At 56.0% G+C, this 43,369-nt stretch carries 38 protein-coding genes and 2 pseudogenes; 16 read left to right on the top strand and 24 right to left on the bottom strand.

Annotated features, from left to right (window positions below; all coding sequences use genetic code 11):
* Window positions 1-88: 88 nt before the first annotated feature.
* From ACMUVN_RS32415 to ACMUVN_RS32375, 9 genes and pseudogenes are all read right to left on the bottom strand, one after another.
* Window positions 89-838 (bottom strand): cytosine permease, encoded by a 750-nt coding sequence (locus ACMUVN_RS32415; protein ID WP_080635756.1) that lies wholly within the window; start codon window positions 836-838, stop codon window positions 89-91.
* Window positions 769-1,059, bottom strand: a pseudogene (locus ACMUVN_RS32410) (cytosine permease); the annotation flags it as partial. The gene ACMUVN_RS32415 and the pseudogene ACMUVN_RS32410, both read right to left, overlap by 70 nt.
* Window positions 1,060-1,474: 415 nt before the next feature.
* Complete coding sequence (gene nodX / locus ACMUVN_RS32405; protein WP_017968975.1) at window positions 1,475-2,578, bottom strand: nodulation protein NodX; 1,104 nt, start codon at window positions 2,576-2,578, stop codon at window positions 1,475-1,477.
* Between the two features lie 285 nt (window positions 2,579-2,863).
* Window positions 2,864-3,355 (bottom strand): MaoC family dehydratase, encoded by a 492-nt coding sequence (locus tag ACMUVN_RS32400; RefSeq protein WP_017968974.1) that lies wholly within the window; start codon window positions 3,353-3,355, stop codon window positions 2,864-2,866.
* A gap of 79 nt (window positions 3,356-3,434) precedes the next feature.
* A complete protein-coding gene (gene glmS, locus ACMUVN_RS32395) occupies window positions 3,435-5,261 on the bottom strand; it encodes a glutamine--fructose-6-phosphate transaminase (isomerizing) (protein WP_414815992.1) in 1,827 nt (608 codons plus the stop codon).
* 433 nt (window positions 5,262-5,694) lie between these two features.
* Entirely contained in the window at window positions 5,695-6,246 is a 552-nt protein-coding gene (locus ACMUVN_RS32390) for a sugar O-acetyltransferase (RefSeq protein ID WP_017968972.1), read from the bottom strand.
* A gap of 489 nt (window positions 6,247-6,735) precedes the next feature.
* Window positions 6,736-7,944, bottom strand: a complete 1,209-nt coding sequence (locus tag ACMUVN_RS32385) for a beta-ketoacyl-[acyl-carrier-protein] synthase family protein (protein WP_017968971.1) — start codon at window positions 7,942-7,944, stop codon at window positions 6,736-6,738.
* The gene (locus tag ACMUVN_RS32380) at window positions 7,944-8,222 is read right to left on the bottom strand and encodes a phosphopantetheine-binding protein (protein WP_026154649.1); all 279 of its coding nucleotides are present in this window, start codon (window positions 8,220-8,222) and stop codon (window positions 7,944-7,946) included. The genes ACMUVN_RS32385 and ACMUVN_RS32380 overlap by 1 nt, the downstream gene beginning before the upstream one ends.
* 506 nt (window positions 8,223-8,728) lie before the next feature.
* The gene (locus ACMUVN_RS32375) at window positions 8,729-9,685 is read right to left on the bottom strand and encodes a LysR family transcriptional regulator (RefSeq protein WP_414815991.1); all 957 of its coding nucleotides are present in this window, start codon (window positions 9,683-9,685) and stop codon (window positions 8,729-8,731) included.
* Between the two features lie 226 nt (window positions 9,686-9,911).
* Here ACMUVN_RS32375 and ACMUVN_RS32370 point away from each other — a divergent pair, with 226 nt between their 5' ends.
* From ACMUVN_RS32370 to ACMUVN_RS32345, 6 genes are all read left to right on the top strand, one after another.
* Window positions 9,912-10,502 carry a NodA family N-acyltransferase gene (locus ACMUVN_RS32370; RefSeq protein ID WP_081295649.1) on the top strand — a complete coding sequence of 197 codons (591 nt, stop codon included), beginning with the start codon at window positions 9,912-9,914 and terminating at the stop codon, window positions 10,500-10,502.
* The gene (gene nodB, locus ACMUVN_RS32365; protein WP_130654379.1) at window positions 10,499-11,149 is read left to right on the top strand and encodes a chitooligosaccharide deacetylase NodB; all 651 of its coding nucleotides are present in this window, start codon (window positions 10,499-10,501) and stop codon (window positions 11,147-11,149) included. The genes ACMUVN_RS32370 and nodB overlap by 4 nt, the downstream gene beginning before the upstream one ends.
* Before the next feature lie 20 nt (window positions 11,150-11,169).
* Window positions 11,170-12,450 carry a chitooligosaccharide synthase NodC gene (gene nodC, locus ACMUVN_RS32360; RefSeq protein ID WP_414815990.1) on the top strand — a complete coding sequence of 427 codons (1,281 nt, stop codon included), beginning with the start codon at window positions 11,170-11,172 and terminating at the stop codon, window positions 12,448-12,450.
* A gap of 38 nt (window positions 12,451-12,488) precedes the next feature.
* The gene (gene nodI / locus ACMUVN_RS32355) at window positions 12,489-13,517 is read left to right on the top strand and encodes a nodulation factor ABC transporter ATP-binding protein NodI (RefSeq protein WP_414815989.1); all 1,029 of its coding nucleotides are present in this window, start codon (window positions 12,489-12,491) and stop codon (window positions 13,515-13,517) included.
* Entirely contained in the window at window positions 13,514-14,302 is a 789-nt protein-coding gene (locus ACMUVN_RS32350) for an ABC transporter permease (protein ID WP_063474973.1), read from the top strand. Before nodI ends, ACMUVN_RS32350 begins: the two co-directional genes overlap by 4 nt.
* 124 nt (window positions 14,303-14,426) lie before the next feature.
* Window positions 14,427-15,827 carry an AdeC/AdeK/OprM family multidrug efflux complex outer membrane factor gene (locus tag ACMUVN_RS32345; protein WP_414815988.1) on the top strand — a complete coding sequence of 467 codons (1,401 nt, stop codon included), beginning with the start codon at window positions 14,427-14,429 and terminating at the stop codon, window positions 15,825-15,827.
* Between the two features lie 257 nt (window positions 15,828-16,084).
* Here ACMUVN_RS32345 and nifT read toward each other — a convergent pair whose 3' ends face one another.
* From nifT to ACMUVN_RS32305, 8 genes are all read right to left on the bottom strand, one after another.
* On the bottom strand, window positions 16,085-16,297 hold the full coding sequence (gene nifT, locus ACMUVN_RS32340; RefSeq protein WP_414815987.1) for a putative nitrogen fixation protein NifT: 213 nt from the start codon (window positions 16,295-16,297) through the stop codon (window positions 16,085-16,087).
* A 176-nt stretch (window positions 16,298-16,473) separates the two neighbouring features.
* A complete protein-coding gene (locus tag ACMUVN_RS32335; protein ID WP_003563211.1) occupies window positions 16,474-16,668 on the bottom strand; it encodes a 4Fe-4S binding protein in 195 nt (64 codons plus the stop codon).
* A gap of 33 nt (window positions 16,669-16,701) precedes the next feature.
* A complete protein-coding gene (nifB, locus tag ACMUVN_RS32330) occupies window positions 16,702-18,174 on the bottom strand; it encodes a nitrogenase cofactor biosynthesis protein NifB (RefSeq protein ID WP_414815986.1) in 1,473 nt (490 codons plus the stop codon).
* A 241-nt stretch (window positions 18,175-18,415) separates the two neighbouring features.
* Window positions 18,416-19,501, bottom strand: a complete 1,086-nt coding sequence (gene nifA, locus ACMUVN_RS32325; protein ID WP_130692188.1) for a nif-specific transcriptional activator NifA — start codon at window positions 19,499-19,501, stop codon at window positions 18,416-18,418.
* A 200-nt stretch (window positions 19,502-19,701) separates the two neighbouring features.
* Window positions 19,702-19,998 (bottom strand): ferredoxin family protein, encoded by a 297-nt coding sequence (locus ACMUVN_RS32320; RefSeq protein WP_032491859.1) that lies wholly within the window; start codon window positions 19,996-19,998, stop codon window positions 19,702-19,704.
* Window positions 19,999-20,010: 12 nt separating this feature from the next.
* Window positions 20,011-21,318, bottom strand: coding sequence for an FAD-binding protein (locus ACMUVN_RS32315; protein WP_414815985.1), 1,308 nt, complete (start codon window positions 21,316-21,318; stop codon window positions 20,011-20,013).
* 10 nt (window positions 21,319-21,328) lie between these two features.
* Window positions 21,329-22,441 carry an electron transfer flavoprotein subunit alpha/FixB family protein gene (locus ACMUVN_RS32310; protein ID WP_414815984.1) on the bottom strand — a complete coding sequence of 371 codons (1,113 nt, stop codon included), beginning with the start codon at window positions 22,439-22,441 and terminating at the stop codon, window positions 21,329-21,331.
* A 16-nt stretch (window positions 22,442-22,457) separates the two neighbouring features.
* Window positions 22,458-23,306 (bottom strand): electron transfer flavoprotein subunit beta/FixA family protein, encoded by an 849-nt coding sequence (locus tag ACMUVN_RS32305; RefSeq protein WP_414815983.1) that lies wholly within the window; start codon window positions 23,304-23,306, stop codon window positions 22,458-22,460.
* Between the two features lie 561 nt (window positions 23,307-23,867).
* On the opposite strand from ACMUVN_RS32305, the gene nifH reads away from it, so the two are divergent.
* The 6 genes from nifH (at window position 23,868) to trxA (ending at window position 31,409) form a co-directional block, all read left to right on the top strand.
* Window positions 23,868-24,761 carry a nitrogenase iron protein gene (gene nifH / locus ACMUVN_RS32300; protein WP_003563197.1) on the top strand — a complete coding sequence of 298 codons (894 nt, stop codon included), beginning with the start codon at window positions 23,868-23,870 and terminating at the stop codon, window positions 24,759-24,761.
* A 101-nt stretch (window positions 24,762-24,862) separates the two neighbouring features.
* Window positions 24,863-26,383, top strand: a complete 1,521-nt coding sequence (gene nifD, locus ACMUVN_RS32295; protein ID WP_414815982.1) for a nitrogenase molybdenum-iron protein alpha chain — start codon at window positions 24,863-24,865, stop codon at window positions 26,381-26,383.
* A gap of 77 nt (window positions 26,384-26,460) precedes the next feature.
* Complete coding sequence (gene nifK / locus ACMUVN_RS32290; protein WP_032491850.1) at window positions 26,461-27,993, top strand: nitrogenase molybdenum-iron protein subunit beta; 1,533 nt, start codon at window positions 26,461-26,463, stop codon at window positions 27,991-27,993.
* Window positions 27,994-28,047: 54 nt separating this feature from the next.
* The gene (gene nifE / locus ACMUVN_RS32285) at window positions 28,048-29,424 is read left to right on the top strand and encodes a nitrogenase iron-molybdenum cofactor biosynthesis protein NifE (RefSeq protein ID WP_414815981.1); all 1,377 of its coding nucleotides are present in this window, start codon (window positions 28,048-28,050) and stop codon (window positions 29,422-29,424) included.
* 72 nt (window positions 29,425-29,496) lie between these two features.
* Window positions 29,497-30,834: a nitrogenase iron-molybdenum cofactor biosynthesis protein NifN gene (nifN, locus tag ACMUVN_RS32280; protein ID WP_414815980.1), complete on the top strand. Its 1,338-nt coding sequence runs from the start codon at window positions 29,497-29,499 to the stop codon at window positions 30,832-30,834.
* A 242-nt stretch (window positions 30,835-31,076) separates the two neighbouring features.
* On the top strand, window positions 31,077-31,409 hold the full coding sequence (gene trxA / locus ACMUVN_RS32275) for a thioredoxin (RefSeq protein WP_032491853.1): 333 nt from the start codon (window positions 31,077-31,079) through the stop codon (window positions 31,407-31,409).
* 524 nt (window positions 31,410-31,933) lie between these two features.
* Here the strand turns inward: trxA and ACMUVN_RS32270 are convergent.
* Together ACMUVN_RS32270 and ACMUVN_RS32265 are read right to left on the bottom strand one after the other, a co-directional pair.
* The gene (locus tag ACMUVN_RS32270; RefSeq protein ID WP_065277122.1) at window positions 31,934-32,590 is read right to left on the bottom strand and encodes a hypothetical protein; all 657 of its coding nucleotides are present in this window, start codon (window positions 32,588-32,590) and stop codon (window positions 31,934-31,936) included.
* Between the two features lie 1,109 nt (window positions 32,591-33,699).
* Window positions 33,700-34,176, bottom strand: a complete 477-nt coding sequence (locus tag ACMUVN_RS32265; protein WP_032491855.1) for an Lrp/AsnC family transcriptional regulator — start codon at window positions 34,174-34,176, stop codon at window positions 33,700-33,702.
* A 142-nt stretch (window positions 34,177-34,318) separates the two neighbouring features.
* Between ACMUVN_RS32265 and ACMUVN_RS32260 the strand changes: the two genes are divergently transcribed.
* On the top strand, window positions 34,319-35,338 hold the full coding sequence (locus tag ACMUVN_RS32260) for a 1-aminocyclopropane-1-carboxylate deaminase (RefSeq protein ID WP_065276878.1): 1,020 nt from the start codon (window positions 34,319-34,321) through the stop codon (window positions 35,336-35,338).
* 594 nt (window positions 35,339-35,932) lie between these two features.
* Here ACMUVN_RS32260 and ACMUVN_RS32255 read toward each other — a convergent pair.
* From ACMUVN_RS32255 to ACMUVN_RS32245, 3 genes are all read right to left on the bottom strand, one after another.
* Entirely contained in the window at window positions 35,933-36,340 is a 408-nt protein-coding gene (locus ACMUVN_RS32255; RefSeq protein WP_065276877.1) for a hypothetical protein, read from the bottom strand.
* 68 nt (window positions 36,341-36,408) lie between these two features.
* Window positions 36,409-37,140 carry a hypothetical protein gene (locus ACMUVN_RS32250; RefSeq protein ID WP_317278045.1) on the bottom strand — a complete coding sequence of 244 codons (732 nt, stop codon included), beginning with the start codon at window positions 37,138-37,140 and terminating at the stop codon, window positions 36,409-36,411.
* 36 nt (window positions 37,141-37,176) lie between these two features.
* Window positions 37,177-37,476: a helix-turn-helix domain-containing protein gene (locus tag ACMUVN_RS32245; protein ID WP_130729923.1), complete on the bottom strand. Its 300-nt coding sequence runs from the start codon at window positions 37,474-37,476 to the stop codon at window positions 37,177-37,179.
* Window positions 37,477-37,654: 178 nt separating this feature from the next.
* Here ACMUVN_RS32245 and ACMUVN_RS32240 point away from each other — a divergent pair.
* From ACMUVN_RS32240 to repC, 3 genes and pseudogenes are all read left to right on the top strand, one after another.
* Window positions 37,655-37,795, top strand: a pseudogene (locus ACMUVN_RS32240) (acyl-homoserine-lactone synthase); the annotation flags it as partial.
* Between the two features lie 783 nt (window positions 37,796-38,578).
* Window positions 38,579-38,770 (top strand): ribbon-helix-helix domain-containing protein, encoded by a 192-nt coding sequence (locus ACMUVN_RS32235; protein WP_065276875.1) that lies wholly within the window; start codon window positions 38,579-38,581, stop codon window positions 38,768-38,770.
* Between the two features lie 175 nt (window positions 38,771-38,945).
* Window positions 38,946-40,067 carry a plasmid replication protein RepC gene (gene repC, locus ACMUVN_RS32230; RefSeq protein WP_065276874.1) on the top strand — a complete coding sequence of 374 codons (1,122 nt, stop codon included), beginning with the start codon at window positions 38,946-38,948 and terminating at the stop codon, window positions 40,065-40,067.
* 526 nt (window positions 40,068-40,593) lie between these two features.
* Here repC and ACMUVN_RS32225 read toward each other — a convergent pair.
* Together ACMUVN_RS32225 and ACMUVN_RS32220 are read right to left on the bottom strand one after the other, a co-directional pair.
* On the bottom strand, window positions 40,594-42,537 hold the full coding sequence (locus ACMUVN_RS32225) for a RiPP maturation radical SAM C-methyltransferase (protein WP_414815979.1): 1,944 nt from the start codon (window positions 42,535-42,537) through the stop codon (window positions 40,594-40,596).
* Window positions 42,534-43,369 (bottom strand): radical SAM family RiPP maturation amino acid epimerase (locus ACMUVN_RS32220; RefSeq protein ID WP_414815978.1); only part of this gene is annotated, 836 nt, incomplete at its 5' end. The genes ACMUVN_RS32220 and ACMUVN_RS32225, both read right to left, overlap by 4 nt.

Here is a 43,369-nt window from a genome sequence, read left to right as displayed (position 1 = left end):
GTAGAGGCAAGCTCCGACAGGCACGCCGACGATCCATGCCACGTCGATGTGCCTAGATAGGCAGCCAGGGGGCCCGTATAGTAATACATCAAAATGAAAGGGATTCCGCCAAGACAGCAAACACGAACGCGCCGATCGCTATCGGATTATATCGGCCGTAGATGCCGTCTGGATCGAAAATGTCCGCTACGCTGTATTGTCCACGCCGCAAGACGTAATAATCAACGAGGTTGATTGCGGTCCAGGGGATGAGTGCATAGCTCATCAGAAAGATGAAATTCAAGAACATGGTCGAGAAGGCGCCGTCGCCAAAATAAGACAGGATAGCATTGGCGATCGCAATCGCGATCATCACAACGGCCCGCTGCGTTGACCCAAAACGCATATTTCCAAATGGTTGTATGGTCGTCACTACTGCCATGAACGCGCCGTAGAGATTGAACACGTTGATGCACAGAAGCGCGTAGACGATCAGCACATACAAGATCGGCGAAAAACTACCGAACACCATAGCAAGACTACTACCGGAGTTGTCACTGAAGGTGGGGATCTGTACCGCCACCAGCGCACCAAGGAGCATCATCGCGAAGAGTGCAACGGCGATGCCCGCGAAGGTATACCAGAACACCTTCTTCGAGGAAACATTGCTCGGCAGGTAGCACGAATAGTCGGCAACATAAGGCGGAACGACAGGGCGAAGGTACAGGTTACGCCGATGCCGGCGAAGACGAGCGCTGGCTTCGTGGCTACCGGCAGCCAGTAGTCCAGGCTGGGTGGGTTGCTCAGCACGATAACGAAGACGACAGCATAGATTGCGCAGGCGATCCAGGTGAGCCAACGCTGGGTGTCGTGGATCAGTTTATAACCGTAAAGCGCGATGGCAAAACTCAGGATCGTGAATACTACGATCGAAACGGAGCGAGGAACCGCTACAACTCCGTTCACAGTCTGGGCGGCGAGCAGAGTGTTGCTGACGCTGAAGCCGAAATAGATGAACATGACGAAAAGCATTGGGAAAATCGCACCAAGCACGCCGAACTGCGCTCGAGACTGGATCATCTGAGGGATGCCAAGCCGCGGACCCTGCACTGAATGGGAGATCACAAATATTCGCTCGGACCCGTCGAAGCTTTACTCGGCAATCGCCGTGATCAAGAACCCGCGGCCGGCCAGCGCCGGGTAAAACTGCGACGGACCTGCCGCGACCGTTCAGCCGGAGTTCCGCGGCGGTTGTTTAGCTCTCGGGGGTCAGAATAATGGACCCATCGAATGATATTGGTTGGCCCTCACGGAGGGGCCAATATTCCCTAATGACCAACTCAGCGGGAATAGCCCGACCCGGAAATAGGTACGAAGGAACAGTCGAACGACAGTCAAAAACCCAATCACATGGACGAACGACGATTTTCTCGATCTGGGCGCGTCCAATGTGGCAGCTTCGATTGAATTCCGATCTTTTACAGGAGCTTTCCGTTTAAGCGACCGAAAGCCTTCTGGCGACTAGCGATGTGCGAAGCTTCATGGCCGGCTTTTCAATCAGCGCCCATGATAGAGTGGCTAATGCCACGGTCCCGACCGGCTCGACGATCCAAAGCCACCAGTGGCCGACCCATCCCATGCCGATCAGCGTGTGCATGACGAGCATATGGTAAAGGTAGATCCCGTAAGAGAGATCCTGCCCGCGCAAAAGGTTAGGGCGCGGAAATGAGTACGCTGCCGACAGGACTAGACCGGCTAGAATAGCGATTCGGAATGCATCGACAGGCGCCGCATTGTTGATAGAGATGAATGCAGCGGACGTCCCTGCTACCCACCACGTTATCGCGAGATGAGCTGCCAGCCACCACAAGAGCTTCCCCTCAAAGATCCTGCTTACGCGATGCCAGTAAAGCCGAGCAAGAACTCCCATCGAAAAAATCCAGAAAGTCGGGCCCACTGTCACCGACAGGAACGGATTGTACCTATCAGTTATGTTGAAGTACTGCGCCATGACCCAAGACCCGAGAGCGGCGACGGCAACGACTAGCGCCCCTGCTCGTTTCCACCGCCGCCAAATTTCCAACAGCGTTGGCAGGGTGAGGTAGAATGTCAGCTCCACCGTCAGCGTCCACAGCACTCCACTTGGGTCCGAGACGCCGTAAAAGCCGCTCATCGTGTAGGGCTCGTAGGTGAAGTAGACGGCCCAGATTCGTGCAGCGGTCAGAATGTAGACCGTGAAGTAAGACAGATACTGCAAGATGCCAGTGACATTTAATCCCCCCGTCACAAACAGGGCAAGTTCCATCACGGCGATGTTGACGAACAGTGCAGGAAAGATTCGGAGCGACCGCTTGACGAAAAAAGAGGCCGCCGACGATGAGCGGATGTAAGAATCTGTTACTAGAAAGCCGCTGATTACAAAGAAGATCGCAACACCCGGCGTCGAAAACAACAGATTGAAGGCCGTTGTGCCGTTCAAAGAATCGCCCAGGTGAAGCCAATTCCACGCGTGGCTGAACATCACTTGGCAGGCGGCAAAGAGCCTTAACAGGTCGAAGTTGTTCCGGTGGCCGGATGAGTGTTCATTGGATGGTCCCATGAATGTCCATTAGCCGGCAGATGCCGCGCAACCTTTCGGCGGTGTATTGAGAACAGAAGTCAGGTGTGGTGGTGGACGGCTTAGTTGTCTGCAGCCAAGACGGTGTAATTGCCGCTTCTCAAGGCTCAGACAGCCTGTCGTCGAGGTAAAGAGCCGTTTGCGCCTTGGCGACTGATTTCGCCCAGTGCCGCCTGCGGATGCAAACCCGAGCGGCATTGGCATCCCCCGTCAGATCGTTTGCCTTCGTTGGTTAACAACATCGATGGGTAATACCTATAACTAGGATCAACTATGAGACGTCTTTGGCCGATCTTTTGGATCAAACTGAACAATCGTGATCCAACTGGCAGTGAGTGCGGGCCGGTTCTCGTTTTCGATCTCGACCGTCACCTCGTAGGTCGTCACCAGCATGCTTGAGCCCCGAAAACGGCAGTCGGACAATACGAAGCGGCCGCGTACGCGACTCCCAGTCTTAACGGGCGACATGAAGCGCACGTTGTCGAAGCCGTAGTTGAGGCCCATTGTCTGCTCGCGAATTTTTGGCATCCCGCTGAAATTCATCACCGACAAAAGTGAAAGAGTCAGGAAACCATGAGCGATCGTGCCGCCAAACGGGCTTTCCACCGCAGCGCGTTCCGGGTTCACATGAATGAACTGATGGTCATGCGTTGCATCCGCGAATAGATCGACTGTTGATTGATCGATCATGATCCATTCGGATCTTCCAACTTCCTGGCCAACTCGCCCAAAGACATCCACGAGCGAAATTTCATTCATACGACCTCACTTATTCTAAATTCCAATGAGAAGGTTTCGGTATTTGTCCGAAATCGCGCTAGCTCCGGGAGCTATGCAATTATTCGACAGTGACCGATTTTGCGAGATTGCGCGGCTGGTCGACATCGGTTCCTTTGGTGACCGCCACGTAGTAGGCAAGCAGCTGTAGAGGTAGAGAGAAGATGATGGGCGCAATTATTTCCTCGACATCCGGCAGCACGATCGTGTGAATGGTATCGAGCTTCGAACGCGTAGCTCCGCTCTCATCGGTGAGAAGAATGACGCGGCCGCCGCGTGCGGCAACCTCCTGCATGTTGGAGACGGTCTTGTCGAAGAATCGATCATGTGGCGCGATAATGATGACGGGCATGTTTTCATCGACGAGCGCGATCGGGCCGTGTTTCAGTTCACCGGCGGCATAGCCTTCAGCGTGGATATAGGAAATTTCCTTGAGCTTTAGCGCGCCTTCCATCGCCAAAGGGAAACTGGTGCCGCGGCCAAGAAAGAGCGCATGAGAGTATCCCGAAAGTTCCCGCGACAGGAGTTTGATCTTTGGCCGAATGTTCCGCAGCACCTGCCTCATGATGCGCGGCATTTCAATCAAGCTCATGACCAGTTGCCGCTCCTCGTCCTCGGTAATCGTACCGCGCGCCTTGCCTGCACTGATGGCCAGAGCAGCAAGAACTGCGAGCTGGCAAGTGAACGCCTTGGTCGAGGCGACCCCGATCTCAGGACCTGCGAGGATCGGGAAGATGACATCGGCTTCTCGGGCAATGGTCGATTCGCTTGCATTGACGACGGCGCCGACCTTCAGCCCTTGTGCCTTGCAATATCGCATTGATGCTAGCGTGTCGGCGGTTTCACCGGACTGCGAGATGAAAAGCGCCGCCGCATGTGGCAACAGGGGGATATCGCGATAGCGGAACTCTGAAGCGACATCGATTTCCACTGACAGGCGTGCGTAGCGTTCGAACCAGTACTTGCCGATCAGGCCTGCCAAATAGGCAGTGCCGCATGCGGAGATCACGAGGCTACTGGCGTTTGCAAAATTCAGTTCCGTTGATACTTGAACTGCCCGATTGCTGGCTATATCGATGTAGCGGGCGAGAGCACCGGCTATGACCTCGGGCTGTTCGTAGATCTCCTTCTGCATGAAGTGGTCATAGTCGCCCTTGGTCACTCGGTCGACAGAGGCCATCGAGGTGTGTCGAGGGCGTGTGACGACATTGCCCTCACTATCGAAGATCCTGAAGTCTGTTTTCTCGATCACGGCCCAGTCGCCGTCAACCAGGTAGGTAACTTCGTTGGTTAAGGGAGCAAGCGTGATAGGGTCGGAGCCTAGAAACATTTCCCCGTCGCCATGACCAATCACCAGCGGAGGTCCATTGCGCGCCGCCATAATGGTGGCTGGCTCATCCTGGAAAAGAATTGCAAGGCTGAAGGCTCCCTTCAGCCGCTTTAGCATCGCGTGCATGGCCTCTCGGCCGCTCATACCGCCGCGACGGGATTTTGCGAGGAGATGCGCGACGACCTCGCTATCGGTGCTCGTCTCGAAATCCGCACCAGTCGCCTCCAGTTCGGCCTTCAGCTCCGCGAAGTTTTCGATGATACCGTTATGAACGACGGCAATACCGTCGACGATATGTGGATGAGCGTTTCGTTCTGTCGGCGCCCCATGAGTAGCCCAGCGGGTGTGGCCGATGCCGATGATCCCGTCTAGCGGCTGTTGCTTTAGCCTCATTTCAAGATTGACGAGCTTACCCTGCGCGCGGCAGCGCTCCAACGTGCCCTCAGAGATCGTGGCAACGCCAGCGGAGTCATATCCGCGGTACTCCAGACGCTTTAGCGCGTCGAGCAGTCGCTGCGACACCGGGCGCCGCCCGACGATGCCAACAATCCCACACATTGATTTGTCTCCGTTCGGTGTGCCAAAGGACGAAGGTGCCACGATGCTTTGTAGCGCGCCCATTTGCGGAACCTTCTAATCGCATCCGGTAAGATGTTTAAAATCGATTGTTGTGATCGCGCACATCCAAATTGTGGATGCAACTCGCGCCATTGCCTTTACGAGATCCGCTCAATGTAGGTGGAGATGCCGCACCAAGTTCATTGAATTGATGGCGAAACACCTCGCCTTCTCAGGCGAGTTCAGTTTCCACTGGTTCGACGAGACGTGCAAAGCCCACATATGTGCATCCGTCAGAAAGCCGTCGTGGTTGCCGCGTTGGCCGGTCTGATATCCAAGATTTAAGAATCAACCACGCCATATCGGCTTGGTGGCAAGTGGGAGTGTTGGTTCACAAGCACCGCCTTGACTATGGCGTTCTCAGCGGCTTGCCTCAGCGCTTCAACCGAGCCGGATTTCCCATGGCCTTTTCCCCTGCGGGTATATCGCGGGTGACTACGCTTCCGGCGCCGATGACGGCGTTGTCGCCGATCGTCACCCCTGGGAGGATAATTGCTCCACCCCCAATCCAGACGTCTTTGCCAATCCGGACAGGCCGACCTAGCTGCAGACCAGCCTGCCGCTGCTCGGGATCATGCGGATGGTCGGCGGTGTAGATCTGCACAGCCGGTCCGACTGCCGTCCCAGCACCGATCGTCACTTCTGCTACGTCAAGGATTACGCAGTTGAAATTGATGTAAACGTAGGCACCAAGCCTGATGTTGAAGCCGTAGTCGCAATGAAATGGCGGACGGATGACGGCTCCAGTTCCGACCTCTCCTAGTCGCTCCAGAAGAAGTGCGTTCCAATGCTCGGCCGTACTTCCCAGAGTATCATTATATCTCTTCAGCCAAGCTCCCGTGGCCAACAGGTCCGTCTGAATCTCCTCGTCCGCCGGGTTGTACATCTCGCCCGCCAGCATCTTTTCTTTTTGAGTGCGTGTCATTGTCTGTTCTCAGTTCGCGTTCATCGATGAAGTTGTTGGTCCTCTGACGCCCGGCTTGAACGAGGTTCAGATAAGCTCCTCTTCTCGACGCTCGACATCGCATGGCGCAGAAGAGAAGTCCCGGCAGGAAAGCGGTCGGCAAAGCGGCGTTTGCGTGGTCCAGAGTCTCGTTCGACAGCAGTGGATTGAAAGTGGCAGTGACCAGCCCGGCCGGCAAGCGGAATCGATAGCAAGTGAAGTTGAAGAGCCGCTCCGAGTGCCAAACCCGGAGCGGGCGCTCTTTCCAGCCGGTTGCTTGAATGATCATAACTACGGAACGCAACCATATTTTCCTCACCCCGCCTTGTGCGCAATCCCCGGCGAGCCGTTGTGGGCTAACCATTGGTGCGAATTGACCTGCATTCGTAACGGCACGCCAGTTAGCTTCTCTCCAGCGGCACCACCCTCGCGGTTGCAGCTGGAACCATTCCGGCCACATCGTCCGCCTCTTCACACTTGTCTGAATGCCAGGACGGCGTTAGTGCCTCCCATGGCGAACGCATTGCTCATCGCTACGCGCACCTTGCGCTCACGCGGGACATTGGGCGTGACGTCGAGATCGCACTGGGGGTCAGGCTCACGATAGTTGGCGGTGGGCGGTATGACACCTTCTTGGATCGCCATGACGCAGGCAATCATTTCAAGTGCGCTGGCGGCACCCAGGCAATGGGCGTGCATGGACTTGGTGGAGGAGACGGACATCTGAAAAGCGTGGTCTCCGAAGACGCGCTTGATCGCCGCCGTCTCCATCTCGTCATTCGCAACGGTGCCGGTGCCGTGCGCGTTCAGGTAATCTACATCGTCCGGGTTTAGCTCGGCATCGGCGAGGCAGCTGCGCATTGCGGCCTCCGGTCCCTCGATGGACGGCATGACGATGTCGTAGGCATCGCCGGAGAGTCCTATTCCGGCAACCTCGGCAAGCATAGTCGCACCGCGGGCAGCGGCGTGCTCGTAGCTTTCCAGGACAGCCATTCCGGCACCCTCGCCAAGGACAACACCTTTTCTGTCGGCGGAGAACGGGCGACAGGTATCAGGGGCAAGCACGCGCAGTGCTTCCCATGATTTCAGGACTCCCCATGTGAGCGGCGCATCGCTTCCCCCGGCAAGCATGACGTCTGCACGGCCCAGCCTGATCTGATCTACCGCGGAAGCGATGGCATGATTTCCGGCAGCGCAGGCAGAGGTGACGCCGAAGACGGGGCCGCGTAGCCCCAAAAAAATGCTGACGTGGCCGGCAGCCGCACTTGGCATTCCCTTCGGTGCAGTGAAGATGCGCGCCCGGGTCACTCCATCTAAAAGGATACTACGGTAGGTTTCTTCGATCGTTCCCCAGCCGGGTCCGCCGACGCCCATCGCGGCGCCGAAGCGGTGGGCATTTTGTTCATCGCAGGAAAGTCCGGCCTGCTTCATGGCTTCGGTTGCAGCAATCACCGCGAGAAGGCTGAAGCGGTCCATAGAGACAAGCTGTTTGCGCGGGATGTCGTGTTCCGGTATCGCCTTGATCTCGGCACCAACGGTGCCCTCCAGATCATAAAGATCTGTCGTGATGATCGGGCTGATTGCGGAGCGGCCTTCGCGCATTTCTTTCCAAATAGATGCGGCATTCGTTCCTAATCCGCATAGTCCGCCAATTCCCGTGATTACGACGCGCCTGTCCATCACGCCTCCTTCGCGATCAAGCCGCGAACGGCTTCGACGACATCGCCGATATTTTTCAGATTAGACCAGGCATCGGCCGTGTTCATCTCGATCCTGATACCGTAGGCCTGCTCCAGGTCCCAGAGCACATCGGCCAAAGCCAGTGAATCGATGCCAAGGGAGGTCAATTCGCTATCAGCGGTGATGTCTCCGATTGCTGCAGGAATCCTCCCGCCATTTTCCGATTGGGCGAGGTTTTTGATTGCAGCAATGATTTCTACTGTGAGCTGATCGGCCATCATGTTCCTTTCCATCATTCCAGTTAGTCCTGAACGCGGCGCACATCCGGGCAAGCAGGGCTTGAGCACGTTCGATGCTCCTGCGGGAGGGGCCGGCCTACGTCTGGTTTTGTGCTATGGAGCATGCCGAAGGATTGGTAAAATTGATTGATTGGATCGAAAGCATCCGCAGTATGGATGAAGGAATGAGCCCCGCGCACCATTCCCTTGTACCTTTGTACATGTGGCGCGCATATGAAGCGCGATATCCAGGACGCGGAGAGGTTCGCGTGGATTCGCGACTTTGACAACTGATCGAGCCGAGCGTGGCTGCCGGCCAAAAACACACTATTTTTATCCAAGTTCGTATGGGTGGAAACGCGGAATGCGAGGGATGGCAGCTTTCGCAGCGTCACTTGCTATCCTCATCAAAACTAATCGCGAAACTAAAAACGGTTCGACTGGTCAACGCGCGAAGCAGTCAAGTCGCCAACGCCTGCAGTGAGATACCGTAAGCGACTGCAGCTCTACCAGGATTGGGTCGCTCTGGGCTCTTGAGAGCATCTTTCGGAGGATGTCTCGATGCGCGAAGCCTCCTCCAGTATTATGTTGCGCATCCAGATGTTCCCGGGGTCAGAATTGTGAAGCAACGGCCACTGTAGTGCTTCTGTGAACGAGAGAGGAGGTAGCGGATGATCTACGATCTGAAGGGGAATCGTCGGTTCGAAATGTCTGACAAGCAGCAAGGGAAGGGTTGCTATCCGATTCGTCCCCTGAAGTAACATTGGGATCGAGTTGAAACCGGGGACCACGATTTCGACACGCCGCTTAAAACCGTGCTCCAGCAACAGCCATTGTTCAATGGATGGCTTCAAAGTACGTCCAAACATGGCCGCGACGTGCCCCATCGACATGAATCGCTTGAGGGAAAGTTTCCCGCGCAGCTGCTGATTGCTAGGGCAGCCGACGCATACGAGTTTGTCCTCAAACAGCTTCGCGCTGGGATGAGTGGCTGACATGAACTGATCCGGAAGGATCAAAAAATCCAAGTCTCCACTGCGGAGACGTTCGTCCGGATCATCATTGACGTGGAGCAATTCAAAACTGACGCCAGGTGCCTCGCGCGCTACGCGCTTTATCACCTTTTCAAAGAATACGAGCGTCATGAAATCGGACAGAACGATTCTGAAGCACCGGTCAGATTCCGCCGGGACCAATGGATCCCACGCAATCACCGAGAGCTGAATCTGAAGTAGAGCTTCGCGAACCGCAGGGGCGAGCGCCTCGGCTCGCGGTGTCGGGACAAGTCTGCGCTGCTGCATCACAAACAGCTCGTCATTGAAGTAGGCGCGCAACCTGCCGATGGCTGCGCTCATGGCTGGTTGACTGAGGTTGATGCTGCGCGCTGCCGCGGTGAGCTTCCGCTCGGTCATCAAAGCATCGAGCGCCACGAGAAGATTTAGATCCAGGCCCTTAAAACGCATATTCGATCCATGATGTAGATGATTGTGATCCAAACAATCAATTTTACCAATCTTTCGGAGTGCTTATTAAAAAGGCCGGAACTTATCAAGGCGCCAAAGCAAACTAGCGAGCGGAGGCGGATCGTATCTGTCGCAAATTGACGACGAGCGGCCCGATCAGCATGTGCGCCTGCACCAATCTCTGCTGCTTTTGGCTTATTGGCTGAGAAACGAACTGGAGCTTTGCATGTCTGCTGGAGTGCGGTGGAAAATATCCTGGGAAAATGATCTCGAACCGTCGGACCATGCGGAATTGTCCAATTTTTTTCGAGCGACCTATGGCCCGACAGGAGAGTTCAATGCCAAACCTTTTGAGACTGGCAGAAGCTGGGCGGGTGCGAGACCGGAACGTCGCGCAATTGCGTACGATTCGAAAGGCATAGCCAGCCACATGGGTTTGCTGCGTCGTTTCATAAAAGTCGGCGACACCGATTTGCTGGTCGCCGAACTTGGCTTGTATGGAGTGCGCCCGGATCTGGAGGGGCTTGGAATCGCTCACTCGATCCGCGCTTTGGCTCCGGCTTTGCAGGAACTGGCGGTGCCGTTCGCGTTCGGCACCGTCCGACATGCTATGCGGAACCACGTGGAGAGATTCTGCCGAGACGGTATCTCCAATATCGTCACGGGGGTTCGTGTACGCTCGACCCTTCCAGATGTGCTGCCCAATATGCCCTCTACGCGCACCGAAGACGTGCTCGTCCTGGTATTTCCGATAGGACGACCGATGAGCGAGTGGCCTTCCGGATCATTGATCGAACGAAACGGGTGCGAGCTATGAAGCGGCGCTCTTATATAAGCGAAGTGCCGTTGGATGACGGCGGGAGCGACGATCGTAGCATCTACCTGACGTTCGACGACGGTCCCAATCCGGAATGTACTGGCCAGATCCTGGATGTGCTCGCCGAACACCGCGTACCAGCCACCTTTTTCGTCCTCGGCGCGTATGTCAAAGACCATCCCGATCTCGTCCGCCGTGTTGCGGCAGAAGGTCACTTGGTCGCCAACCACACGATGACCCACCCCGATCTTACGGCCTGTGACTCGGACGCGATCGAACGAGAGATAAAGGAGACAAACGAAGCCATTGTCTCGGCGTGTCCCCAAGTTGCGGTTCAACATATACGAGCGCCATACGGCGCTTGGAACGCGGATGTCCTTTCAAGATCCATGAACGCCGGACTTCGACCTGTTCACTGGTCGATAGACCCGAGAGACTGGTCCCGTCCCGGAGTCGATTCTATCGTTGACGCGGTACTCGCTGCTGCTCGGCCAGGTGCAATCGTGCTTTTGCACGACGGTTGCCCACCTGATGAGGTCGGGAACTGCAAGCTCACCAGACTGCGCGATCAAACACTTTCGGCGCTCTTGGCGATTATCCCCGCACTGCATAGCCGTGGATTTTCCCTTCGTTCACTTCCCCAGTAAACCTAAATCGACGAGAAACCATGACCTTGCTTGAAACAACCAGCATCGCCGCCGTCTCGCTTTATGGACTGCTTTCCTCCGCCTATAGGAGTGTACAGGTCCTTCATGCTCGGCGAACTCTCAAGTCGGAAACAGCGGAAAACACCGTCGAAGAGAGCTCTTTGCCAAGTGTGGACATCATTGTGCCTTCATTTAACGAGAGCCCGCGCGTCCTGTCCGATTGCCTGGCATCCCTCGCCAACCAGGACTATCCGGGGGTGTTGCGCGTTTTTGTGGTTGACGACGGTTCCAGAAATCGTGACGCGGTGGTGGCCGAGCAGATCGTCTATGCGGGTGACGCGAGATTTGAATTCATCATGCTCCCCAGGAATGTCGGAAAGCGCAAAGCGCAAATCGCCGCCATTTCCCGATCATCCGGGGACCTCATCCTGAATGTGGATTCAGACACCACTCTCGCCAGCGATGTTGTTTCCAAACTCAGTCAGAAAATGCGCGATCCGGCGGTCGGTGCGGTGATGGGGCAGCTTGTAGCAAGCAATCAGAACGACTCGTGGCTGACCCGATTGATCGACATGGAGTACTGGCTGGCCTGCAATGAGGAGCGCGCCGCGCAGGGCCACTTCGGTGCCGTGATGTGTTGCTGTGGACCCTGTGCCATGTACCGCCGGTCCGCCTTCGTCTTGCTTCTTGATCAATACGAGACGCAGCTTTATCGGGGAAAGCCGAGTGACTTTGGCGAGGACCGTCATCTGACCATCCTAATGTTAAGCGCCGGCTTCCGTACCGAATATGTCCCAAGCGCCATCGCCGCAACCGTCGTTCCTAACGGTTTGGCTGCCTATCTGCGCCAGCAACTGCGTTGGGCACGGAGTACATTCCGAGATACCCTGCTCGGACTTCACCTCCTCCGTGGCATGAACTGGTATCTGACTTTGGACGTCGTCGGGCAGAATGCCGGCCCTCTTCTGCTCGCATTGTCCGTAGTGGCGGGTCTAGCACAGTTCGCCCTGACCGGTTCACTGCCCTGGTGGACGATAGGAACGATTGGATCGTTGACACTGATACGATGCGGCGTAGCTGCTTATCGTGCCAGGCAGCTTAGATTTCTTGGCTTCTCGCTGCACACGCTCGTGAACGTCTTTCTTTTACTGCCCGTGAAGGCTTATGCCCTCTGCACGTTGTCCAACAGTGACTGGCTGTCACGCGGCTCCGGAGTCAACGCTTCAGGCGCCGTTCGGACGCAGAAAGCCTCCGAAACTCCAATGCTTGCGGCCCCCGAAGCTACTTTCAGCGGCGAATGATCGCTGTGTCGCCGCATCTTGCAAACCTCAGGAATCACATGAACGGTCAATCGGATCTACAGGCAGCTGTGGCTGAGACGCTCCGCCGACAAAGCAACCTACCATCCATTTCGATTTCAGAAGCACTCGCTCCCAAACTGGGATCGATATCTTCTATCGCGATCGAGCTCGTCGGCGTTAGCAAATCATATCGTGGGAAGGCCGTAGTTGACGGATTGTCTTTCAACATTGGGTCAGGAGAATGCTTTGGCCTATTAGGCCCAAACGGTGCCGGAAAAAGCACGATCAGCCGTATGATTCTCGGGATGACGTCGCCTGATGCGGGCAACATTTCGGTGCTCGGAGTGCAGGTACCCCGGCAGGCTCGTTCGGCGCGCGCCCGTATCGGTGTCGTTTCTCAGTTCGACAATCTCGACATGGAGTTCACGGTTAGAGAAAACCTGTTTGTCTACGGCCGGTACTTCCGCATGAAAGCCAGGGAGATCGAAGCGATCGTGCCCTCGCTGCTGGAATTTGCACGCCTCGAGAGCAAGGCAGATACGCGGGTGGCCGATCTTTCTGGAGGCATGAAGCGGCGCCTATCATTGGCGCGCGCGCTGATCAATGACCCGCAGATCCTTATATTAGATGAACCGACCACCGGCCTCGACCCGCACGCACGCCACCTGATCTGGGAACGTTTGCGATCGCTGTTGGCGCAAGGCAAGACGATCCTTTTGACGACCCACATCATGGAAGAGGCAGAACGCTTATGTGACCGGCTGTGCGTGCTCGAAGGTGGAGTTAAGATAGCCGAAGGCCGCCCCTTTGACCTGATAAAGGAGCAGATTGGCTGTCCCGTCATCGAGATCTATGGCGGAGACCCGCAGGAGCTTAGCCTTTTGATCAAGCCAAACGCACGGCGCATCGAAATCAGCGGCGAGACGCTGTTCTGCTACACCCCCGACCCAGAACAAGTTCGGGCGCAACTGCGCGGACACTGGGGTCTGCGCCTCCTGGAGCGGCCGCCGAACTTAGAGGACGTCTTCTTGCGGTTAACCGGACGCGAGATGGGGAAGTACCAATGAGTGGAGATATCGTAACGGCATTGCCAGGCGGCAGCTTGAACTGGATTGCGGTCTGGCGTCGAAATTATCTTGCATGGAAGAAGGCGGCGCTGGCGTCGCTTCTGGGTCATTTGGCCGAACCCTTGATCTACCTGTTTGGCCTTGGCGCTGGTTTGGGCGTGATGGTGGGCCGCGTCGGTGGCGTTTCCTATACTGCTTTCTTGGCAGCTGGAATGGTCGCGACAAGTGCGATGACGGCTGCAACGTTTGAGACCATTTACGCAGCTTTCGGCCGGATGGAGGGGCAGCGCACTTGGGAAGCGATGCTCTACACACAGCTGAGGCTAGGCGATATCGTTCTCGGTGAGATGGCCTGGGCGGCAACGAAGGCCGCTCTGGCGGGTGCCGGTATAGGCATGGTCGCGGCCGTTCTAGGGTACACTCAGTGGCTGTCGCTGCTATATGCGCTTCCGGTCATCGCGCTGACGGGTTTGGCCTTTGCAAGCCTTGGGATGGTCGTCACCGCCCTTGCTCCGAGCTATGATTATTTCATCTTTTATCAGACGCTTGTTATCACACCTATATTGTTCCTCTCGGGTGCCGTCTTTCCAGTCGATCAACTGCCAATTGTCTTTCAGACGGCTGCGCGATTTCTTCCTCTGTCGCATTCGATCGACCTCATACGTCCGATAATGCTCGGTCACCCCGTGGTGGATGTCTGCCTGCACGTCGGCGCACTTTGCATCTATATCGTCATCCCATTCTTTTTATCGACAGCCTTGCTGCGACGCCGCCTTTTGCGCTGACGCTCATTGGTGGAGCGCATCCCGACGGAAGATCAATGCTTTGGTCTGTATGGTTAGACAAGCCTTTGCTTTCATCGGCGCGGTAGTTCCCGGCAACGGCTGATAAGTTCGATAAGGGCTAGGGATGCGATTCACCCGCTACACGACACCATTTTTTTCGCTGCTGCTCTCGGGATGCGTGGTAGGTCCCAATTATGCGCCACCTGAAATGCCGCTACCTGCGAAATTCAGCGAGGGTGGTGTCACCTCAAACGGCGACGTCACTGTGGTCGCTTGGTGGACCGCATTCAATGATCCAATGCTCACCTCTTACGTGGAACAAGGCATAAGCCAAAATTTGGATGTCCAGCAGGCGATCGAAAGGATTGATTTGGCGGCTGCCAATGTCACGATAGCTGAAGCCAGCGCACTCCCAGATCTCACGTTGAGCGGCTCTCATACGGTAAGCGGGCAAAAGGGTAAACTCCGCAAGCAGACTTACACTAGCAATACCTCCACTGGTGAGTTGTCGCTATCATGGCTTCTCGACTTTGGCGTCTACAAGCGGAACACTGAGAGCGCGGAGGCCGCCCTCGATGCGGCGTACGCGTCAGTAGATATGGCGAAACTCGCCTTCATAAACGATATTATCTCAAGTTATGTTGACGCTCGTTATTACCAGCGGCGTCTAGCGCTTTCGCAGGCTAACCTTAAATCAAGAAGGGAGACTTTTGAGCTCACGACGTCTAAGTTTGCCGCAGGAGCCGTGGCTCGCATGGATGTTGTGCGGGCAGAGGGGCTGGTGCAATCGACGCTGGCCGAAATTCCTAGCCTTGATGCTAATTTTCGCATCTCAGCCCACCGGATAGCGACGTTGCTTGGTAAGCCCGCCGGTTCCATGGTCGAGGAGATTGCAAAAGGTTCAAATCAGCCCGCATTTCACGCGGATGTAAATGTTGGCATCCCTGCAGACATTATTCGAAATCGGCCGGACATTCGAAAAGCCGAGCGCGACCTTGCTGCCAGCACGGCACAGATCGGGGTGGCGGAAGCGAAACTGTTTCCATCTATTACGCTTTCAGGCTCTATTTCGCCATCAGGCATCAATGAACGCGGGGTCTATGGGAATCTCACATCATGGTCATTTGGGCCGAGCTTGAACCTTCCCATTTTAGACGGCGGAAGTCTGCGAGCAAATGTGGAACGGATCAAATCCAAAGCGACGATTTCCTACTTGAACTGGAAATCCACTGTGCTCAAGGCGGTCGAGCAAGTTGAAAATGCGCTAGTGGCAATGCATCGTGACGCGTGTACCGTGCAAGCGTTGAAGGCAGCGGTTAAAACTGCGGAAGAAACTTTGAAGCTATCAACCTCGTCTTACAAGGATGGCGCGTCTTCGCTTCTCGATTTGCTGGAAGCCCAGAGGTCGTTCTCGGTTACACAAGTCAGTCTCGCCACAGCCATACAGCAATCGGCGAAAGATTATGTCCGCCTCATTAATGCGATTGGGGGGCGGATACAACCCGTTTCAAAGGAACGCTTTTAGGTAATCTGTGCGATTGCAGAATGCTTGACTTCAGAAGCTCATTGTCGGCGGCTGGTGAAATTGGGTGTGAACATGTCGAATAGTGGTTTGTCACACCGGGAAACGCCAGCTGCTGCTCGGCCGAAATCGGGGAACTTCATTCTTCCAAACTATGCTGCATGCGAGTTTGCGACGACCAGCCGGGGACCTAAACGTTTGGCGTAGCATATTTCGTCACCAAGTCAGTCGCGCAAACCCCCTAAGTTCGGCGTGCCGCGTCATTCCTGATCGGATTGCCTCTTTGCCTCGACTGTAATCGGTAAACGGGTGCTCTGCGCTAATTCGGGGAGGGCGAGCAGCCATCCATTCCTCACCAACACAAACCCGCCCCAGAAGTCTTCATTCTCCACCGCAACAACGGGCTCCTCGACATCCTTTTTTGACATATAGATCGACATGCCGGCCCCATTTCTCCGGATCATTGCTTTCATTTACTGTACCTCGTTTTACACACGTGAAATTTGCTCCATTTCGCACCCGTTGGGACCGACGATGCTGCCACGCTCAACCACCTCATTGTTGCAGGGGTTGCTGTCGAGGAGGATGCCCGCCTGCGCCAAAATGCTTTCGCAGGCGAGCCCTTTTTGCTTTCGTTTAGTACGGCTGCTCAGGCAGGAACGCAGGTGTTCGGCATGGGGCAAATGGCTCTGCATTTGGGCGCGTCAAACTCAATCCTACACTCGGTGCATATTTTAGGATCGACCACGAATCTGTCAGTTTTGAAACTGATTGCGCCTGAGGGGCACTCAAATTCGCATGCGCCGCATTGGGTGCATTGTGAGGCGATGATTTTGAAGGCCATGATTCAGCTCCTCTGGTTTAGTCAAAGTGCGTGTCAAGTCGCGGCTGCTAAAGCTTCGACGTGAAGCACCGCGCTATAGAGAGCGTCGATAGCCTGCTCGATGTAGGAGCCGCCATAAGCGCCCGTTGCTCGAACACCTCGGCGTGCGAGTTTATTCGTAGGGCCATTGCCGATCTGAGAACAAATCAGCAAATCTAAGCCTTCGAGCGCATTGATGATACTGTTGAGAGTAGCCTCCTCCCCCCATCCACCAAGGCAGTACGGGTCGATCTTTAGGCGACCTATCAATCCGATGCCTTTTTGACAGACTGAGAAAATCTGCATTTCCTGCGCATGACCGAAATGTTCATTGACCCGGCCTCCACCTTTGGTGGTTACAGCAATAAGGAGAAGTTCGTCAGATGGACCTGAGACCGGTATGGCCGCGCCCCTTGCTTCCAATGTTTGGGCGCGTCGCTCGCGCTCGATCAACTTGCGATAGGCATGGCGCTTGCCACTGTCGTTGGTCGCTTCAGCTGGGAGTTGGGAAATCTTGAATTCGTTTGCGCGATCATCACTGAGCAGACCGACTGCATCGGCACGGCACTGGCGGCAATGGCGCATCACCTTCGTGTCGCCTTCAAGCCGGTCCCGGAGCGCGATTAGTTCGGAAGGTGTAGGGCAACGCTGATCGTTCATGCCATAGAAAGTGCCATGTGTAGGCTCTGAAATCAGGGGCATTACGTTGTGCATGAACGCACCCCTGTCCTTGACCCACTTGTTAACATCGATGAGATGCTCGTCGTTGACGCCTGGGATCATCACGGAATTGACCTTGATGAGGATGCCGCGTTCTGCCAGCATTTCGAGCCCCAACATTTGCCTCTCATGAAGGATCCTGGACGCGTCGATACCGTTGTAGCGGCGGCCGTCATAGAATATCCAGGGGTAGATCTTGGTCCCGATCTTCGGATCTACCATGTTGATGGTGATCGTCACGTGCCCGACATTCATGTCGACAAGCTCGTCGACGTGTTCAGGAAGTGCGAGACCATTGGTCGAGATGCAAAGCTTGACGTCAGGGATTTCCCGGGCGATCGGTATGAGCGTCGCCTTTGTTTTCCTCCAATCGTAGCAGGCATCGCCTGGCCCGGCGATGCCCACCACCGAAAGCTGCGGCACTTCGTTGGCGACCGCCATGGCCCTGCGCAGCGCCTGGTCGGGAGTGAGCCTATGGGATGCTACTCCTGGCCTGCTTTCGTTTGCGCAGTCGTATTTTCGATTGCAGTAATTGCATTGGATATTGCAGGCTGGTGCGACCGCGAGATGCATCCGCGCGAAATAAAGATGCGCTTCCCGCGAGAAGCACGGGTGGTCTTTGATCTTTTCAATGATTGCTGGAGCCATAGCATTCGGCTCTGAACTACCACGGGACGAAGACGCATGGTCACCGAACGTTGTTGCCTCCGACTCACGTGCGGCAGGTGCTGTGTTGGTGATCCTACACTTACTCATCCCTCTGGACATTACGAACTCCAATGACGCTTGAAAGCTCAGTTCCGCGAGCAAGAGCGATGCCAGTCTGAGAAACGTCACCCTGCCAGCTGGATATGCTCTTCGTTGTCCGGTTTAGACCTCTTTGCTACAGGTTTCGTCGGAGACACGACAGGGCCGCTTGGTAGACCTTGTCGGGTGGGGGAAACTAGAATTGCCGGGCGTCAGTTGGGCGCGACCTGCCGCAGCAGGTCTGCACCAATGACCTCCTTGACTAGAAGAGTTTTCGTTCGATCCCGTGCCGGCGCAGAGAGTAACCGACCTGTCGCGGCGTACGACCAAGGAGCCGCGCAGCCTTAGCCTGATTCCCTCCGGCCGTCGCCATCGCCTGTTCCAACCGTTCTCTGCCGATCAGACCTGAGTGTCCCATTACGGCTTCGGCCGCGAAGACGGCGGCATCACGCGGCTGTCCCATTGACACGGTTTCACCTCGAGCGAGCCCATGAACTGCGCCCTTGCCAACTCGCTCGGCAACCGCCTTTTTGAGGAGCGGGGAATAGCATCGACCCTGTTCACAGGCGAGATCTTGAGGAACGATGATGTCCGAACGGGCGAGAGTTGCGGTCCTCTGTGTGCAGTTTTGCAGCTCACGAATATTGCCCGGGAACTCGCATTTCGAAAGGATATCAAGTGTGGAGGGTGCAAAGCTTAACGAACGGCCGTTCTCCTTGTTGAAACGCCGAAGGAACACTTGGGCCAAACGCGGGATGTCACCGTCGCGTTGCCTCAGTGGTGGCAAAGTGATCGGTACGACATTGATCCGGTAATATAGGTCGGCTCTGAATTCTCCCGCCGCCACGGCCGTTTCGAGATCCTTATTGGTCGCGCATACCAACCTGACATTTACTTTCAATGTTCTCGTCCCACCGACACGCTCAAGTTCGCCTTCCTGCAAAACGCGCAGCAACTTGGTCTGAAACTCAGCCGAGATTTCTCCTATTTCGTCGAGCAGCAAAGTTCCACCGTGCGCCAGCTCGAACCGACCTACTTTCTGAGAGGCAGCGCCGGTGAAGGCGCCTTTCTCGTGCCCGAATAGTTCCGATTCCAGAACGCCTGCCGACAGCGCAGCGCAATTCAACTTTACGAAGGGCTTTTCGCGGCGCGGCGAGGAATCGTGTATCAGCTTTGCAAAGAATTCTTTGCCCGTGCCGCTCTCACCTCGCAACAGGACAGGCGTGTTGCTCCTTGCGACAATCTGGGCGATTTCAAAAACCTCCCTGAGTGCGGCACTCTCGCCCACAATCTCAGCACCCGGCCGCACTGCAGATTTGGGCATCTTCTCATCATCGGATCCAGCCACGGAACTACTCCATTCAGCACGTGGTTGAGAGTGCTTTAGGCACTCAGGACAATCCTGGAACGTCCTCCGCGCTACATATTGGACTTCGAAGGTCAATAAAAATTACAAATTGGTAGGGCGCTCCACCAGCCGATTCGTCATTGCTTGCTTACCATGCGCTGGGCCAACGAATGGCTGTATCAACTTAAAAAAGAAGCTGTTCATCCAAACTTGAAGAGAACGCCGAACCCACCTTGTGGATACGTCCACTTAATGTCGCCGTCGGGTCCGCATAACACGTTGCATGTCCCGCATTCCAAGCAGCCATCGGAAACGATGATTACCTGACGTCTGTCGTTCAGCTGGTAACATTTCGCCGGACACACTTGCGTCAAGGCGATTAGGTTTTGGCTTGGAAACAGGTGTTTCCTGACCGATATGTGTGGGCGGCCCGGGTCAACCAGATATCGGTTCTGGTAAAGCTTGTCCTCAACACGCCGTTTAACGATGGCCTTCATCTGGATCTCCTTTTAGCGCCACGCGCGGGCGAGCCGGACTGCGTCTGAAATTAATCCCCACCGGGATCGTGCTTTCAAGAAGGCGGCAGACGTGGCCTTTTCCTTGTCGAGTTTTGAAGTTCCGTCGACACGGACGAAACTTTGCGCAGCCTTAGATATCAACTTTGGATATGAAACAAACAGGTTCTGGCTGTTGGCATGGAGAAACCTTGGCATCTCGTTATGCTTCATCAGATCTTTGATGACGAAGGATGAGTCGAGCATGCTCTTGTACAAAGCCAAGTTGCTTTTCACCATCGAGCCGCCGCGATCCTTTACGTCTGCAATCGCTTTACCCGCCAGATACCCTGATGTCATTGCGAGGTTCGAGCCCTCGCGATGTGCGGTGTTGTTCAACTGGGCCGCATCTCCAACCACGACCCACCCATTGCCGAAGAGCTGTGGGATAGCCGTATAACCGCCTTCCGGAATGAGATGCGCAGCATATTCCTTCACCTCAGACCCGGCGATCAATGGTCGGATCGAAGGATGGTGCTTGAAGGCTTCAAGAATGTCGTATGGCCTTTCCATGGCTGCGGCCAAACCGGAAACGAGGCATCCTATCCCAATCGAGATGGACTCCTTGTTCGTATACAGAAAGCCAAGCCCCGGGACTCCCCGTGAAATTGTCCCACCTGCCTCGATCACACAGCCTTCGTCTGCAGTCAGGCCAAAGCGTTCTGCGATAACTTCCTCCGGTAGGAAATGCATCTCTTTCACGGCAAGTGCCACGCTGTCCGGCTTGGGCGTTTCGCGCAAACGTCCTAGTGTTCCTAGGAAGCCGTTCACCCCCTCAGCAAGCACCACGACGTCGGCAAGGATGGCCCCGCCGGGGCGGTCGGTGCATACGCCTGTGACGTTGCCGCTTGAATCCTGGATAAGTCTTGTGGCCAATGTCTCGCAGAGAACGGTGCATCCGGCCTCTCGCACCTTGGCCGAGAACCATCTATCGAATTGGGCACGGATGATCGTGTATCGGTTTGGCCTCCGTTCGTTAAAGTCATCCGACCGATAGTGAATTCCGGTGTGCGACGCGCCGTCCATGATCCAGAAGCGTTGCTCGACGAGATGCCGTTCAAGAGGCGCGTCATCGCGGAAGTCTGGAATGATCTTTTCCAGCGCGTCGGCGTACAGTATCGCTCCTTGAACGTTCTTCGAACCCGGGTACTCGCCGCGCTCCAACTGCAGCACTTTCAGACCACGCATGGCCATCGCATAAGCAGCCGCGTTACCCGACATACCTGCCCCGACGACAATCGCGTCAAATTTCTCGCCCTTCATCAGCCACACCTCAGTTTACTTGCATCGATTGGTTATGCGGCGGTAGTCGCCTGGTGAACGCCGCGGTCAGCGCCGGCAGAAGACCGATGGCATCAGCCACAACTGCAACATGGGCGAAATCGAAGATCGGGGCGTTGCTGTCGGTGTTGATGGCAACGATCAAGTCAGCCCCTTCGACACCAACCCGATGTTGGACTGCCCCTGATATTCCAGCCGCAAGATAGAGCTTGGGCCGGATCGTCTGGCCCGTTTGGCCAATCTGTCGATCAACCTCCATCCAACCTTTTTGAACCAAAGGTCGGGAGCAGCCGAATTCACCGCCAATCGTCCTCGCTAGAAGCATCACACGTTCCAGATTCTCGGCGGTGCCAATACCAAGCCCGCCAGCGACCACGATATCTGCATAGGCGAGGTTGATTTTTTCCGATCGTTCATCCGGAAGGAAGCCGAGAACCTTTGTGACAATCTCTTCCTCAATCATCATCAAGTCATGCCGAATGATAGGTCCAATCGCATGGGTCACGCGTTTGGGGGTCGCCATGACCCGGGGTCGCACTGTCGCCATTTGCGGGCGAGAGTTGAGAGTGTAGATCGTGCACAGCAGCGAACCGCCAAATGTCGGCCGGGTCGCTGCGAGCGAGCCGTCTGCATCGACATCCAATTCGGTGCAGTCAGCCGTAAGCCCTGTTTCCAAAGTAGTTGCCACAGAACCGGCAAGATCTCGCCCAAGCGAGGTGGCGCCAAGAAGCAAAATTTCCGGCTTATGAAGGATGACCAGGTCTGAGAGAGCTTTGGTGAAGGGCTCGTTTCGGTAGTCCGATAGCAGCGGCGACTCGACGAGGTAGGCGAGATCGGCCCCGTAAGCGAACGCCTCTGCAATGGCAGACCGAACTCCCAGGCCTTCCGCGGTTCCAATAACCACTCCCGCCAGTTGAACGCCAAGCTTATCGGCAAGCTTGCGCCCTTCACCGAGTAGTTCAATAGACACGGGATGCACTTGGCCTCGTTCCAGCTCGATGAAAACCCAGACGTGTCGATTGTCGCGGAAGTGTCTGGGCAATTCCTTCTTCGCGCTGGCGCGACTGACCATTGGAGACTGACTTTCAGCTTGGTGGGCTTCCATTTATGCTCCTTGTTTCTCACGTGAGCCCATTCGGTTGAAAGCTCGCTTCCAATGGGGGCTGGTGCTCGAAGATCGATGCGATTATTTCGTCAGCCAGCGGACCGCACTGGTCATCGTTTACTTCGATTTGGATTGCTTTTTCGGCCCGTGGGGTGGGGGCGAATACGCGCTTGACGACGGTCGGTGATCCTCTCAAGCCGCAATTAGCTATCTCCACAATACCGGCGTCGGCTGCACGCCAGGTCGGTATTTGCGCGCGTGCGGCACGCAACGCGTCAGCGACGGAGCCTCGACGGATGGCGTTGACGCCTTCAAGGACACTGATCAAGCACGGCAGTTGGCTCTTCAGCATTTGTGTGCCGCCTTCCGAACGGCGCTCCACCGTGATCTCTCGGGCATGAAGATCGACTGAAACAATTTTCGTTACGTAGGTCAGTTGTTGCAGTTCGAGACGCCTGGCAATCCCCGGCCCCACCTGCGCAGTATCGCCGTCGATCGTCTGCTTGCCAGTAAACACGATCTCAGGCGCATGGCGGAGTCCAAGGTTCGTGATAGCTCGCGAGATAGCAAATGAAGTTGCCAAGGTGTCTGACCCGGCGAAGTGACGGTCGCTCAGGAGTACCGCTTCATCTGCGCCGTATGCCAGAGCTTTCTCCAGCGCTTGTTTTGCCATGGGCGGACCCATGGTAAGCACAGTGACTTTACCCTCATACCGGTCACGCAGTTTAAGAGCTTCTTCCAAGGCGAAAAGATCGTAAGGATTGATGATTGTCGGCACTCCCTGGCGCATGATCGTGTTCGTAACCGGATGAACCCGGATCTGTGCGGAGTCAGGCACTTGCTTTATGCAGACCACGATGTTCATGCTGTCTTTGGCTCCAACCGAAATGTAGTTTGTGTCTCGGTCGGTCCTAGCACTCGTCGTGCCAGGCCGATTGCGCGGTGATTAACTCGCGAGTTTCGGGCGGGTCGAGTTTGCTATTGGTCCACAGTGCGAAAGCTTTGTCAGGTTTGCGACACGGGTGGCTGCATGCGCTTGGCAGCGGTGCAATACTGCTTGCGCGATTTTTTGACCGCAAACGATTTCGCTAGAGCTCCGCGCCGCTTTCCAATTGCCAGCATTTGCGTCAAGTGCGGCTCATTCGACGGAGACGTGCTTGCGCAGAGTTACCGTGGCTCTCCGACGGCCTCACGACATATGTGCGACATTGTCGTCAATTTTGTCGGCTTCGTGACACGACTCAGGATTCTTCGGTCCGGTATTTTATCCCCTTAAGTGTTTGCGGGAGCACCAGTTTCCGTTCTGCCCTATCAATCAGCTCAATTGGCACGGCGCTTGAAAATTGTTCTTGGGCTGCGACGGAACCAGCCGCGTCCGATGTCGCGGCATCGCCTCGGACGGTTCGAACACGAAAAGGAAGTAAGAATGGCTGCTCTGCGTCAGATCGCGTTTTACGGAAAGGGAGGCATTGGCAAATCCACTACATCCCAGAATACGCTCGCTGCCCTTGTCGAACTCGGGCAGAAAATCCTCATCGTCGGCTGCGACCCAAAAGCTGACTCGACGCGATTGATCCTGAACTCCAAAGCGCAGGGCACGGTTCTGGATCTCGCCGCAACGAAGGGTTCAGTCGAAGATCTGGAACTCGGCGATGTGCTAAAAACAGGCTACGGCGGCATCAAATGTGTGGAGTCGGGCGGCCCTGAACCCGGCGTTGGCTGCGCCGGACGGGGGGTCATCACGTCGATCAACTTCCTGGAAGAAAACGGCGCCTATGACGATGTCGACTACGTCTCCTATGACGTGCTGGGAGACGTGGTGTGCGGGGGCTTTGCTATGCCCATCCGCGAGAACAAGGCTCAGGAAATTTACATCGTCATGTCCGGTGAGATGATGGCCCTGTATGCTGCAAACAACATTGCGAGGGGCATCCTCAAATACGCCAGCGCCGGAAGCGTACGGCTGGGCGGCCTGATCTGTAATGAGCGGCAGACCGACCGAGAATTAGACCTCGCGGAAGCGCTGGCTGCCAAGCTCAATTCGAAGCTTATTCACTTCGTGCCGCGCGACAACATTGTCCAGCACGCGGAGCTTAGAAAGATGACCGTGATCCAATACGCGCCACGCTCCAAACAGGCGGCGGAATATCGATGGCTAGCCGAGAAGATCCACTCCAATTCGGGGAAGGGCACGATCCCTACTCCCATCACCATGGAGGAGCTGGAGGACATGCTGCTCGACTTCGGAATCATGAAGTCGGACGAGCAGATGCTTGAAGAACTTCTCGTTAAAGAGGTGCAGGCGGGTTTGGCGCCATAGTCGTCCGCAGATAGGGCGGCGCGGATGACAAAGCGCGTTAGTCGACTAACCATGCCTCCTCGTCGAGGCTCCACGCGAACCTTCGAGAGAGGAATGGCCCTATGAGCCTCGACTACGAGAACGACGGTGATTTCAACGCAAGGCTTATAGATGAGGTACTCTCGCAGTATCCGGATAAGACGGCTAAGCGCCGCAAAAAGCACCTTGGCGTCGCGAAGGGCCGAGAGGCAGCCGAGCAGGGCTCCGATGCGCTTTGCGAGACCGGGGTGAAATCCAACATCAAGTCCATTCCGGGCGTGATGACCGTTCGCGGCTGCGCTTATGCCGGCTCGAAGGGTGTCGTGTGGGGCCCGATCAAGGATATGGTCCATATATCGCATGGGCCCGTCGGTTGTGGCCACTATTCCTGGTCGCAACGCCGCAACTATTACGTCGGTCTGACGGGTGTCGAAGCCTTTGTCACCATGCAATTCACGTCTGACTTTCAAGAAAAGGATATTGTTTTTGGTGGCGACAAAAAGCTCGAGAAGCTCATCGATGAAGTTGAGCAACTGTTTCCACTGAACAATGGTGTCAGCTTGCAGTCCGAGTGTCCAATCGGATTGATCGGCGACGATATTGAAGCTGTGGCGCGCAAGAAGGCCAAGGAGCACGACAAAACGATCGTGCCGGTGCGATGCGAAGGGTTTCGTGGCGTGTCGCAATCGCTTGGCCATCATATCGCCAATGACGCGATACGCGACTGGGTTTTCGATAAAAAAGAGACCGACTTCGAACCCAGCTTTTTCGACGTTAATGTCATAGGTGACTACAATATCGGCGGCGATGCATGGGCTTCACGCATTCTGCTGGAGGATATGGGGTTGCGGGTGGTCGGCAATTGGTCGGGAGATGCCACACTCGCGGAGGTGGAGCGTGCACCGAAAGCCACGCTCAACCTTATTCACTGCTACCGGTCCATGAATTACATCGCTCGGCATATGGAGGAAAAGTACGGCATTCCCTGGATGGAGTACAACTTTTTTGGTCCTTCCCAGATCGAAGCCTCTTTGCGCAATATCGCCGCGTTTTTCGGGCCGGAGACCCAAGATAAGGCCGAAGCACTCATCACCAGATACCAACCTCTCGTCCAGGCGGTGACGGAGAAGTACCGTCCGCGCCTTATTGGCAAAACTGTGATGCTCTACGTCGGCGGATTGCGTCCCCGCCATGTCATCACCGCCTACGAGGATCTTGGAATGGAGATCGTTGGTACGGGCTACGAATTTGGCCACGGCGACGATTACGAGCGCACGGGCCATTATGTCAAAAAAGGTACGCTTATCTACGATGATGTGACCGGCTACGAGCTCGAGAGCTTCATCGAGGCCATTCGCCCGGACCTCGTAGGCTCGGGCATCAAGGAAAAATACCCGGTTCAAAAAATGGGCATACCGTTCCGTCAGATGCATTCTTGGGATTATTCTGGTCCGTATCACGGCTATGACGGCTTCGCCATTTTCGCCCGAGACATGGATCTTGCCATCAACAATCCGGTCTGGGGCCTCTACGACCCGCCATGGAAAGAAACGCACTGCTCCGATGCAGGCGGTGTCTGCAGTTGTGGCCGGGATGATGAATAATTTTTGCTGAGCGACAACATTTTAGACATCTCCCAAAGTCCACGCAGCCGCACTCGCGGCGAAAAAGGATGAAAACTATGCCGCAATCGGCCGAGAAAGTTCTCGATCATGTTCCTCTGTTCTGCGAGCCGGAATACGAGAAAATGTTCGCCCGCAAGAAGTTGAAGTTCGAATGTCCGCATCCGGATAAGGTCGTCGACGCGCAATACGAATTCACCTCGACATGGGAATATCGAGAAAAGAATCTGGCTCGCGAAGCCCTGGTCGTAAACCCCGCGAAGGCTTGCCAGCCGCTCGGCGCGGTTTTCGCAGCGGCTGGCTTCGAGCGGACGATGTCGTTTGTTCACGGCAGTCAGGGCTGTGTGGCGTACTACCGCTCGCACCTGTCACGCCATTTCAAGGAACCGTCGTCCGCAGTTTCGTCTTCGATGACAGAGGACGCGGCTGTGTTTGGCGGCTTGAAAAATATGATCGACGGGCTCGCCAATACCTATCAGCTCTACGACCCCAAGATGATTGCGGTCTCGACGACTTGCATGGCCGAGGTCATTGGGGATGATCTTCACGGCTTCATTGAAAACGCCAAAAATGAAGGCTCCGTTCCAGCCGATTTCGACGTGCCCTTCGCCCACACCCCAGCCTTCGTCGGCAGCCATGTCGATGGTTACGACAGCATGGTCAAAGGCATTCTGGAAAATTTCTGGAAAAGCACCGAACGCGTGCCGACGCCAGCACTCATCAACATTATTCCAGGCTTCGACGGTTTCTGCGTTGGCAACAATCGAGAAATCAAGCGCCTGCTCGACACGATGGGAGTGACCTACATTTTCATTCAAGACGCCTCGGACCAGTTCGACACACCTTCCGACGGCGAGTACCGCATGTATGATGGAGGGACAAAGATCGAGGACGTGAAGGCAGCCAAACATGCGGAGGCGACAATATCGCTGCAACACTACAATACGCGCAAGACGTTGGACTATTGTCGCGAGCTTGGTCAGACGACTGCTTCGTTCCACTACCCGCTGGGCATTGGGGGCACGGACGAATTCCTGATGAAGATATCCGAGCTTTCCAAGAGGGATATTCCCGAAGCTATCGATCGTGATCGGGGTCGGTTGGTCGATGCCATGGCCGATAGTCAATCCTGGTTGCATGGCAAGAAATACGGAATCTACGGCGATCCTGACTTCGTCTACTCAATGGCGCGCTTTGTCATGGAAACCGGTGGCCAGCCCACACATTGCCTTGCCACCAACGGCACCGCAGCCTGGGAAGCGGAGATGAAGGAATTGCTCGCGTCCTCTCCCTTCGGCGGAGGTGCGCAGGTGTGGGCTGGCAAAGACCTCTGGGCAATGCGCTCGCTTCTTTTGACGGAACCAGTGGATCTGCTGATCGGCAATTCCTATGGCAAGTATCTCGAGCGTGACACTGACACGCCACTGGTTCGGCTTACCTTTCCGATTTTCGACCGCCATCATCATCATCGCTTTCCTCTCATGGGCTACCAAGGCGGATTGCGTCTTCTAACGGTTATTCTCGACAAGATCTTCGACAGGCTTGATGAGGACACCATGTGTCAGGGCGTTTCGTACGACCTCACACGCTAAAATCCTTGGCCGGCGTCGGCCGGCCATCCCGCCACTGCATTGGAAGGTTGCGCGATGTCATCGATCGAGATGCAAATGCGAGATGCCTCCGGCGAGGTATTCCGCAGTAAGGAAACCAAGGGGGCATGTCACGAGGCGTCGCAGGGATCAGCAGCCGGCGGTGGCTGTGCCTTCGACGGAGCTAAGGTCGTGCTGCAGCCAATCACTGATGTCGCGCATCTCGTCCACGCGCCGCTCGCGTGCGAAGGCAATTCCTGGGACAACCGAGGCGCCGCATCGTCAGGTCCAGTTCTTTGGCGCACAAGTTTTACCACTGATCTTACCGAACTCGAGATAGTGACGGGAGATAGTGAGCGAAAGCTTCTCAAGGCAATCGGCGAGATCAAAGAGGGGTATGCGCCGGCGGCAATCTTCGTCTACGGAACATGTGTCACCGAGCTGATCGGTGACGACATCGCTGCGGTCTGCAGACACGCAGCGCAGAAGTTCGCAATACCAGTGGTGCCGGTGAAGTCGCCGGGCTTCGGCGGTTCGAAGAACCTCGGTACTCGGCTTGCCGGCGAGGCTCTGCTCGAGCACGTCATAGGCACGGTGGAGGCCGACGACCCGGGTCCATGCGACATCAATATACTCGGCGAATTCAACCTCTCGGGGGAATTCTGGTTCGTGAAACCGCTGTTGGACCGACTTGGTATCCGTGTCCGCGCCTGTATTCCCGGCGACGCGCGCTACGCGCAGGTGGCTTCCGCCCACCGCTCGCGTGCAGCTATGATGGTGTGCTCCACTGCTCTCATCAATCTTGCTCGCAAGATGGAAGAACGCTGGAACATTCCATTTTTCGAAGGCTCCTTCTACGGCATTTCCAGCACCTCTGAATCCCTGCGGCGGATCGCCCAACTGCTCGTAAAGAAGGGCGCTGGTTCCGCGTTGCTCCACCACGTCGAGGCTCTCTTAGCAGAAGAGGAGGAGAGGGCCTGGAAGAAGCTGGAAGCGTATCGGCGTCGGCTTGAGGGGAAGCGAGTTCATCTGAACACCGGCGGGGTGAAATCCTGGTCCATCGTGCACGCACTCATCGAAATCGGCATGGAAATTGTCGGTACATCCATCAGGAAATCGACGACCAGGGACAAGGAGAGAATCAAGCAGATGCTGAAGGACGAGAACCACCTTCACCAATCGATGGCAGCGAGCGAGCTCTATGCGATGTTACGCGAACACAAGCCTGATATCATGCTGTCAGGCGGACGCACTCAGTTCGTCGCGCTTGAGGCGAAAATTCCTTGGCTAGACGTGAATCAGGAACGCCAGCATGCTTACGCCGGGTACGAAGGCATGGTGGAACTAGCACTCCAGATTGATTTGGCAATCCACAACCCGGTCTGGGCGCAGTTGCGCAAACCGGCGCCTTGGAAGCAGTTCGTTACGCCGTGAGATCGGCGGAATCAAGCATTAATATGAGGTCTGCCGACGAGGCGACAGGTGGTTTCCACTGAGGTAAAAATTATGGCTGTTATCCTGACCCCAACAAAAACGGCAGCGATCAACCCTCTAAAGTTGTCTCAACCATTGGGCGCTGCCTTGGCCTTCCTGGGCGTCGATGGTGCGCTGCCAATACTCCATGGCAGCCAGGGATGTAGCAGTTTTGCACTGGTGCTGCTCGTGAGGCATTTCAAGCATATGGTCCCGCTGCAGACTACCGCAATGGACCAGATCGCGACGGTGGTGGGCGGCGCGGATTTTCTCGAGAAAGCTCTCGTCAAGCTAAAAGCTCGCACGTGGCCGCGGCTGATCGGGATCTGCACCACCGCCGTGGCAGAAACTCGCGACGAAGATATCGCAGGTGATATCATCAACGCCAAAGGAGCGCGCCCGAGAAAACTCATTGATACTGAAGTGGTCCTCGCACGCACTCCCGACTTCGCAGGGGCGATGGAGGAGGGATGGTCGAAGGCTGTTATGGCTATGATCGAGGCAATCACGCTGCCCGGGACGCAGGACCGCGACCCGGCGAAGGTTGTGATCCTGCCCGGCTCAAACATGACAGTTGCCGATGTAGAGCATCTGCGGGAAACGGTTGAGAGCTTCGGCTTAACGCCCCTCATTTTGCCTGACGTGTCCGGCGGGCCTGACGAAGCTGTCCGCGATCGATGGATTCCGATCGCACGCGGTGGCGCGAAGGTGGAGCATATCCGCGACCTCGGGGCGGCAACACAATGCATCGCCGTCGGGGAACAGATGCGCCGACCGGCTGAAGCTTTGCAGGGTCTAACTGGATTGCCATACGTGATGTTCGGATCTCTCACGGGCCTGATTAACGCCGACCGTTTCGCCTGGCTCCTTGCAGCGATTTCGCACGACAACACGCCGGCGGCTGTCCGTCGTGGCCGCATGCAGTTGCAGGAGGCGATGCTCAGCGGGCATTTTCATTTCGCAGGAAAGAAGGTCGCCATCGCGTGCGAGCCCGACCAGCTCTTGCAGTTCGCCCAACTCTTTATCGGCATGGGGGCGGTCATTACAGCCGCGGTCACTACGACCGGGGACTCGAAGGTGCTGCAAATAGTACCAACCGATACGGTCAAGGTGGGTGATCTTGGTGACTTGGAACAGCTCGCCGCGGACGCTGATCTACTCGTCACGCACTCCCACGGTCGACAGGCCGCCGAACGCCTCGCAGTTCCGCTGATGCGAGTTGGTTTTCCTGTCTTCGACCGCATAGGCAGCCAGCATAAACTGAGCATCCTTTATCGAGGAACCCGCGACATAATCTTCGAAGTCGCCAACATAGTCCAAGCCACCTACGATGAGCCGCCCGCTCGCGCACCTCCCGAACTCGTATCATAAGGTGAGCATCGCGCTACCTTTCATCGGTCATGAACTCATCCTCATCTGGAGTGTCGCCGGGCCGTGATATCTTACTCGCAGCCACTTGAAACTGAAGAACTAGGAGGTCGAGCGCTGAGAAACATTACCACACCCAAACAGGTTCTTGAGGTGTTTCGCGGTCTAAAGCGTGCATCACATCGAATTCGGCAATGTATCAACTCATGTGCCCGCCGGCGCTAAACTCTAGTAAAGGAAAGATCATGGCATCCGTGAAAGTCGATATCAATAACTTCCAGTCGGAAGTTCTGGAATCCGCAGAACCCGTCGTCGTCGATTTCTGGGCCGAATGGTGCGGCCCGTGCAAGATGATCGCTCCGATCATCGAAGAAATCGCCGTCGAGATGGAAGGCAAGGTCAAGGTCGCCAAGCTGAATATCGACGAGAACCCGGAACTTGCTGCACAGTTCGGTGTGCGCTCCATTCCGACCCTTGCAATCTTCAAGGGCGGCGAAGTTGCCGATATCTCGGTCGGCGAAAAGCCGAAATCCTTTTTCGTCGACTGGATACAACGAATGGTAGCTGATTGCGGATGACGCAAAGCACAAGCGGAGCGATGGGCGGCCGCCAACCGGCGGCCGTCCAAGGTTTGCCGCAGGCTCCGACTTCTGAGCAAGTCGACCCAACATGAGCAAGACAACGAACAAGTTTTCACCTGAAGTACGTGAGCATGCGTATCCGCTGCTGCCGGTCGGGAGGTAGCGCCTGAGCCAGTCAAGAGGGCCGTGGGTGCGTCGTGCCTTCAATGCCCGCACCATGGCGTCACGCGATCGGCGCAGCGTCCGCATGAGATATTTAATCGACGGATCGAAAAGGCGTAAGACCGTCGTCTAATAGCGAGATTTGCAAGCGCCTTTTGGGTGCAGGAGGTTGTTTGCCGGGAGCATGGTCGTCTACGCGGTCGACATAGGTCGCCGCATTATGGTGCTTCGCGGGTCAGTCCTTCAGATCGCCAACGATCCGAGCATCGACGCGGAGCTGCAGTGCTTGTCACTGATCAGGTTGACTCGCGTTCATCCGTTCTCTTTCGAACAATGATTGGATGGCCGTCGCACAAGCTCTATTGAGAAAGCAGGCGCGGAACTGGAAAGTCTAGTACTTTGTCCGTGTATCTTTCGACCACGGCGCTAAACGGCGTGCCATCTTGTAGTTTAAGCACGGCACGATGTTCGAGCAGGAACGGCGGCAGGCTAGGGGAACTGATTTCATGCGCTACTAAGCCGTCCATGTCCCAGCCCTCGGATAGAGGGGACCAGAGCAACTTGGCAGACAGGTTTGTGCGAGTGAAATTGAGAGCCTGAACGGCTCTGCCAAACGCGATATCGCTGGTATCCAACGCCTGATTCATCTCTGCAGTTAGCTTTGCAGGTAAATACCAATTATCGGCCTCGGACAGAACGCGGTCGCCGCAGACCAAGCGGACGCGGCGATATGCGATCAGCTCACCGGGTCCGACGGTCAGAAGTTCACGGATGTGCTCGTCGGCCGGCTTGTCTTGCCCGCGGACACGCTGTGCTACGATCTTGGAACCTTCCGGCGCGAGCTTGTGCGCCGCGCACCAGCGGTCAAGGGTCAACGTAGCACTGGCGTTGCTCAGGAGATCGGAATTCAAGGTCTGGAGGACCGCAAGCGCTTCTACTCGAGATCCCGGCGTGTTCAGCCACTGAGACCGTATGGACGATTCTTGCGAAAAAGCAATCTGCGTGCCCAGCACCATGCCGGCCGCTGCAAGTGCGGCGATGCGAATGCATTTCAAAGAGGATAATAACACTGAAAATGAACTCCTTTTCTGCGGTAATTTGATGGGAGAAACCTGCGGGTCAAATTTCTGATTTTGGCAGGCGAGCATATATGCTTCCTGCAGCACTATTTTGAACTGCGCCTTGCGTGTACCGGATAAGGGTGGGGTTCTCGATTGACTTCTTACCATCTCTCGATGTCCCCGCCTTAGTTGCACCTGTGAAGCCTTTGCGCCGTTGTGCTTCGCTTGCGTCGCATCGATATCGTCCATGACAGCCTCCACCCCGCCCGCCGAGCTATTGTTGGAGTTTGCAAACGTTGGCGACTGCGTCGTCGATTTCGCCATGGAATTTGGAAACAAGACTGAATATTAAATCGGGAACGTGGCGGCCAGTCCGAGCTCTCCCAGTTCTATACATCGTAATTCTCACCTACGAGTTTTAGCGCCTTTGTCGTCCTCCTCGCCCTTTGCGAAATGTTCGAGTCGCTGGATTGGATAAAATAGGTCGCAACCGTAAGCCCAATCCAAGAGCAATTGTTGAAAAATGGTCTTCTTCTTCGACACAGAGTCCTTCTGCCGGTGGTCGACGGACGCTACCCCCAGGCGCGAGCCGGCAAGGTACTTGTCTGATTTCTTTTTCCGCTCCATGTCATCGTGGTCCTTGTGTAAACCTACCGGCGATGATGTCTCCTGCAAGGGTCAGCATTCATAGGAAAAGGATTGTCCCGTTGCGATATCGTTAGCCGAGTGGCAGGACATTTGATGAAATCGATAAATTAAGCAACGTACTTCTTCGGATATATTTTTTACTATAACGCCAATTATCCAATATAATACTTTATACTCGTGAGAAAACAGTAAGCTATAAGAATACAATTCTGAATATATTATTATATATATCGCACTTCGTTGCTTTGGCTCCAACCGTCATCGCCACTTTGTCCGCCACCGCTCTACGGCTGGAGCAATCAGCTGCACGATATGGAGCGCCCACCCAGTCTCCGAGTCGTGGAGGAAATGCTCCCGGCCCAGGGCATCCTGGTCAGCCATGAAATGGCGCGGCAGACGGATAGCTGCCGACGACGCTAGAAGGGCAACCTCGCGTTCTCCTTGACTTCTTTCATCACGAAGAAAGTGCGCGTCTGGCGCACGCCAGGCAGGGCGATCAGCTTCTGGCCATGCAGCTTGTTGAAATCGGCCATGTCACGGACGCGGATTTTCAGGAGGTAATCGAAATCTCCGGCCACCAGACTGCAGTCCAGCACTTCCTTCAGCTGCATGACAGCGCCCTCGAAGGCGCCAAAGCTCTCAGGTGTGGAGCGATCCAATACGACGCCAACCATCACCATCGCGCCGAGGCCGACGGCGCTCGGCGCGACCTCCGCCCGAACGCCGGTGATGTAGCCCTCCTCGAAAAGGCGCTGAGTTCGCCTGTGGCAAGTCGCAGCGCTGACATTCACGCGCTCGGCAAGATCGGCATTGCTGAGCCGGCCCTCCGATTGAAGGGCGCGCAAAATCTTGAGGTCTATTCCGTCGAAATTCTCTGTGGAAGAAACTTTCATTTTGGATCTCACAGTTGAAGAAGTGGGGTATAATACCGAAAAATAATCTAAATTGAGAAAGATTTTGCAGCAAAATTAGAGAGCACCTTTCAAAAGATATCGACTAGCCTTCGGCCACAAATCGGCACGGAGGCCCTGATCGATGTCATTGTTGGAAAAATTCGAACGCTACCCGCTCACCTTCGGCGCGACTCCGATCGAGCACTTGCCACGGCTGACTGCGGCGCTGGGCGGCAAGGTCGAGATATATGCCAAGCGCGACGACTGCAATTCGGGCCTCGCGATGGGCGGCAATAAGCTCAGGAAGCTCGAATATATCGTGCCCGACGCGATCGCCTCCGGCGCGGATACGCTGGTGTCGATCGGCGGAGTCCAGTCGAACCATACTCGCATGGTGGCTGCGACTGCCGCGAAGATCGGCATGAAATGTGTCGTCATCCAGGAGAAATGGGTACCTCACTACGATGCGGTCTATGACCGTGTCGGCAATATATTGATGACGAGACTGATGGGCGCCGACAGCCGGCTGGTCGACGCTGGGTTCGACATCGGCATCCGCAAGAGCTGGGAGGACGCGATTCAGTCGGTGGAGGACGCGGGCGGCAAGCCCTATGCGATCCCGGCTGGCGCTTCGGTACATAAGTTCGGAGCCCTCGGCTATGTCGGCTTCGCCGAGGAAGTCGCGGCACAGGAGAAGGACCTAGGCTTCACCTTCGACTACATCATCGTCTGCGTTGTCACCGGTTCGACCCAGGGCGGAATGATCGTCGGCTTCGCCGCAATGGACAGGGCTGACAGGGTCATTGGTATTGATGCCTCGGGCACACTCCAGCAGACCCGGGATCAGGTGCGAAAGATCGTCGACGCGACCTCAGAACTCGTGAACCTTGGCCGGTCCGTACGTGAAGACGAGATCGTCATCAACCCTGACTATGCCTATCCCGCCTATGGAGTGCCCTCGGAGGAGACAAATGAGGCGATCCGACTCGCGGCGCGCACCGAGGCGATGATCACCGACCCTGTTTATGAGGGAAAATCGATGCAGGGGATGATCGATCTTGCGCGAAAGGGCTTCTTCCCCGAGGGCTCAAAGGTGCTCTACGCCCATCTTGGCGGCGCCCCGGCGATCAACGGCTACAGCTATTACTACAGGGACGGCTGATTGGTGCCGTCAGGTTAACCGGCCGCGAACAGGTGGATAGTTGCAGTCGAGACTATATAGATCCGCACTTCCTGAACGCAATTTCGCGTCGACGATGAAAGATCCATGCGGATGCCCGGCTTGGTCGGATCTCTCGGCCAGGCACACGATCATCGACCCTTTGCCTCTATCTTGCACGAGGGATTTCTACTTCATTGGCATTTTCGAGCAATTTTATCAGGCTTGTGCGCGCCTGCCCAAGTAGGGAACACTGATGTCGGCAAGCACGAACAATCTGCGACGTGAGTGCGCCCATCGGGGCATCATCGGACCTGCCTGACCAAACATTAGATTAAGGTCACCAAGGCATCGCCTGCAGAATGCCGGCAAATGTCTTCAGATGGCACTCGAAGAGCTCCTGCCGTCGATCGCGCGAGGCACAGGAGAGGCGGCGGGTGAGGGGGACGTGCCGCCGAACACGAGATCGTCCCGACGCAGCCTCCGTATCGGTTTTCGTGATGCGGCGCGAGCATCTCAATCCGTCGTTATCCACTCCCCGACTCAACCTTCGCGTAAGCGCGGGGAGTGAACCGTTTGGCCGAGGCGTTTCGCCTCTTACTGGCAGGCAGTCAGACCGCCCGGATTTTGAATGGGGGCGAAACCGACGCCGTCGATTGTGTTGTCGTTGCGGGCAATGAAGCAGTAATTGTCATTGGCATGGGGAGCTGCAACTACGCAGGAGTTGGCCCCCGCCGGAATGACATAGGTGTCCAATCCGTTGATCGTAAAGACCGACGCTGTTCCATTCGGATGGGGTACCGGCTGCTTGGTGAACAGGATGGCATTCTGTGGTGGCGGGACTGCGATAGGCTGATGGTTCCGGCAATCGGACGAAAAGACGAGTCGTGCTGCCGCGGGTATAGCGGTTGCGATAATGGAGGAGATGGCAATGAGAAGTCTTGCAGCGATCTTTTTGCCGCGACGACCTGTTTGGCCGGTGAACTTCGTTGTGATGCGTGACATGGCTATTCTCCTGATTGCACGGATTGAGGGCTTACTCAAGCGTCTGTGATGTTCTGGATTTGTAGGGTCTATGGTCCTCCTGTCGCCGAAAAGGTCCCGTTGGCATTGTAGGTCACGGTGTACGTTTCGTAGCCGGTGGTGAAATCGCAGCAGGCTGAGTTGCTTTCGTCAAAAGCAACGGTGCGTCCGACCGGCTGGTAGCCCATCTTCACGAAAAAGATTTGCTTCGGTATGCAGTTCATGACGGCATTGGGGACAGGAGCGACGAAGCTCGAGAGTATGATCGCCTGATTGTTGTTCAGGGCGACGACGCCGCAATAGAGTTCGGGATGCGGCAACGGCGTATAGGAAGGCACGTTGATGCCAAACCCTCCGATCGCAATTCCGGCTTGATTGGCCGGCGCCGAAAGTCCGAGCGGGTCGAGTGTCAAGGTCGTGCAATTGTCCGGCGAACCATCGGCCGTGGTGAGCGTAACCGGTCGGAACGCCGACGTGCTGCCGACCACCGATAGCGTGGCGGAATTGAGCGCGAGGAGCGCGATCAGCTGGGAGAGCGACACCTGTTTGGTGCTGAGGGCACCTGCATAGATCTGACTGTCCAACCCGAAATTGATCTGCGCTCCCGAAGTTGCGTAATTGCCGACGCTTTGGCAGCCGAGACTGCCGCTGAGGATGGGATCAGGGCTCGGCAGCAACGGAAATGCGGCTTGCTTCTGAAAGACATAGAAATATTGCGTCGTCTGCGAAAAGTTCCGAACGGATCTGGTGCGTCTGGGATTCGTAATTTTGGGCCGCCGCAGACCGGCCGCGCAGCGCCATGACCCATAACAAAACTTCTACTTCTTCCAGCAGCCGGCGATCAAGTTTACTCCAACAGCCAGCAACTCCGTGGCGGAGATCGTGCTGTTCTTATGGCCATCTATGGCGCCTCGCCCAAGGAGCAGCCAGTCGAGGGAGACGTCCAGAAGGCGGGCGAGCGCGCAGGCGCTTTCAAGGGACGTGTGGCCGCCATTTTGCCAGCGCGAGACGGCCGCGACGGATACATTCAGTTCGGCCGCGAGAGCGTGTACTTTCCGGAACTTGCCCCGAGAAATCGCTTCTCGAATACGTTTGCCGCGCGCTGGGTCGTAGGTCATGACCATTCTTCCTTTGGGTGCGTTGAATTGGCAGCCACAGAGCTTGGGATCGGTCAAGCTTTGGAAATTTAAGCGAAAATGAAAGGCAAAGCGAAGCACCGGTCAACCTGGTGAAATATCCAGATTGCTCCCGGTCGGCTTCCTGTTGTGAAACGTCAGCACATCAGGAGTGATGGATATGTTGCGGATACTCACCAAAGACATGCTCGAGACCGATCGACGTGCTTTCGACGAAATGTTTCGGGCACGCGCCGCCGTCTTTCGCGATCGGCTCGGATGGCGGGTCGATGTCCGGAACCAGTGGGAGAGGGACCGATACCAAGCGCTTCCGGAAGAAGGTGGAAGTCCAAGGAGCAAACGCAATATTTATTTCGGCGATGCGCCGAACCGTCTCAAGCTCGGCTGATAGGCTGGAGGCCGCGCTTTGGTCGGTAGGAACTGACCGGTTCTGGTCAGAGATCGCCGGGGGATTATTCTACACCTCCGAGACCATTCTTGCCGCGGAAGGTCATGGTGACGAAATGCATCTCTTCCGCATTGTCTGGTGCGATCTTCGTCTTCGGCATGTTCGAAACTGCTCGACATTTCTCCATGAGGCAAGGTAGGCGACCTCCCCGTGGGCCGATAGATAGCTGCCGAGAAAGCGACCACGTTGACGTTTCGACTGAGCCGCGAAATGCCCTTAAAGCATTCCTGATTTGGTCGCTGCGCGACTTGATTCATTCCCAATATGATCCAGCAGATGAGTTTCTCAAACCGCTCCCAAGAAGCGGTGAAATCGGCTCGGGCTGGTAGCGTTCGATCGTCCAATCGGGCTGGCTCTTCTTGATGTGACTCTGGATGGATTGAGCGCGCACGCTGTCGCACCGGCACAGAGATCTTATGACGTCATGCAAGCTGCCGTCGGATCTGGTGGCTTCGCAAAACCGGCAATCGCGAAACCCAAGTTTTTACATAGATGTCGCCCATCGCAATCGCATTGGCGTGGGCATTGTACGATTGATTTTCAAGTTGCGGTTCCGAAATTTAGTGCTTTCACAAACAAGCAGAATCGGGCACGTCACTAGCGATGTGATGATTTGATTGATTCGGAAGTTTGAGCATGGGCACAGCCGAGATGACAGCGTCGGAAAGATATAGGTTCAAGCGTGAAGCGCAGGGCGAGAAACAGGTGCTTCTATGGATTGAAGCCGGTCTGACGACACTTTTGGACGAACTGGTCAAGTCGGGTGACTTCCGCAATCGGTCTGAGGCCGTTGCGGCTGCCCTCAAAAAACTGGTTCAGGAACGATAGCAAGGGCTTAAAACGCTGAAGGCTCCAGGACTGCAATCCCAGAGCCTTCGAGATTAGATAGTGACCATTGGGACACCAGAGCTAACATGCACTTCTGGCTATCCCAAATCACGCTGATTTGTCAACGCCTACTTTGAGGCGAACGGCGAAGCGTTGCCCTGTGAAAGGGATAACTATGAGAAGCGCACAGTCGTCCGGCTGGCGCGCTCTAAAGCCGATACTATCATCGGCCGCAGAGCCAGCTACAGCTGACAAGCAAGACCTTTATCAGGCAGCGCGCATGGCTGCCCGCGTGTTGAAACTGTCGTCGAACTGCAGGTCCGTCCTCGACCAGCTTGTCGGCGTCTTCGGCGGAGAGCTGATTGAAAACCGGATGCTCATCTGGCCCTCGAATGCATTCCTAGTCGAGCGCACAGGGATGTCGGAGCGGTCTGTCCGCTATGCTCTTGAACGGCTGCTCGACGCAGGAGTGATCGGCGCGAAGGATAGTCCGAATGGCAAACGGTTCGCTCAGCGATCGCGGGGCAAAATCGTGAAGGCATATGGCTTCGATCTCTCCCCTCTTCTCGCAAGGCTGCCTGAGCTTCACGATCAGCTCCAGGTGATCGAAGACAAAGAGCGCGAGCGGTCAGCGGCCTTCGACGAACTCACCATCCATCGCAGATCGGCGCAGGAGGCGCTCAAGACACTTGCAGAGACTTTCCCGAGCATCGACGTCAGCGAGCTAAGAGCGCGTGCCCTTGAGCTTACCAGAGTAACACCGCGCAGGTCCGGAGCGGGATCGGCGGACGACGCCCGAGATGCCTGGCGCACGATCAGGGAAGAGGCGGAAGGAAAATTTCATGCCGCCTCTGCCGGCAAATCATGCCGCCACAAAGACAACAACAAATATGCCCCTGACGAGTCTTGTAACAACGGCAATGATAATCCGAAGGATCCGGAACGGGCGAGTGTGAGCTTAAACGCCGGCGATTTGGGGACAGCTTGCCCCGATGCGATGGAGTTTATAGGCGACGTGCGCAGCGACCGAGACCTGATTATGGGCGTGTCGCGCATGCGGGGCGCTTTTGGGGTGTCCGCGTCCGGCTGGGAGGAAGCAACCCGTGAAATCGGGGCGCTCTGTGCGTCTGCCACGCTCGTTTACGTGGTGCAGATGCAAACGCGGCCAGCGCCAGGATCTGATCCGATCAAGAACGCGGGCGGCTATTTCCGTGCGATGGTCCGATTGATCAAAGCCGGTCAGGTCGATCTCACGAGGGAAATCTTCAAGATGAAAATCGCACATCGGCAAAGGTAGGCTGATCGCGCCTGTTGATTTCTCACCAATAGCAAATGGCGCCGCGTAGGCATGCTATATCACCATCTTCAACGGAGATTCGAATGGACAAAATGAGCAGCAAGGCAAGCGGTTTGTGGTCATCGCCAGCTTTCCTCCAACGCAAGCGGGGCGAAGGAAGCAGCCCCCAGAAAAGCATCCTGCTTCCCGCCAGATGCGACGATTTCTGTAGCGAATAGACATCGTCGAGGCTGCGCATCTGTGACGCCGGCTGCCCATGCCGGAATAAGCAAGTTTTCCTCAACCGTCAGTTCCGGGAAAGAGGCGCGGGTCTTCCGGCGCGAAGCCGACAAGGATTACCCATTCGCGACAGACCGACATTCGCGCGATGAATTCGTGACGGCAGAGGTGGTCTCTCTCGGTCAATTTTCTTGTACCTTCTCCTTTGAGTGATGCGCAGACAAAGAGTTTGAATGGGAACAGGAAGTGCCGCTCCACAAGGTCGCCGAAATGAGAACTGACCAATCGGACCCTTCTACTTCACAGGCTAGCCGCGTCGGTCTAAATATCCTCCTGGAAACGCAGTCAGCGCCGGCATAGGCGTAGAGGGGCTCCATATCGGAAGCCCTATCAAGCGGGCGTCCAGCCGGACAATCAGCTTGCGGGCTATAAGGTCTGCAGTCGCCTCCTCGACCTCAATCACGTTCGCCCCCTTAAGCTGTCGACTCAGGCGGACCTCTGGCATGCCTTGATCAGCAGCCAGCAGGATTTCACGCGCCAAGCCTTTGACTCGCTGTTCACGCTCCACCGCTATATTGCGTGTGTCCTCCACTATAATCTCGTCACCGCTGTCGCGCATCGATAATATGGGTGGCGTCAGGCCGCACCGTGCCTCGCTCCAGGCATCCATACCTTGAATAACCGCCTGAACTCCGGGTCGGCGGTTTGTGTCAAGTGGACCGAACTCACGGCCGCCATCGTTGTCGTCACCGTCTTCGAAGTGGTAAACCTGATCCGCAAGATCGCGCTCAGAGAGCGGATACACGTATCGATAGGAGGCCGCCGGACTGAGCGTCAGCCCATATTGGTCGGCCGCGCGATGATAGAGACTGAAGCGCTGGTAGCGTAATCTAACAACGTGTCCCGGGTGCAGATGATGCAGCAATGGCAACAAGCGGCACATTTGAGCGTACCAAGCGTCGCTCTCTCGGGGGAAGCCCCATAGGACGCTCCAGATGGGCCGCACGCCAAACTGGCGACACCATTTCAATAGTTGAACATTTTGTGCTGCCGTCGTTCCCTTGCCCATAAGCTTCAAAACGCGGCTATCAAGGCTCTCGATACCTGGTTGGATCCAGCGGACGCCGCCTGCGGCCAACTTCTCGACTTCATGGCGCTTCAAATTGGCTTTTACTTCAAAGAAGATGTCGAGCTTCTCGGATAAAGCGATGAGGCGAGGCAACGCTTTCTCGACGTAGTCATTCGCCAAAATGTTATCGACCGCTTCGATGCGCGACGTTCCGTAGCGAGCGGACATCTCGATCATCTCTTCTGGCGCTTGTGCAGCCGGTTTCTGACGATAAGTCATCGATGCGCCGTTCAGGCCGCAGAACGTGCAGGGGCTGCTGCGCTGCCACCAGCAGCCGCGAGAGAACTCCATCGGCAGCCCGGGATAAACGCGGTCGGCGCAGAGCGATTGCTCAAGTTCGGCAAAATAATCCGAGAAATCGGGCAGCGGCAGGGAATGTATATCCTCGACAACTGCGCGGGGCACCATGTCTCCCGTGAACGTGGCGGGATAGCCGGTCTGGCGATGAGCTGGGCCGAAAACGCCGAACGGCAGGTCGGCTGGTGGGATGTCGCGACCGTGAGTGAGGATGTCGCGACAAAGCCCTCCGATCAGTTTGTCGGCCTCCCCCGACACGACGTAGTCGACCCACGGGAATTGCGCATGAGTAGTACGTCCCATCACGGATTCACAATTGGCACCCCCCATGAGAGTGACTAAACCTGGCGAGAGCTCGCTCAGGCGGCGTAGCAGTGCAAGCGCGGGAACGTGCTGGGTGAATGTTGAGGTGCAACCGACCATAGCCGGCCGCTCCCTCAGTATCTTGCCGCATGTCCAATCGATGAAGCCGCCGATGAGCGAACGCAGCTCTAGGAACTTCGCACGAAGCCCGGGCTCACTTTTATGCAGGCACGGATTGCGCTGGAAATACCGGTCGAGGAAGCGGGCGTGGTCCGTTTCGAAGTCTGGAAATGCTACACCTGCGAACAGCCAGTCAACAAGCGCTTCCTCCGGAGGGGAAGTCTCAAGTACACTGTAGTCGGCGAGGCCAGCGTATTCCAGAAACCAGATATTGGCATACGCTGTCCTCGAGCGCAGGCCGGCCTGCGTCAGCACCGACTTCAGCAGACCAAGCGCTAGCGACGGTCGTTCAACTGCTGACATCGGCATGTTCACCAGCACGATCGCGACATCGGTGCTCATATCGCGCCCTCGCCACCACGCCAGGCAAAGCGCTCATCGAGGTCCTCTTCGAGCAACCCCTTCGTATGCAGTTGGTCGAGCTCATCGGCAACACCAATGGCGCTCGCTCCATCCGTTACGACGCGAGCAACTATCTCCGACGCTGTACATTGGCCACCTGCGATCAGATCGCCAACGGAGATCGACGCGGCGTTGTCGGGCACCTGATACTCCCAGTGGCGCGAGCGGAGGAGGAAGTGATGGCGCTTGGCCTCGTACTGCAAGTCCCCGCGGAAGCGGAACGGCCGGTTGGAAGGTGGGCTATCGTGCATGTGCTCATCGATCATACTTTGGACTTCGTCTTGGAACTCGTCTGGCGTTTCGAAAAAACGTTCATCCAGGATGCGGTAACCAAGAGGCCAGCGTCTGCTCGCCGGTACCGGCGTCACCAATTGCACACGCCGCCGCGGCATATTTACGAGAAAGCCAGAAACGCAAGCGATCGTCGTGTGATCGCTCTTAGATAAGGGTGTTGCATCGCCGTTTTTGGCTACGCTGAGTTTCTCGTTTCGCGCGCGGCCGGCGAAAGCTTTTGAACTTGGCATGTCCTTGCCTTGCAGGACGAGCTCAACGCCCATGAGATCCTCGGGCGAAAATGTCGAGTGGATTTGATTGAGTTGCTCCGTGCTCAACACGGAAAAGCGATTGGTCACGCAGCGGTAGCGTTCGAACAGCTCGAGCACGCGCTTGGTGAGTGCCAGATTCTTGAGAGGCATAGCCGTCGTTGTTTGGGGCAATGTGCCGGTGATTTGATAGTAGTCGAAGAGAAAGCGGTCGTAGTCAGGATTATCCA

The organism is Rhizobium sp. IY2 (genome assembly GCF_047532935.1).
Taxonomy (GTDB): domain Bacteria; phylum Pseudomonadota; class Alphaproteobacteria; order Rhizobiales; family Rhizobiaceae; genus Rhizobium; species Rhizobium anhuiense.
Note: the sequence above shows the minus strand (reverse complement) of the source record. Positions and strands in the feature narration are given on the sequence as shown.

What these genes read in the sequence shown, in the direction of transcription:
- ACMUVN_RS32390 (WP_017968972.1), bottom strand. Translation starts at nt 6,246, where the DNA reads ATGACACGCACTCAAAAAGAAAAGATGCTGGCGGGCGAGATGTACAAC.
- ACMUVN_RS32265 (WP_032491855.1), bottom strand. Translation starts at nt 34,176, where the DNA reads ATGAAAGTTTCTTCCACAGAGAATTTCGACGGAATAGACCTCAAGATT.
- repC (WP_065276874.1), top strand. Translation starts at nt 38,946, where the DNA reads ATGAGAAGCGCACAGTCGTCCGGCTGGCGCGCTCTAAAGCCGATACTA.
- ACMUVN_RS32255 (WP_065276877.1), bottom strand. Translation starts at nt 36,340, where the DNA reads ATGTCACGCATCACAACGAAGTTCACCGGCCAAACAGGTCGTCGCGGC.
- nodC (WP_414815990.1), top strand. Translation starts at nt 11,170, where the DNA reads ATGACCTTGCTTGAAACAACCAGCATCGCCGCCGTCTCGCTTTATGGA.
- ACMUVN_RS32235 (WP_065276875.1), top strand. Translation starts at nt 38,579, where the DNA reads ATGGGCACAGCCGAGATGACAGCGTCGGAAAGATATAGGTTCAAGCGT.
- ACMUVN_RS32335 (WP_003563211.1), bottom strand. Translation starts at nt 16,668, where the DNA reads ATGGCCTTCAAAATCATCGCCTCACAATGCACCCAATGCGGCGCATGC.
- nodB (WP_130654379.1), top strand. Translation starts at nt 10,499, where the DNA reads ATGAAGCGGCGCTCTTATATAAGCGAAGTGCCGTTGGATGACGGCGGG.
- nodI (WP_414815989.1), top strand. Translation starts at nt 12,489, where the DNA reads ATGAACGGTCAATCGGATCTACAGGCAGCTGTGGCTGAGACGCTCCGC.
- ACMUVN_RS32375 (WP_414815991.1), bottom strand. Translation starts at nt 9,685, where the DNA reads ATGCGTTTTAAGGGCCTGGATCTAAATCTTCTCGTGGCGCTCGATGCT.
- nifD (WP_414815982.1), top strand. Translation starts at nt 24,863, where the DNA reads ATGAGCCTCGACTACGAGAACGACGGTGATTTCAACGCAAGGCTTATA.
- ACMUVN_RS32245 (WP_130729923.1), bottom strand. Translation starts at nt 37,476, where the DNA reads ATGACCTACGACCCAGCGCGCGGCAAACGTATTCGAGAAGCGATTTCT.
- ACMUVN_RS32370 (WP_081295649.1), top strand. Translation starts at nt 9,912, where the DNA reads ATGTCTGCTGGAGTGCGGTGGAAAATATCCTGGGAAAATGATCTCGAA.
- nifT (WP_414815987.1), bottom strand. Translation starts at nt 16,297, where the DNA reads ATGAAAGCAATGATCCGGAGAAATGGGGCCGGCATGTCGATCTATATG.
- nifB (WP_414815986.1), bottom strand. Translation starts at nt 18,174, where the DNA reads ATGTCCAGAGGGATGAGTAAGTGTAGGATCACCAACACAGCACCTGCC.
- nifH (WP_003563197.1), top strand. Translation starts at nt 23,868, where the DNA reads ATGGCTGCTCTGCGTCAGATCGCGTTTTACGGAAAGGGAGGCATTGGC.
- glmS (WP_414815992.1), bottom strand. Translation starts at nt 5,261, where the DNA reads ATGTGTGGGATTGTTGGCATCGTCGGGCGGCGCCCGGTGTCGCAGCGA.
- ACMUVN_RS32350 (WP_063474973.1), top strand. Translation starts at nt 13,514, where the DNA reads ATGAGTGGAGATATCGTAACGGCATTGCCAGGCGGCAGCTTGAACTGG.
- ACMUVN_RS32400 (WP_017968974.1), bottom strand. Translation starts at nt 3,355, where the DNA reads ATGAATGAAATTTCGCTCGTGGATGTCTTTGGGCGAGTTGGCCAGGAA.
- nodX (WP_017968975.1), bottom strand. Translation starts at nt 2,578, where the DNA reads ATGGGACCATCCAATGAACACTCATCCGGCCACCGGAACAACTTCGAC.
- ACMUVN_RS32305 (WP_414815983.1), bottom strand. Translation starts at nt 23,306, where the DNA reads ATGAACATCGTGGTCTGCATAAAGCAAGTGCCTGACTCCGCACAGATC.
- ACMUVN_RS32260 (WP_065276878.1), top strand. Translation starts at nt 34,319, where the DNA reads ATGTCATTGTTGGAAAAATTCGAACGCTACCCGCTCACCTTCGGCGCG.
- nifE (WP_414815981.1), top strand. Translation starts at nt 28,048, where the DNA reads ATGTCATCGATCGAGATGCAAATGCGAGATGCCTCCGGCGAGGTATTC.
- ACMUVN_RS32270 (WP_065277122.1), bottom strand. Translation starts at nt 32,590, where the DNA reads ATGGTGCTGGGCACGCAGATTGCTTTTTCGCAAGAATCGTCCATACGG.
- nifN (WP_414815980.1), top strand. Translation starts at nt 29,497, where the DNA reads ATGGCTGTTATCCTGACCCCAACAAAAACGGCAGCGATCAACCCTCTA.
- ACMUVN_RS32380 (WP_026154649.1), bottom strand. Translation starts at nt 8,222, where the DNA reads ATGGCCGATCAGCTCACAGTAGAAATCATTGCTGCAATCAAAAACCTC.
- trxA (WP_032491853.1), top strand. Translation starts at nt 31,077, where the DNA reads ATGGCATCCGTGAAAGTCGATATCAATAACTTCCAGTCGGAAGTTCTG.
- ACMUVN_RS32320 (WP_032491859.1), bottom strand. Translation starts at nt 19,998, where the DNA reads ATGAAGGCCATCGTTAAACGGCGTGTTGAGGACAAGCTTTACCAGAAC.
- ACMUVN_RS32310 (WP_414815984.1), bottom strand. Translation starts at nt 22,441, where the DNA reads ATGGAAGCCCACCAAGCTGAAAGTCAGTCTCCAATGGTCAGTCGCGCC.
- ACMUVN_RS32315 (WP_414815985.1), bottom strand. Translation starts at nt 21,318, where the DNA reads ATGAAGGGCGAGAAATTTGACGCGATTGTCGTCGGGGCAGGTATGTCG.
- ACMUVN_RS32225 (WP_414815979.1), bottom strand. Translation starts at nt 42,537, where the DNA reads ATGAGCACCGATGTCGCGATCGTGCTGGTGAACATGCCGATGTCAGCA.
- ACMUVN_RS32345 (WP_414815988.1), top strand. Translation starts at nt 14,427, where the DNA reads ATGCGATTCACCCGCTACACGACACCATTTTTTTCGCTGCTGCTCTCG.
- nifK (WP_032491850.1), top strand. Translation starts at nt 26,461, where the DNA reads ATGCCGCAATCGGCCGAGAAAGTTCTCGATCATGTTCCTCTGTTCTGC.
- ACMUVN_RS32385 (WP_017968971.1), bottom strand. Translation starts at nt 7,944, where the DNA reads ATGGACAGGCGCGTCGTAATCACGGGAATTGGCGGACTATGCGGATTA.